The 54209-nt window shown below is 49.1% G+C and carries 54 protein-coding genes and 2 riboswitches (1 of these 56 running past the window's edge); of the genes, 15 read left to right on the top strand and 39 right to left on the bottom strand.

The features are described 5' to 3' along the window. Positions 1-89, bottom strand: partial view of an amino acid permease gene (locus MKY22_RS15860; protein WP_341089947.1) — the beginning only. It extends 1315 nt beyond the left edge of the window; 89 of the gene's 1404 nt are visible here — the first part of the coding sequence; its start codon is at positions 87-89; the stop codon falls past the left edge of the window. Between the two features lie 77 nt (positions 90-166). Next, a riboswitch (SAM riboswitch) is annotated at positions 167-268 on the bottom strand. A 36-nt stretch (positions 269-304) separates the two neighbouring features. Further along, positions 305-1222: a ketopantoate reductase family protein gene (locus MKY22_RS15865; protein WP_341089949.1), complete on the bottom strand. Its 918-nt coding sequence runs from the start codon at positions 1220-1222 to the stop codon at positions 305-307. 182 nt (positions 1223-1404) lie between these two features. On the opposite strand from MKY22_RS15865, the gene MKY22_RS15870 reads away from it, so the two are divergent. The 6 genes from MKY22_RS15870 to ahpF all read left to right on the top strand — a co-directional run bounded on the left by MKY22_RS15870 (position 1405) and on the right by ahpF (position 8776). After that, a complete protein-coding gene (locus tag MKY22_RS15870) occupies positions 1405-2121 on the top strand; it encodes a GntR family transcriptional regulator (protein ID WP_023469811.1) in 717 nt (238 codons plus the stop codon). Further along, entirely contained in the window at positions 2114-3655 is a 1542-nt protein-coding gene (gntK, locus tag MKY22_RS15875) for a gluconokinase (RefSeq protein ID WP_341089951.1), read from the top strand. Before MKY22_RS15870 ends, gntK begins: the two co-directional genes overlap by 8 nt. A gap of 24 nt (positions 3656-3679) precedes the next feature. Beyond that, positions 3680-5026 carry a GntP family permease gene (locus MKY22_RS15880; protein WP_214861109.1) on the top strand — a complete coding sequence of 449 codons (1347 nt, stop codon included), beginning with the start codon at positions 3680-3682 and terminating at the stop codon, positions 5024-5026. A 20-nt stretch (positions 5027-5046) separates the two neighbouring features. Further along, positions 5047-6447: a decarboxylating NADP(+)-dependent phosphogluconate dehydrogenase gene (gene gnd, locus MKY22_RS15885; protein WP_341089956.1), complete on the top strand. Its 1401-nt coding sequence runs from the start codon at positions 5047-5049 to the stop codon at positions 6445-6447. A 221-nt stretch (positions 6448-6668) separates the two neighbouring features. Further along, positions 6669-7232 carry an alkyl hydroperoxide reductase subunit C gene (gene ahpC / locus MKY22_RS15890; protein WP_012371860.1) on the top strand — a complete coding sequence of 188 codons (564 nt, stop codon included), beginning with the start codon at positions 6669-6671 and terminating at the stop codon, positions 7230-7232. Between the two features lie 14 nt (positions 7233-7246). After that, positions 7247-8776 carry an alkyl hydroperoxide reductase subunit F gene (gene ahpF, locus MKY22_RS15895; RefSeq protein ID WP_341089967.1) on the top strand — a complete coding sequence of 510 codons (1530 nt, stop codon included), beginning with the start codon at positions 7247-7249 and terminating at the stop codon, positions 8774-8776. Between the two features lie 43 nt (positions 8777-8819). On the opposite strand, the gene MKY22_RS15900 is transcribed toward ahpF, so the two are convergent. Next, entirely contained in the window at positions 8820-9389 is a 570-nt protein-coding gene (locus MKY22_RS15900) for a hypothetical protein (protein ID WP_023469817.1), read from the bottom strand. Positions 9390-9639: 250 nt separating this feature from the next. Between MKY22_RS15900 and MKY22_RS15905 the strand changes: the two genes are divergently transcribed. After that, complete coding sequence (locus tag MKY22_RS15905; protein WP_069940113.1) at positions 9640-10182, top strand: ECF transporter S component; 543 nt, start codon at positions 9640-9642, stop codon at positions 10180-10182. Between the two features lie 45 nt (positions 10183-10227). Here the strand turns inward: MKY22_RS15905 and MKY22_RS15910 are convergent, their stop codons facing one another. Continuing rightward, positions 10228-11721 carry a malate:quinone oxidoreductase gene (locus tag MKY22_RS15910; RefSeq protein WP_195866072.1) on the bottom strand — a complete coding sequence of 498 codons (1494 nt, stop codon included), beginning with the start codon at positions 11719-11721 and terminating at the stop codon, positions 10228-10230. Positions 11722-11965: 244 nt separating this feature from the next. Between MKY22_RS15910 and MKY22_RS15915 the strand changes: the two genes are divergently transcribed. Beyond that, entirely contained in the window at positions 11966-13495 is a 1530-nt protein-coding gene (locus MKY22_RS15915; protein ID WP_341089971.1) for a cryptochrome/photolyase family protein, read from the top strand. A gap of 36 nt (positions 13496-13531) precedes the next feature. Here MKY22_RS15915 and MKY22_RS15920 read toward each other — a convergent pair whose 3' ends face one another. Next, the gene (locus tag MKY22_RS15920; protein ID WP_290780616.1) at positions 13532-14899 is read right to left on the bottom strand and encodes an amino acid permease; all 1368 of its coding nucleotides are present in this window, start codon (positions 14897-14899) and stop codon (positions 13532-13534) included. Positions 14900-15059: 160 nt separating this feature from the next. After that, a riboswitch (glycine riboswitch) is annotated at positions 15060-15137 on the bottom strand. Positions 15138-15346: 209 nt separating this feature from the next. Between MKY22_RS15920 and MKY22_RS15925 the strand changes: the two genes are divergently transcribed. Both MKY22_RS15925 and MKY22_RS15930 read left to right on the top strand, forming a co-directional pair. Then, positions 15347-15715, top strand: a complete 369-nt coding sequence (locus MKY22_RS15925; protein WP_341089974.1) for a histidine phosphatase family protein — start codon at positions 15347-15349, stop codon at positions 15713-15715. A 349-nt stretch (positions 15716-16064) separates the two neighbouring features. Next, positions 16065-17288 carry an MFS transporter gene (locus MKY22_RS15930; RefSeq protein WP_341089976.1) on the top strand — a complete coding sequence of 408 codons (1224 nt, stop codon included), beginning with the start codon at positions 16065-16067 and terminating at the stop codon, positions 17286-17288. A gap of 41 nt (positions 17289-17329) precedes the next feature. On the opposite strand, the gene MKY22_RS15935 is transcribed toward MKY22_RS15930, so the two are convergent. Together MKY22_RS15935 and MKY22_RS15940 are read right to left on the bottom strand one after the other, a co-directional pair. Continuing rightward, positions 17330-17851 carry an NUDIX hydrolase gene (locus MKY22_RS15935; protein WP_290780607.1) on the bottom strand — a complete coding sequence of 174 codons (522 nt, stop codon included), beginning with the start codon at positions 17849-17851 and terminating at the stop codon, positions 17330-17332. A gap of 17 nt (positions 17852-17868) precedes the next feature. Continuing rightward, complete coding sequence (locus MKY22_RS15940) at positions 17869-18363, bottom strand: LURP-one-related/scramblase family protein (RefSeq protein WP_290780604.1); 495 nt, start codon at positions 18361-18363, stop codon at positions 17869-17871. Positions 18364-18593: 230 nt separating this feature from the next. Here MKY22_RS15940 and MKY22_RS15945 point away from each other — a divergent pair, with 230 nt between their 5' ends. Beyond that, positions 18594-19589 carry a tRNA dihydrouridine synthase gene (locus MKY22_RS15945; protein WP_029343007.1) on the top strand — a complete coding sequence of 332 codons (996 nt, stop codon included), beginning with the start codon at positions 18594-18596 and terminating at the stop codon, positions 19587-19589. Between the two features lie 45 nt (positions 19590-19634). On the opposite strand, the gene MKY22_RS15950 is transcribed toward MKY22_RS15945, so the two are convergent. The 5 genes from MKY22_RS15950 to MKY22_RS15970 all read right to left on the bottom strand — a co-directional run bounded on the left by MKY22_RS15950 (position 19635) and on the right by MKY22_RS15970 (position 25678). After that, positions 19635-20147 (bottom strand): SF0329 family protein, encoded by a 513-nt coding sequence (locus MKY22_RS15950; protein WP_341089983.1) that lies wholly within the window; start codon positions 20145-20147, stop codon positions 19635-19637. Positions 20148-20178: 31 nt separating this feature from the next. Then, entirely contained in the window at positions 20179-22938 is a 2760-nt protein-coding gene (locus MKY22_RS15955) for a glycoside hydrolase family 3 protein (RefSeq protein ID WP_341089984.1), read from the bottom strand. A 16-nt stretch (positions 22939-22954) separates the two neighbouring features. Beyond that, positions 22955-24019, bottom strand: a complete 1065-nt coding sequence (locus tag MKY22_RS15960) for an alpha/beta hydrolase (RefSeq protein WP_341089986.1) — start codon at positions 24017-24019, stop codon at positions 22955-22957. Positions 24020-24210: 191 nt separating this feature from the next. After that, the gene (locus tag MKY22_RS15965; protein ID WP_290780592.1) at positions 24211-25398 is read right to left on the bottom strand and encodes a DUF4317 domain-containing protein; all 1188 of its coding nucleotides are present in this window, start codon (positions 25396-25398) and stop codon (positions 24211-24213) included. Positions 25399-25480: 82 nt separating this feature from the next. Beyond that, positions 25481-25678: a hypothetical protein gene (locus tag MKY22_RS15970; protein WP_290780589.1), complete on the bottom strand. Its 198-nt coding sequence runs from the start codon at positions 25676-25678 to the stop codon at positions 25481-25483. Between the two features lie 192 nt (positions 25679-25870). On the opposite strand from MKY22_RS15970, the gene MKY22_RS15975 reads away from it, so the two are divergent. The 3 genes from MKY22_RS15975 (at position 25871) to MKY22_RS15985 (ending at position 27057) form a co-directional block, all read left to right on the top strand. Then, complete coding sequence (locus MKY22_RS15975) at positions 25871-26491, top strand: HNH endonuclease family protein (RefSeq protein ID WP_029343013.1); 621 nt, start codon at positions 25871-25873, stop codon at positions 26489-26491. A 15-nt stretch (positions 26492-26506) separates the two neighbouring features. Then, positions 26507-26746 carry a hypothetical protein gene (locus MKY22_RS15980; protein WP_341089991.1) on the top strand — a complete coding sequence of 80 codons (240 nt, stop codon included), beginning with the start codon at positions 26507-26509 and terminating at the stop codon, positions 26744-26746. Positions 26747-26904: 158 nt separating this feature from the next. Continuing rightward, positions 26905-27057 (top strand): hypothetical protein, encoded by a 153-nt coding sequence (locus MKY22_RS15985; RefSeq protein ID WP_290780584.1) that lies wholly within the window; start codon positions 26905-26907, stop codon positions 27055-27057. A 402-nt stretch (positions 27058-27459) separates the two neighbouring features. Here MKY22_RS15985 and MKY22_RS15990 read toward each other — a convergent pair whose 3' ends face one another. The 19 genes from MKY22_RS15990 to MKY22_RS16080 form a co-directional block, all read right to left on the bottom strand. Beyond that, positions 27460-27936, bottom strand: a complete 477-nt coding sequence (locus MKY22_RS15990) for a GNAT family N-acetyltransferase (RefSeq protein WP_341089993.1) — start codon at positions 27934-27936, stop codon at positions 27460-27462. Positions 27937-28065: 129 nt separating this feature from the next. Further along, positions 28066-28545: a 23S rRNA (pseudouridine(1915)-N(3))-methyltransferase RlmH gene (gene rlmH, locus MKY22_RS15995; RefSeq protein WP_341089995.1), complete on the bottom strand. Its 480-nt coding sequence runs from the start codon at positions 28543-28545 to the stop codon at positions 28066-28068. Positions 28546-28617: 72 nt separating this feature from the next. After that, on the bottom strand, positions 28618-28779 hold the full coding sequence (locus tag MKY22_RS16000) for a CxxH/CxxC protein (protein WP_290780574.1): 162 nt from the start codon (positions 28777-28779) through the stop codon (positions 28618-28620). A gap of 145 nt (positions 28780-28924) precedes the next feature. Further along, positions 28925-30214: a S1C family serine protease gene (locus tag MKY22_RS16005; RefSeq protein WP_023469839.1), complete on the bottom strand. Its 1290-nt coding sequence runs from the start codon at positions 30212-30214 to the stop codon at positions 28925-28927. Between the two features lie 106 nt (positions 30215-30320). Further along, positions 30321-31112: an MBL fold metallo-hydrolase gene (locus MKY22_RS16010; protein WP_341090002.1), complete on the bottom strand. Its 792-nt coding sequence runs from the start codon at positions 31110-31112 to the stop codon at positions 30321-30323. Positions 31113-31122: 10 nt separating this feature from the next. Then, positions 31123-31959 carry a two-component system regulatory protein YycI gene (locus MKY22_RS16015; protein WP_023469841.1) on the bottom strand — a complete coding sequence of 279 codons (837 nt, stop codon included), beginning with the start codon at positions 31957-31959 and terminating at the stop codon, positions 31123-31125. 6 nt (positions 31960-31965) lie between these two features. After that, positions 31966-33282 (bottom strand): two-component system activity regulator YycH, encoded by a 1317-nt coding sequence (gene yycH / locus MKY22_RS16020; protein ID WP_023469842.1) that lies wholly within the window; start codon positions 33280-33282, stop codon positions 31966-31968. Further along, positions 33279-35129, bottom strand: a complete 1851-nt coding sequence (gene walK, locus MKY22_RS16025; RefSeq protein ID WP_035411745.1) for a cell wall metabolism sensor histidine kinase WalK — start codon at positions 35127-35129, stop codon at positions 33279-33281. The genes yycH and walK overlap by 4 nt, the downstream gene beginning before the upstream one ends. A 2-nt stretch (positions 35130-35131) precedes the next feature. Then, a complete protein-coding gene (gene yycF, locus MKY22_RS16030) occupies positions 35132-35839 on the bottom strand; it encodes a response regulator YycF (protein WP_023469844.1) in 708 nt (235 codons plus the stop codon). A gap of 225 nt (positions 35840-36064) precedes the next feature. Further along, positions 36065-37357 (bottom strand): adenylosuccinate synthase, encoded by a 1293-nt coding sequence (locus tag MKY22_RS16035; protein WP_023469845.1) that lies wholly within the window; start codon positions 37355-37357, stop codon positions 36065-36067. Positions 37358-37568: 211 nt separating this feature from the next. After that, positions 37569-38921, bottom strand: a complete 1353-nt coding sequence (dnaB, locus tag MKY22_RS16040) for a replicative DNA helicase (RefSeq protein WP_023469846.1) — start codon at positions 38919-38921, stop codon at positions 37569-37571. Between the two features lie 19 nt (positions 38922-38940). Then, positions 38941-39384 carry a 50S ribosomal protein L9 gene (gene rplI, locus MKY22_RS16045; protein ID WP_055969789.1) on the bottom strand — a complete coding sequence of 148 codons (444 nt, stop codon included), beginning with the start codon at positions 39382-39384 and terminating at the stop codon, positions 38941-38943. Further along, a complete protein-coding gene (locus MKY22_RS16050; protein WP_290780560.1) occupies positions 39381-41366 on the bottom strand; it encodes a DHH family phosphoesterase in 1986 nt (661 codons plus the stop codon). The genes rplI and MKY22_RS16050 overlap by 4 nt, the downstream gene beginning before the upstream one ends. 134 nt (positions 41367-41500) lie before the next feature. Then, positions 41501-41731 carry a 30S ribosomal protein S18 gene (gene rpsR, locus MKY22_RS16055; RefSeq protein WP_023469849.1) on the bottom strand — a complete coding sequence of 77 codons (231 nt, stop codon included), beginning with the start codon at positions 41729-41731 and terminating at the stop codon, positions 41501-41503. A gap of 44 nt (positions 41732-41775) precedes the next feature. After that, on the bottom strand, positions 41776-42294 hold the full coding sequence (ssb, locus tag MKY22_RS16060) for a single-stranded DNA-binding protein (RefSeq protein ID WP_023469850.1): 519 nt from the start codon (positions 42292-42294) through the stop codon (positions 41776-41778). A 23-nt stretch (positions 42295-42317) separates the two neighbouring features. After that, positions 42318-42605: a 30S ribosomal protein S6 gene (gene rpsF, locus MKY22_RS16065; protein WP_023469851.1), complete on the bottom strand. Its 288-nt coding sequence runs from the start codon at positions 42603-42605 to the stop codon at positions 42318-42320. 120 nt (positions 42606-42725) lie between these two features. Further along, a complete protein-coding gene (ychF, locus tag MKY22_RS16070) occupies positions 42726-43826 on the bottom strand; it encodes a redox-regulated ATPase YchF (RefSeq protein ID WP_214856537.1) in 1101 nt (366 codons plus the stop codon). A gap of 229 nt (positions 43827-44055) precedes the next feature. Beyond that, a complete protein-coding gene (locus tag MKY22_RS16075; RefSeq protein ID WP_023469853.1) occupies positions 44056-44244 on the bottom strand; it encodes a DUF951 domain-containing protein in 189 nt (62 codons plus the stop codon). Next, positions 44216-45145: a mechanosensitive ion channel family protein gene (locus MKY22_RS16080; protein WP_290774220.1), complete on the bottom strand. Its 930-nt coding sequence runs from the start codon at positions 45143-45145 to the stop codon at positions 44216-44218. Before MKY22_RS16080 ends, MKY22_RS16075 begins: the two co-directional genes overlap by 29 nt. 182 nt (positions 45146-45327) lie before the next feature. Between MKY22_RS16080 and yyaC the strand changes: the two genes are divergently transcribed. Further along, positions 45328-45945, top strand: coding sequence for a spore protease YyaC (gene yyaC, locus MKY22_RS16085; RefSeq protein ID WP_341090025.1), 618 nt, complete (start codon positions 45328-45330; stop codon positions 45943-45945). Positions 45946-45982: 37 nt separating this feature from the next. Here the strand turns inward: yyaC and MKY22_RS16090 are convergent, their stop codons facing one another. From MKY22_RS16090 to rpmH, 8 genes are all read right to left on the bottom strand, one after another. Then, entirely contained in the window at positions 45983-46747 is a 765-nt protein-coding gene (locus tag MKY22_RS16090; RefSeq protein WP_035411733.1) for a ParB/RepB/Spo0J family partition protein, read from the bottom strand. Positions 46748-46785: 38 nt separating this feature from the next. After that, positions 46786-47628, bottom strand: a complete 843-nt coding sequence (noc, locus tag MKY22_RS16095) for a nucleoid occlusion protein (RefSeq protein ID WP_023469857.1) — start codon at positions 47626-47628, stop codon at positions 46786-46788. 48 nt (positions 47629-47676) lie between these two features. Then, positions 47677-48393 (bottom strand): 16S rRNA (guanine(527)-N(7))-methyltransferase RsmG, encoded by a 717-nt coding sequence (rsmG, locus tag MKY22_RS16100; RefSeq protein ID WP_023469858.1) that lies wholly within the window; start codon positions 48391-48393, stop codon positions 47677-47679. A gap of 5 nt (positions 48394-48398) precedes the next feature. Next, positions 48399-50288, bottom strand: coding sequence for a tRNA uridine-5-carboxymethylaminomethyl(34) synthesis enzyme MnmG (mnmG, locus tag MKY22_RS16105; protein WP_174316735.1), 1890 nt, complete (start codon positions 50286-50288; stop codon positions 48399-48401). Between the two features lie 43 nt (positions 50289-50331). Next, positions 50332-51714 (bottom strand): tRNA uridine-5-carboxymethylaminomethyl(34) synthesis GTPase MnmE, encoded by a 1383-nt coding sequence (mnmE, locus tag MKY22_RS16110; RefSeq protein ID WP_023469860.1) that lies wholly within the window; start codon positions 51712-51714, stop codon positions 50332-50334. 147 nt (positions 51715-51861) lie between these two features. Further along, complete coding sequence (gene yidC / locus MKY22_RS16115) at positions 51862-52716, bottom strand: membrane protein insertase YidC (RefSeq protein ID WP_023469861.1); 855 nt, start codon at positions 52714-52716, stop codon at positions 51862-51864. A 104-nt stretch (positions 52717-52820) separates the two neighbouring features. Further along, entirely contained in the window at positions 52821-53171 is a 351-nt protein-coding gene (gene rnpA, locus MKY22_RS16120; RefSeq protein WP_023469862.1) for a ribonuclease P protein component, read from the bottom strand. Positions 53172-53337: 166 nt separating this feature from the next. Next, on the bottom strand, positions 53338-53472 hold the full coding sequence (rpmH, locus tag MKY22_RS16125) for a 50S ribosomal protein L34 (RefSeq protein ID WP_012371910.1): 135 nt from the start codon (positions 53470-53472) through the stop codon (positions 53338-53340). Positions 53473-54209 lie beyond the last annotated feature (737 nt).

Raw genomic sequence — 54209 nt, forward strand, 5'->3', positions numbered from 1 at the left:
AATAATCCGGTTCCAATGACACCACCTAACGACAGCATGATCAGATGACGTGATTCCATCTTGCGTCGAAATGCTCCGCTCGTTTTCATGAATCCATTTCCTCCTTATTCCACCTATTTCAAACAAAAAACGCATCCTCACGGATGCGTCGGTCGACAATTCGGAAATCTTATCGATCGGGTGCAGCACCCGCAGGAATTAGCACAGTATCTTTCGACCTGTTGCTGAGGTTTCATAGGGCCAGTCCCTCCACCTCTCTGGATAAGTATGTAATTGTTCCTAACCATATCAGAATGCAGATAATTCAGTCAACAGGCATTTCCCGATTTTTTTGATAGATCCATAAATTAGATTCAATCAGTTGAAGATGACGTGAAGAGCGTGTTTCGAGCAAAGTACTAAAGAAATGTTTCACTTCGACGGGCTGACCCTTTTCCATGTCCCGTAACATCGATGATTTCATCGTGTCTTCCATTGCATGCATCTGCTTCAGCAAGACCGCTTCTACATCGTCATTAAAGACTGCGCCTTGTTCTTCCATCGCTCGCTTCGCTTCCTTCATGACGTCTTGAATCATCTGATGACCAATTGGGTCCTTGCGAATTGGACCGATGGCAGAGCGAAATAGTGTCGTCACGCCCGCAAATGTCGAAATGAAGAGGTACTTTTGCCACATGTCATCCATGATATGCATCGAGTACGCCATCGGTGCCTTCGCTTTCGCAAAACGTGTTGCAATCTCCTCTAAACGCGCTGTTGGTTTACCGGTTCGTGAACCAAACAATAGCCGATGCGACGAGCTTGTCTGTACAATACGCCCTTCTGCATCAAGCGTCGATTCAATGAAGCAAAGTCCGCCCAGTACTCGATCTTCTCCGAAGACTTCTGTTAACCGTCGTATATGCTGCATGCCGTTCAACAAAGGAATGATGTACGTCTCGCTCGAAACAAATGGCGCAAGATCCTGTAGGACATCATCCAAGTGATAGGCTTTCGTCGAAAGTAAGACGACATCAAATGTGTGATTCAGTCGCATGTCTCGTGTCACTAACTGAGGCGTGATCATAACATCACCATGAGGACTAGTGATCTGTAACCCTGTCTTTTGTAATTGTTCATAGCGCTTCGGACGAACAAGGAATGTCACCTGTTCCCCTTGCTCAGCAAGACGTCCCCCGAAATAACCTCCAACTGCTCCGGCACCTACGACTAAAACATGCATATGCATTACCTCCTTTTTAACTAATCGATTCGTTACTTACTCCTTCACCCTAACATATCGGAAACCATTTTCCTGATTCCTGCTTGAATCACTAAAATGTAAGTTAAGCGTTTGCATTTTAGAAAAAAACGTTTATACTAACTTGTATACAAGTATACTCACTTTAGAAATCAGGTGATTCCATGTCAGAACTGTTATACCCCTTGAAGTGGTTAGCAAAAGCTTCCGCTGGAGATCGTGTCGCACACGAGCTACGGATGCGCATCATTTCAGGAAAGATTGAAAGCGGTACCATTTTATCCGAAAACAAATTAGCCTCTGATTTTTCAGTCAGTCGCTCGCCCGTCCGTGATGCGTTAAAGGTCCTTGCATCCGAACAATTGATTCGTCTCGAACGAATGGGAGCGGTCGTCGTCGGTTTGTCTGAGCGCGACATTCAGGAAATCTATGATGTCCGGCTACTCATTGAAACGTTCGTCTTCGAACGACTCGTCAAAATCGAACGGGCAGAACTCGTCCGTGAACTCAGTAAAATTCTCGAAATGATGAAAGTTGCTATCAAATACAAGGATGCCGATGAATTCTCCTTCCAGGACGTACTGTTTCATGAAACGATCATCCGCTCGATCGATCATGGGTATGTCAGCATGATTTGGCAAAATCTCAAACCAGTCATGGAAAGTTTCATCCTCCTATCAATGCGGGTACGATTCGAGGAAGACATCGAAGACTTTGAACGCATCCTCGCGAACCATGCCTTGTATATCGAAGCGATCGAGACAGGAGATCGTGAACGGATGGTTGCTTCCTTACATCAGAACTTTGATGATGTTCAGGAAGTCGAAGATCTCTGGAAAACGCAACAAATGATGTCGAAAGGAGTCGATTCACATGACTGAATACATGTTAGGCGTCGATATCGGAACGACGAGTACGAAAGCAGTCTTATTTACGACAAAAGGAGAGGTCATCGGACAAACGAACGTCGGTTACCCACTCCACACACCGAACCGTTCGACGGCGGAACAGGATCCGGAAGAAATTTTTGATGCCGTACTCGAATCCATCCGATTGATCACAAAACGTCATCCGAGCATGCCACCGAAGTTCGTCGCGTTCAGTAGTGCCATGCACAGTTTGATTGCGATGGACGCACAACATCAACCGTTGACTGCCTGCATCACATGGGCGGACAGTCGGAGTGAAGCATGGTCGAACAAGATTAAGGAACAATATGGTCTCTCGATCTATCACCGGACCGGGACACCGATTCATCCGATGTCACCGCTTAGCAAAATCAGTTGGCTCGTCGAAGATCGTCCGGAGCTCCACGCTCAAACGAAAAAGTATGTCGGGATCAAGGAGTTCGTGTTCCAAAGACTGTTCGGAACATATGTCATCGACCACTCTCTCGCTTCAGCAACTGGTCTCTTTAATATTCATGAATTAGGTTGGGATACGGGCGCACTGCATGTCGCGGGTATCGATGCAAGCTATTTATCGGAACCCGTACCGACAACGACGTCATGTACCGGACTTAATACTGATTACGCACGACAAATGGGACTATCCGTCGATACGCCGTTCTTAGTCGGTGCCAGTGATGGTGTCCTCTCCAATTTAGGTGTCAACGCGATTCGCAAAGGGGAAATCGCGATCACGATCGGAACGAGCGGTGCCATCCGAACGATCATTAATCGTCCACAGACCGATGAAAAAGGACGAACGTTCTGTTACGCACTGACCGAGGACCACTGGGTCATCGGCGGCCCCGTCAATAACGGAGGAATGGTCTTACGGTGGATTCGTGACGAACTCGCTTCAGCAGAAGTCGAGACAGCAAAACGCCTCGGCATCGATCCGTATGCTGTCCTGACGAAGATTGCCGAACGCGTCCGCCCAGGATCCGACGGATTATTGTTCCACCCTTACCTGTCCGGTGAACGAGCGCCGCTCTGGAATCCGGATGTCAGCGGTTCGTTCTTCGGTTTAACGCTTTCGCATAAAAAAGAGCATATGATCCGGGCAGCACTAGAAGGCGTCATCTACAATCTTTATACCGTCTTCCTCGCACTCGTCGAGTGTATGGACGGTCCTGTGACACGGATTCAGGCAACGGGTGGGTTTGCCCGGTCCGAAGTCTGGCGCCAAATGATGGCGGACATCTTTGAATCGGAAGTCGTCATTCCGGAAAGTTTTGAAAGTTCATGTCTCGGTGCTTGTATTCTCGGATTGTATGCGACGGGGGAAGTCGATTCGTTCGAAATCGTCTCCGAGATGATCGGGGAAACGCATCGTCATGTACCAAATGAAGAAGCGATGCATGAATATCGTCAGCTCTTACCAATTTTCATTAGCTTGGCTCGAACATTGTCTGAGGATCATAAACGAATCGCTACGTATCAACGGAGCTTGATTCAAGAAGAAAACTAACTTAATCTTTTGGGGGAAGTCATCATGCCTTTAGTCATCGTAGGAATTGGGATCGTCGCGTTGCTCGTTCTCATCATGGGGTTGAAATTAAATACGTTCGTCTCACTCATCATCGTTTCCTTTGGCGTTGCACTACTACTCGGCATGCCGCTCGATCAGATCGTCAAAACGATCGAAGCTGGTATCGGAGGAACGCTTGGTCACTTGGCACTGATCTTTGGTCTTGGTGCCATGCTTGGAAAGCTGATCGCTGACGCCGGGGGGGCGCAGCGAATCGCCATGACGCTTGTCGCTCGATTCGGGGAAAAGAACATCCAGTGGGCAGTCGTCGTCGCTTCATTCATCATCGGGATCGCCCTCTTCTTCGAAGTCGGACTCGTCCTGTTGATTCCAATCGTCTTTGCGATTTCACGTCAGCTCCGCGTCTCGATCCTGTATCTCGGGATCCCGATGGTCGCAGCCCTGTCTGTCACGCACGGCTTCTTACCACCTCACCCGGGTCCGACCGTCATCGCTGGGGAATATAAAGCCAATATCGGGGAAGTCTTATTGTATGGTTTCATCGTTGCTGTTCCGACGGTCATCATTGCCGGTCCTATCTTTACGAAAATCGCCAAACGACTCGTTCCTGAATCGTTTACACGGACAGGAAATATCGCGTCACTCGGGGAACAAAAAGAATTTGATTTAGACGAGACACCAGGCTTCGGCATCAGTGTCTTCACGGCGATGCTACCGGTTCTTTTGATGTCGGTCGCAACGATCTTCACGCTCTTACAAGAAACACTCGGTTGGGGTGAAAATAGTGTCATCTCGGCGATTGAATTCATCGGGAACGCTTCAACGGCGATGTTGATTTCATTACTCGTCGCGGTCTACACGATGGGGATCGCGCGTCAGATTCCGATGCAAACGGTCATGGAATCTTGTACGACGGCGATTGCTCAAATCGGGATGATGCTATTGATCATCGGCGGTGGCGGTGCCTTCAAACAAGTCTTGATTGACGGTGGTGTTGGGACGTTCGTCGCACAATTATTTGAAGGATCAGCGTTATCTCCGATTCTACTCGCTTGGTTGATCGCTGCGATTCTCCGGATCTCACTCGGTTCCGCGACAGTCGCTGCTTTATCAACGGCAGGTCTCGTCATTCCGTTACTGGAGCAATCCGACGTCAACTTAGCGCTCGTCGTTCTCGCGACTGGTGCAGGTAGTCTGATCGCTTCACACGTCAATGATGCAGGATTCTGGATGTTTAAAGAGTATTTCGGATTATCATTAAAAGAAACGTTTGCGACATGGACTGTGCTTGAGACGATCATTTCCGTTTGTGGACTTGGGTTCGTTCTTCTCCTCAGCCTCGTCGTCTAAGAAAAGGAGTCGTTCTACTTATGCAACATTCTATCGGAGTCATCGGGCTTGGCGTCATGGGACGCAACCTGGCACTGAATATGGCGAGTCATCAAGAAGAAGTCGCCATCTATAACTACACACGTGATTTAACGGACGATCTCGTCGCACATGATGAGGGACTACCTCTTCATCCGTACTATGACATTGAAGCATTCGTTCAATCACTCGCTCGCCCACGTAAAATCTTCATGATGGTCACGGCTGGTAGCGCGATTGATTCGGTCATCGAATCGTTGCTTCCACATCTCGAAACAGGCGATATCATCATGGATGGTGGGAACTCTCACTTCCTCGATACAGAGCGTCGTTTCGACGAGTTACAACGCCACGGGATCGAATACATCGGCGTCGGTGTATCGGGTGGTGAAGTCGGTGCGCGGACCGGTCCTGCGATCATGCCGGGTGGATCGAAAGCAGCTTATGAACATGTCGCACCGATCTTGACGAAGATCGCTGCTCACGTCGAAGGAGATCCATGTTGTGTTTATATTGGTCCGAAAGGCGCTGGTCACTTCGTCAAAATGGTCCATAACGGCATCGAGTATGCGGACATGCAACTGATTGCTGAAGCGTATAGCTTCCTCCGTTTCCGTCTTGGACTCGACGTCACGGAAGTCGCGGACATCTTCGCTGAATGGAACGAAGGTGAACTGAAAAGTTACTTGATTGAGATCACAGCGGATATCCTCCGAAAAACGGATGACGAGACAGGGCAACCGTTGATTGATGTCATTCTCGATCAAGCCGGTCAAAAAGGAACTGGAAAATGGACGAGCCTGCAAGCCATTGATAATGGGATCGCCTCTTCGATCATTACAGAAGCCCTGTTCGCGCGTTACCTTTCAGCTATCAAAGAAGAACGCGTCGCAGCGTCTGCTGTCCTAAAGGGACCAGAAGACTTGTCAACGCTTGAGCGAGACGCGTGGGTCGAACGGATTCGTCAAGCGCTTTATATGGGGAAAGTTGCCGCATACGCGCAAGGCTTCACCCAGTACCGAACGTCGTCTGAGTTGTATGACTGGAACTTACGCCTCGAGGAGATCGCCTTGATCTTCCGTGGTGGATGTATCATCCGGGCCGACTTCTTGAACGTCATCAGTGAAGCATTCAAAAATGATGCGAACCTCTCGAACTTGATGCTCGCCCCGTTCTTCGCTGAGAAAGTACAGGCGTATCAAGAATCGTTACGTCACGTCGTTTCCGAGGGTGCATTATCTGGTTTTGCACTCCCATCTCTATCGACGTCACTGACGTATTACGATAGCTACCGGACAGCGAATTCGAATGCCAACATGTTGCAAGCACAACGCGATTATTTCGGTGCTCACACGTATGCTCGGACAGACCGCGAAGGGATCTTCCACACGGACTGGCAATAAAGAATACAGCTCCCGACTCCTGTTTCATTTAGGAGTCGGGATTTCTTTTTTTGTTCACACAATCTTTCCTGAAATAAGAAATTGCCGATTATACCTTGACAAAAGTGTTGGTCTATATGAAATTAGTATTAGATTAGAATTATTCTAGTGTGATAAATACAGATTCCTTGTATGCACTAGAACAGATTCTAAAAATAGAACCCTTGAGGAGGATTTTTATCATGTCTTTAATCGGAAGTGAAGTAAAACCATTCAGTGCATCAGCATTCCACAACGGAGAATTCGTTGACCTAACGGATGCCAACCTTCGCGGTAAATGGAGTGTCGTATGTTTCTACCCTGCAGACTTTACATTCGTTTGCCCGACAGAACTCGAAGATCTCCAAAACCAATACGCAACACTCAAAGCGCTTGACGTTGAAGTTTACTCTGTTTCAACAGATACGCATTTCACACATAAAGCATGGCACGAAACGTCAGAAACAATCGGTAAAATCGAGTACGTCATGATCGGCGACCCATCACACGTCATCTCACGTAACTTCGAAGTCTTGAACGAACAAGATGGTCTTGCTGACCGCGGTACGTTCATCATCGACCCAGACGGCGTCATCCAAACAGTTGAGATCAACGCAGGCGGCATCGGTCGTGATGCGAGCACGCTCGTCAACAAAATCAAAGCAGCACAATATGTACGTAACAATCCAGGCGAAGTCTGCCCAGCGAAATGGGAAGAAGGCTCTGCAACACTCACACCAAGCCTTGACCTCGTCGGAAAAATTTAAGGAGCGGATTCGCGATGGCTTTAGCACCAGACATTAAAGCACAACTCGCGCAATACCTCGAGCTTCTCGAAGGCGATCTCGTCCTAGCGGTTAGCGCTGGGACAGACGCCGTCTCGCTTGAGATGAGCGCACTCGTCGAAGAGATCGCAAGCATGACACCACGCATCTCCGTCGAGCAGGCAAGCCTTCCCCGGACACCAAGTTTCACAGTCAACCGTGTCGGTGAGACAAGCGGCATCACGTTCGCGGGAATCCCACTCGGTCATGAGTTCACGTCCCTCGTTCTCGCACTGCTCCAAGTCAGCGGTCGAGCACCGAAGGTCGATGCGGACGTCATCAAGCAGATTCAAGGCATTCAAGAAACGTACCACTTCGAGTCGTACATCAGCTTGAGCTGCCACAACTGCCCAGATGTCGTACAAGCATTGAACGTCATGAGCGTCCTCAACCCGAACATCAGTCACACGATGATTGATGGCGCGGCATTTAAGGAAGAAGTCGAACAAAAAGAGATCATGGCTGTTCCGACGGTCTTCGTCAACGGCGAAGCGTTTGGTAACGGACGGATGTCACTTGAAGAAATCTTGGCGAAGCTTGGCACAGGTGCCGATGCTTCTGATTTCGCTGATAAAGATCCATACGATGTCCTCGTCGTCGGTGGTGGTCCAGCTGGATCGAGTGCTGCCATCTATGCAGCCCGTAAAGGCATCCGGACAGGAATCGTCGCAGAACGCTTCGGTGGACAAGTCATGGATACGATGAGCATTGAGAACTTCATCAGCATGAAGTACACGGAAGGACCAAAACTCGTCGCAAGTCTTGAGGAGCACGTCAAGGAATATGGCATCGACGTCATGAACCTGCAACGGGCAACGCGCCTTGAGAAGAAGGACCTCCTTGAGCTTGAGCTCGAGAACGGTGCCGTCTTGAAAACGAAGAGTTTGATCCTTTCAACAGGTGCACGCTGGCGTAACGTTGGTGTCCCAGGCGAACTCGAATTCAAGAACAAAGGCGTCGCCTACTGCCCACACTGTGATGGTCCGTTGTTCGAAGGAAAACGTGTCGCAGTCATCGGTGGCGGAAACTCAGGAATCGAAGCAGCCATCGATCTCGCAGGAATCGTCAAGCATGTCACAGTCCTTGAGTTCGCACCGGAATTAAAAGCAGACGCTGTTCTTCAAGAACGCCTCGCTTCTCTTCCGAACGTCACGGTCGTCGTCAACGCACAGACGAAGGAAATCACAGGAACGGACAAAGTAAACGGTATCACGTACATGGAGCGCGAAACGAACGTCGAGCGTCACATTGAGCTCGAAGGCGTCTTCGTCCAGATCGGTCTCGTACCGAACACGGACTGGCTCGGTGAAACAGTGAACCGTAACAAGTTCGGTGAAGTCCAAGTCGATCGCCACGGCGCAACGAACGTACCAGGCGTTTTCGCTGCAGGAGACTGCACAGATAGCGCGTATAAACAGATCATCATCTCGATGGGATCTGGTGCAACAGCTGCACTCGGTGCTTTCGATCACTTGATCCGGAATTAATGAAAAAGAGCGGAACTCAAACGAGTTTCGCTCTTTTTCTGCCTCAATAGTAGATTTCACCGTACCATGAACAATGATATTCTTTCGTGATGTGATGTCTTGTTAAGATGCCTTGCTTCGCGTATGTACCACTGACCGTTACGACCATCGTTTGCAAAGCATCGATTGGAGTACCGGAGAATCCGGTTTGCGTCCACTTTCCACCATCGATCGCAAGAGACGTCATCGAAAAGACATCGGATAATCGTTGGCGTTTACTCTGTTCCAAGAGTTCCGTCTCGAAATTTCCGATGATCCGGACATCGTTTCCACGTTCCGTACGTTCAAGCGTTCGTTCACTATCCCACTCTAAGCTCGTTTGGACACGTAGCGGCTTCAACCGTTCGAGTGCCCGTTCTTGAAAACGTTCCGGCGAAACCCAGTCCTCGTCTGCGAATTGATTTGCTGCAAGCAACGTGACGTCCGCATTTTCATGTGTCCGATTTATGTTTTCCACGATTTTTTCATATGCTGCGTAATAACGTTGGTGTTGTGTCGTCTGGTCCTTTGCCTCCGATGTGACTGATGACAATGAAGCGAATAAAAAAACAGCTGTCGCAATCTGATATTTCACTGACTTCCCCTCCCTTTCGCTGTTCATTGTACGAAAAAAACGAGGAATAGATTCGAAAACGACAACCGTTTTATGGATTTTTTCATTCAAGAGTGTATCAATAGATCGTACTCTTATGGAATTAAGAACAGATCAAGATTTGTATTCAAAACTGACCCCTATAAATAATTCAAAGTTGACACTTTTGACTAGTTCAGTCATCTGATAGATTGAAGATATCTTAAAATCTATCATAAAGAAGGTTAGCCACATGCAAAAAGCAGCACCGTATTCTAGCACTCGTACCCGCCAGCTCGTCATCACTGCGATGTCAATCGCACTTGTTCTTGTTGCGACACTATTCATCAATATCAAACTACCGATCGCTTCAAGCGGCGGTCTCGTTCATATGGGAACAGCGATGCTCTTTCTCATCGCGATTTTATTCGGTCCACGAACAGCACTGATTGCCGGAGCAATCGGTATGGGATTATTTGATCTGATCAGTGGATGGACACTCTGGGCTCCATTTACAATCGTAGCTCGAGGACTCCAAGGATATATTGTCGGGCGTATCGCCTGGTCTTCGCGATACAAAGGAGACAACCCTGGCTTAAATATTTTTGCAATGATTGTTTCTGCTCCTGTCATGCTTGCTGTTTACTATGTTTGTGAAGGTATTCTTTACAGCAACTGGGTCGCACCAGTCGCTTCAATTCCAGGAAACATCACACAAAACGTCGTCGGAATCCTCGTTGCGATTCCAGTCGGGATTGCACTGAAGAAAACGCGTTTCTTCCGTAACTTCCGCTAAATCCAAAAAACCGTCCGGCTCCTCGTAGAGTCGGACGGTTTTCGTTTAGCGAATCGGTTGACCTTGTTCGAGTTCGAGCGTTTTTGCTGTTTCGGCATGGATCTGTTCGAACAATTCCGGATGTTCAACGAGTGAGATCCCGTAAGACGGAATCATCTCCTTGATTTTTGCTTCCCACGTCGGTAGTTCGGACGGAAAACATTTCGCGAGTACTTCGAGCATGACCGGTACCGCTGTTGAGGCACCTGGAGACGCCCCGAGTAAGGCAGCGACAGATCCGTCGGCTGCACTGACGACTTCTGTTCCGAACTGGAGTGTCCCTTTTCCTTGTGGTGTATCCTTGATGACTTGGACACGTTGACCAGCGACGACGACATCCCAGTCTTCTGTCTTCGCATTCGGGATGAACTCTCGTAATTCGTTCATCCGTTGTTCCGTCGACAAGAGGACTTGTTCGATCAGATACTTCGTCAATCCCATCTCTTTGGCTCCCGCAGCAAGCATCGTCAAGACGTTGTTCGGTTTAACGGACGCGATCAAATCAAGATTCGATCCTGTCTTAAGGAACTTCGGTGAGAAACCAGCAAACGGTCCGAAGAGAAGTGATTTCTTCCCATCGATGTATCGTGTATCCAAGTGTGGTACTGACATCGGCGGTGCTCCGACTTTCGCTTTTCCGTAGACTTTCGCATGGTGCTGTTCGATGATCTCAGGATTTTTACAAACGAGGAATAAACCACTGACCGGGAAACCACCGATTTGCTTCGATTCCTCGATGCCTGTTTTTTGGAGCAACGGTAGACTACCGCCGCCACCTCCAATGAAGACGAACTGCGCCGTATGATGCTCGATCCGGTGATCGCGCTCATTCTTCACTTTGACTTCCCAACCCCCGTCAACACGCTTCAAATCCTCGACACCATGCTGATAGTTGATCGCTACATCGTGTTGTGCGAGATATTCAAACAGGATTCGTGTCAACGCACCAAAGTTGACGTCCGTTCCTGAATCGATTTTTGTCGCAGCGATCGGCTCTGGTGACGTCCGACCGTTCATGATGAGTGGAATCCACTCGGCTAATTTCGCTGGATCCTCTGAATATTCCATTCCCGCAAACAACGGATTCGCTGATAGCGCTTCCAATCGTTTTTTCAGGAATTCGACGTTTTCCGTTCCTTCAACCATACTCATATGTGGAATCGGCATGATGAATTCTTTCGGATTCGGCAAGACACCTTCCTTGACGAGATGCGACCAGAATTGACGTGACAGTTGGAACTGTTCGTTTACTTTGACCGCTTTACTGATATCGATCGAACCATCGGCATTTTCCGTCGTATAGTTCAGTTCGCATAGTGCGGCGTGACCTGTTCCAGCATTGTTCCACTCGTTCGAGCTCTCTTCCCCGGCACTCGCGAGTTTCTCGAATACCTTGATGTTGATCTCAGGCGCGAGTTCTTTTAATAAGACCCCTAACGTCGCGCTCATGACTCCGGCACCAATTAAAATAACGTCTGTTTTTTTAGGCATACTGCTCATGATATCCTTCCTATCCCCGTTGATATTATGGACTACCTGTCATGAAAAACTTCCCCCTCATGACGACAACTTACCTTTCCATTATAACCCTATCATAGCTTGCACAGAAAGGAACTTCTTTTACATTCAGAAATGTGTAAAAGCGACGATTCAGGTAAGAAGATGTTCGTCAGCCGGCACACAATCAGGCATGACTTTGACGAAAAACGGTAATCATATAACGAAAGTAAAAGGAGGAACACTCATGGCGACACGCTGGATATTCGGCAATCAATTGAATCACGATCTCCCTTTATTGAAGGAAGCAAACAAACAAGACGACGTCATCCTGATGGTCGAAGCGACCTCGCGCTCCAAGTGGAAGACGTACCATAAACAAAAGCTCGTCCTCGTCTTCTCAGCGATGCGACATTTTGCGGAAGAACTGCGCGAAAAAGGCTTCACCGTCGATTACCGGGAAGCCGATTCGTTCGATCAGGCATTCCAGGCGCACCGGAAAGATCATGATCCGGATCATGTATTCTATACGGCGATCACGGACGAACCGATGCGAAAGGCGATGCACAAGTGGCAAGACGCTTTACCGAAGAAAATCAAGGTCGAGGTCTGTTCCGACGTACCGTTATTTTTACTGACACAGGAAGAAGCGGTCGAAGCAATCGGCGACAAGCCCTACAAGATGGACCGTTTTTATCGCAAACTGCGCAAGGAACGAAACGTTCTCATGAACGGCTCTAAACCGATCGGTGGAAAGTGGTCGTTTGACGCCGAGAACCGGAAACCGGCGAAGTCCGGGACGACGTTTCCCGATCCCGTTCAGTTTCGCCCTGATCGCATCACAAAGGATGTCATCGACAAGGTCGAACGTGATTTTTCCAATCATCCGGGAGCACTTGATTCCTTTCATTGGCCGGTCACGCGAAAGGAAGCGACGCGGGCTCTCCATCGCTTCATCGAAGAACGACTCGAGACGTTCGGGACATATCAAGACGCTATGCTGACCGGCGAAGATACGTTATCGCATTCGCTCTTATCAGCAGCAATCAATCTCGGTCTATTGACACCGGAAGAGGTCATTCGTCAAGTCGAGGCAGCCCTTGAAGATCAAGATGCTCCGCTCAATGCGGTCGAAGGTTTCATTCGGCAAATCCTCGGCTGGCGCGAGTACATGCGTGCCGTCTACCTAGCCGAGATGCCGGACTATGCTTCCGTCAATGCGCTACGGCATGAAGCGGATCTACCCGACTTTTTTGGGACCGGGAAAACGAACATGAACTGTGTCGCTGAATCGTTACGTCCCGTCGTCGAACATGCGCATAATCACCATATCCAACGCTTGATGGTGCTCGGAAACTTCGCTAATCTGTTTGCGATCTCGCCGCAACAGACAGCAGACTGGTTCAATGAGATGTACATCGATGCCTACGATTGGGTCGTCTTACCGAACGTCCTCGGGATGGCGCTTCATGCCGATGGGGGAACGTTATCGACCAAACCGTACATTGCTTCGGCGAATTACATCCATAAGATGAGTGATTATTGCAAGGGATGTCCGTTCCATCAAAAGGACATGCTCGGAGAGGACGCTTGTCCGTTTAACGCCTTGTACTGGGACTTCATCGACCGGCACGAAAAACGCTTCTCTGATAATCCGCGGATGTCGATGATGTATCGGCAATGGGGAAAACGCGATGCGGACAGCAAACGCGATATTCGAAAGAAAGCGAAAGCACTTCGGAAACAACTACAGGATGGCGCCTTCGATACACCATAAAAACAAGCCGCTCGGATTAAATCCGAGCGGCTTGTTTTAAGCACTTTTTTGATCGACTGCGTGTTGTTTCTTTTTCCGGAGGTGATACAGTCCGAATAGTCCGAGGAACCAGACCGGTGTCAGCAACAAGGCAGGACGTGTATCGTCAGCAAACAGCATGACGACGAGAATGACTGCAAACAATCCGAGCACGAGGTAATTGACGAATGGTGTCAATGGTGCTTTGAATGTCGACGCCGCATGTAATTCCGGATTTTGTTTCTTGTACCGGAGATGACAGACGAGGATGACACCCCAGACCCAGATGAAACAGATCGCACTGATCGTCGTGACGATACTGAACGCCTGTCCTGGTAACAGTTTACTGAGCAAGGCACCGACTGAGACGACGATCGTCGAGACGAACAAGGCGTTTGCCGGAACATGGTTTTTGTTCAACTTCGAGAACTTGTTCGATGCTTGCTGTTGATTTCCCAGGTTATACAGAATCCGGCTCGTCGAGAACATTCCGCTGTTACACGCAGAAGCAGCAGATGTCAGTACGACGAAGTTGATAATTCCTGCTGCGAGTGGAATCCCGATCAGACTAAATGTCTTGACGAACGGACTTTCTGTCGCACTTAATCCTGTCCATGGGTTGATCATCAAGAGGACGAGTAAGGCACCGACATAGAAGAATAAGATCCGAAGCGGAATCTTATTGATCGCGGACGGAATGTTCTTTTTCGGATCCGCTGTTTCTGCTGCGGATACCCCAACGAGCTCGACGCCGACATAGGCGAAGACGACCATTTGGAACGATAGCAGGAATCCAGAAATCCCGTTTGGCATCCATCCGCCATGTGACCAGAGGTTCGACACGGTCACGGGACCGGCGTCCGTTTTAAAACCGATTGCGAGCAAGACGATTCCGACACCAATCAAGGCAAGGATCGTCACGACCTTGATCAAGGCGAACCAAAACTCGAGTTCACCGAACAATTTAACCGTTAATAAGTTAAAACCAAGTAAAATCAAGAGAGCAAGAACGGCTGGAATCCATTGCGGGATATCAAACCAATACTTGACGTACAGACCGACGGCGATGATGTCCGCCATCGCTGTCATGATCCAACAGAACCAGTACGTCCAACCGGTCACGAATGCGGCACGTGGTCCGAGATAATCTTCTGCGATATCCGTGAGTGACTGATAACCTGCTTTTGACAATAACAATTCCCCAAGTGCACGCATGACGAAGAAGATTGCAATCCCGACGAGTAAGTAGGCAAAAATGATCGATGGTCCGGCGAGTTGGATCGCTTTACCTGATCCTAAAAACAAACCCGTTCCGATTGTTCCACCAATAGCAATCAACTGTACATGACGATTCGATAAATCCCGCTTTAATCCTTGCTGTTCCAAACCTGAACTCCTCCTTGTGATGGTTTCTCTACGCTTCAGACCGTTCTGTCGGTCCTGAAAAAGAAAAAAAGAGACTGGACGAATGTCCAATCTCAACAAAATCAAAGGAATAACCCATACACGCCACTACGACATTCCATGAATGCCCGTCGCTGCATGTGATTACTCTTCTGTCCGTTTGCCTGAGATTGTGAACCCTTCGGCGCCGTGTCGACACGGTCTCTCCAGAAGCTGCTCCTGCCATAGTGTGACCCATGACAATCATAGCTTTCTCTTTATTTGATTATCCGATGCGTCGCTGCATCGATGAATTGTTTCTAATTCTAGTAATCTCGACAGCGTTTGTCAACGCCTTTTTCAAAATGATTTTTCAATCTATGAAAAGGACTTTACCATCTTTTCCAGAAATCATACAGCACCACTTGATCACGAAAGGATGAAACATTCATGTCGACGATTTACTTGATTCGCCACTGTGAAACGACTGGTCAATCACCGGAAGCCCCGTTAACACCTCGTGGAGAAGAACAGGCGCAACGACTGTATACGCAGTTATTTGAGCTTCCGATCACACATCTTATTTCGAGTCCGTATCGCCGAGCGCTCGACTCGATTCAACCACTTGCGACTGCTCTGAAACTACCCGTTGCACAAGAAGATGACTTAAAAGAACGACGGTTAAGTGCCGTTCCACTTGACGATTGGCAGGATCATCTTCGTCGAACGTTCATCGATCCAGACTATACGTGTCCTGGTGGTGAATCTAGCCGGATAGCAACTAAGCGCATCACGCGTGTCGTTGAAAAAGCATTGTAACAGTATGATGGTTCCATTCTCGTGACACATGGGAATTTGTTATCTTTATACTTGCATTCGATTGACCCTACTTTTGGATTCGAAGAAAGTTTACAGCTGAAGAATCCGGATATTTTTAAGGTGACACGTATTCAAGAACAAACAATCATCAAACACTTGGAAGCTTTTTGAAAATCTATTCATTTTAGGCATACGACTTGATATAATCTATTCTTTTTACTTATGAAAAGCATAAGAACTATCTATTTTACTTCCCTTCAGAACGGCTTTATATTGAATGAATTGATAATAAAGTTAAGTAGTTTTCGATTCATGTATGAAGCGGAACTTCAGAAAAGAAGGGATTTTTATGTCTACCACAAAAAAAGGCTATTTCATGATGATCGTCCTCTGGTTCGCCTATGCGACCTTCGCCATGAACTGGGTCGCGGGTTCATCGTTGACGCCACAAATCACGGCGCATTTCTTCGGTAATCAGACCGTTGACCCTCTCATCTCACAACTCGTCAACTATTCGATTACGACGGCGCGTGTCTTCGCGAACATTCTTGCCGCGCTCATCTTGATGAAGCTCGGTCCGAAAAAAGCACCGTTGCTCGCACTGTTGTTCCTGATGATGTCGATCGTTGCCATCTACCTGCCGAACTACTGGGCGTATACGGTCGCTCGTATGGTCATGGGACTCGGTGGTTCAATGGTCATCGTCTACATGAACCCGGTCGTGACACGTTACGTCCAAGACCCGGCTGAAAAATTACGGATCAACGCCTTCAATACCGTCTCCTATAACGTCGGTGCATTCGTCGTGTCACTCTTGTTCACCTTGTTCGCTGATCAATTCGTCAGTGACTGGAAACTGACGTTGACGATCTTCGCGAGTCTGACAGCGATTCTCTTCTTCGCATGGTGGATCGGTAGTGAGTCGTTCGAGTTGAACGATGCTCCGGACGCGGACGAAACGCCTTACGGTTACGGAGATTCTGTCCGCGATCCGTTCCTCTGGAAATATGCGGTTGCCTTCGGCGGTTTCTTGACGCTCTATATCTTATCGCTCGTTGGCTTGAAACCTGTGTTCGATACGTATACGCAGTTGAACGGTTCGCTCGTCAACCTGTTGGTCTCCGGTGCCGGAATCGTCGGTACGTTCGTCGGTCTGCGGATCGGTAACAAAGGGACACCTCGTAAACCGATTCTGTTGATCAGCGGGACGGTCATGATCGCGAGTTTCCTCGTCACCGTCTTGTTCGGAAACATCTCGCCAGTCGTTTCGTATGTCTTTGCGTTCATTTCCGGATTTGCGATGTACATCCAGTATCCGATCTTCATGAACTTGGCACACGAACGAAAAGGCATGACACCGCAAAAGATCACCGTTTTATTCGGCCTCTTCTGGGCAATCGCTTATGCGACGCAGACGATCTTTACGATCATTTGGAGTTACGCACTCGGCCACGCGGGATATACGGTCTCAATGATCGTCTTCTTCCTCTGCTGTTCTGTGTATCTGTTCTTCACGTTCTTCTTACCAGAAACAAAACCAAAACGGACGGATACACTTCAAAAATCCGCTTAATCAAGCAACAAGCCCTTCCGAATTACCGGAAGGGCTTGTTTTTATGTCTCGTTATGCGCGCCGTAACTATGGCGAAGGGCAAACAACAGTCGAATCAATGATTCATGATAACCGATGAACCATCCTTCTTTGATCCCGTTAACGATGGCTTCTTCTGTCATCCAAGCAACGCGTTGGACTTCTTCTTCCTGCAACGTCAGCGTCGTCAAATCCACTTCCTGCTCGACGAGATAATAATCATCAAAACCGATCTCAAACGGGATCGTCAGATGGGGACGGACACCTGTGAAATCGATATCGAGTCCAAGCTCTTCCGACAGTTCCCGTTGCGCTGCCATCTGACTCGTATCCCCGCTAATTGCACTGCCTCCGACCGTCAGATCCCACATGTTCGGCCAACCAGATTTGAACGGTTGCCGTTGTTGGACGAGCATCTCTCCTTTGGCGTTAAAGACACAGACGTGAATCGTCATGTGATAATCGCCGGCTGTATGTGGCGTTCCCCGTGTCCAGAGCCGTCCTGTTTTCTTGCGATCTGCTGTGTATACGTCCCACTGTTCCATCCTAAATCATGCCCCTTTTAATCAATGAAAGATGTAGAGTTCGAACTTTCCTCCGCCTTGACGCAATCGATCGCGACGACGAGGGCGATCAACAATTCTTCCATTGCTTCATCTTCGACTTCAATGATGTACTGATCGGTCCAAGAGATCCATTTCTTCTGCACGCGACCAATCCGTTGCCCTTGTTGTAAGACCTCAAAATCAACATCCCACCAGTCGCCCGTCACTTCGAATTGATCCGAGTTGATTGTATAGCGGTCCTTGAAGAACGTGAACTCTTTAATGATTTCAAACGATTGCCCTGCTGCTTCGACATAAAAGACCGGTCGGAAACTGAACGTCTTCTTCGTGATTTCCGCGACTTCCTCTCCATCTCGGTTCGTCACGCTGAACGACTTCGGAAGTTTCATAAAACTGCCCTCGATGTGATAGGCGTCGTGCCCTGCCTCGTCTTTAATCGAGAATCGTCCACGTAAACTAAACGCTTTTTCTTTCATATAGAGTGTATGCATCCCGGTCTCCTCCTTTAGTGTATAGTCTCATTTACGCGATCACCGATGGAAAAGATTCAATATTTGGAAACTACCTCCGTCCAACTTTCTCTTATTTCCTTCATTCCCTCCTGCATCTAGTGAATCGCATCCCTTACTTGCACTTTTTAGCCAGAGCGCTTAAAGTGTATAGTTGATGAAATTCTTTAACCACACATGTGCATTACCTTAAGGAAAGGGTTTAATATACTATGAAAAAGAACTTTTGGCAGGACTTACCACGACCATTTTTCGTCTTAGCACCGATGGAAGACGTCACTGACGTTGTCTTCCGCCACGTCGTCGCAAAAGCGGCGCGTCCGGACGTGTTCTTCACGGAATTCACGAATACAGAAAGCTATTGTCATCCGAAAGGCAAACAGAGCGTTCGCGGACGTCTCGAGTTCACGGAGGATGAACAACCCATGGTCGCTCACATTTGGGGCGACAAACCGGAATATTTCCGCGAAATGAGTATCGGTATGGCAGAGATGGGCTTTAGCGGGATCGACATCAACATGGGCTGCCCCGTCCATAACGTTGCAGTTAACGGAAAAGGCTCTGGCTTGATCAATCGTCCGGAAGTCGCGGCTGAACTGATCCAAGCGGCAAAAGCAGGCGGTCTCCCAGTCAGCGTCAAAACGCGTCTCGGGTACACGAAGGTCGAAGAATGGCACGATTGGTTGCGTCACATCCTCGAACAAGATATCGCGAACCTCTCGATTCACCTCCGGACACGTAAAGAGATGAGTGCCGTTCCAGCGCACTTCGAATTGATTCCGGAAATCAAGAAGTTACGCGATGAGATCGCACCACAGACGTTACTGACGATCAACGGGGATATCAACGATCGCCAACACGGTCTTGAACTCGTCGAGAAATACGGTGTCGACGGTGTCATGATCGGTCGCGGGATTTTCCACAACCCGTTCGCGTTCGAAGTCGAGAAAAAAGAACATTCGAGCCAAGAACTCCTCGATTTGTTACGTCTGCAGCTCGATCTGCACGATCATTACTCGGCTCAATTCGAGCCCCGTCTCTTCAAACCATTACGCCGGTTCTTCAAGATTTACGTCCGCGGATTCCGCGGTGCGAGTGAACTGCGGGTCAAATTGATGGAGACGAACTCAACGGACGAAGTGCGTGCTTTACTCGACGCTTTCGTTGAAGAAGAAGGCATTCACGAGGTCAACTCGTTTTCAATCTAACAACAAAGCACGCCTCCTCGTTTTGAGGAAGCGTGCTTTTTCGTGTCACCAGCGTTCGACGGTTTGCCGCGTATCTGCACACCATTGTTCAAAATCAGACCGATGCGTCAGCGATAGGAAACGTCGTTTGCCGAGTCGCCGATCGAGCCGTGCGATACCACGGATGAAAGGATGTGGATGAACGAGTGCTTGTTCAAACGCAAGATTCGGATACTCTAACAAATCTTGTTGCATCTCATAGTTCTCTAGATACCCGTCTTGTTTGACTTGTCGTTCGATCTCAGCCGATAACGCATGCGACTGTTCCAACCAGTCGGACTGCCATAGCGCTCCGTCTGGTTTTTCCGGTAACTGTGCAGCCCGTAACGCGTAACGCCGATCGACTTCCCGTTCGAAGCGAAAATCGTCTGCTCCAAGAATCTCTTCTCCGTCAAACGTCATCCAGACACGACTGGGGTTATCTTGAATCCGGTAGACAGTTGCGCGAAAAGCGATTCGTCCTTGTAACGACGGGGCGAGCAGTTGCTCGACCCGCTTTTTGATGATGGAAAACTGCACGCAATCCGTCCTTTCCGTCCGGCTAATGTGATTAGCCGTTCTTCATATGAAACGATTCCGCAAGCGTGAATGTCAACTCTTTTAACTCCAGACCACCGAGTGCAAAGTAGAGTTTTAAATAGTTGTGTGGGTTGAAGACGAAGACGTCCTTCGTCTGGCTGACCCACTCGCCGTTCGTTCCGTTGAAGGTGAACGTCGCGACCGGCATGTTATTCGCAAACAATGTCACCGGCATTTGCGCCAGTTCGCCGGCATTCGAACATGCCGTCAACGTGACCTGGTACATTCCTGTCTCTTCCGCCGTGACAGCGAAGACGTGACTGCTGCCTGTCGTCGTCGTGACGTCCGTTAACGGGAAGGCATCTCCACTGACGAGACGTTGGTGTGAGACGGTTTGATCTTCGAGCGTCTCTTCTTCGACCGGTGCCCCGAGGACCTCAATCGATGTTGCTGTTCCCATCACGCGGTCCATGACTGGTGAACGCAACAGGAACTGACAGATGTTCGCGGCACTGCGCAGTAACTCGGAACGTCGAAGTGTCCCGTCAGCGAGAGCCGTCAACGTATCATCCTCGAATGGATTCGTTCCTGGTTCACCGACGACCATGTAGAGATCGTTTTGCGAACGGACCATCGTCGCCGTTTGTTGACGGTTTGCTTCCAAACCTTCGGCGTTGATCTTCGCCCACCAGTCCGTCATGACGATTCCGTCAAAGCCCCATTCATCGCGCAAGATGCGTGTGTTCTGATCGTATAAGCCGGCAGTCCAGATGCCATTGACGGCACCGTACGTCGTCATGATCGAGTATGCTTTCCCTTCCTTAACTGCCATCTCGAACCCTTTCAAGTACAACTCACGTAACGCCCGTTCTGATACGATCGAATCCAGATCATGCCGGTGGAACTCTTGGTTGTTGGCACTGAAGTGCTTCAACGTTCCCGTCACACCAACCCGGTGCATCCCGTCGAGCTGTGCCACGGCCATTTTTCCAGTCAGATACGAATCTTCCGAGAAATACTCGAAGTTCCGTCCGTTGAGTGGATGACGGTGGAGGTTCATCCCGGGTCCAAGCAACGTATCAATCTCGTTCTTCCGTAACTCAAGACCTGTCATCTCAAATAGATCGGCAATCAACGTTGTGTTGAACGTCGAAGCAAGCAACGTCCCGTTCGGTAACGAGAAGGCTTTCGTTCCGATGTCCATCCGGATCCCGGACGGACCATCTGCACAACAGCCTGCTGGAATGCCAAGTGCTTCGAGTTCTGTCGTCACGCCACCAAAGGCGCCCGCCGTTCCCGGTGTAACGCGCGGTGAGTTCATCCCTTCCCCCCGGACGATTGCTGCGAGATCCGCATTCGTCAATTGATCGAGGAACGTCTCGAGCGTAACACGCTCTTCTTTGACGTCGCGTAACTTCCAACCGGCATCTTCCGTCTGCGTCCGGTCAACGGGACGTTCCTGTTGACGGCGTTGTTCCGGATCAATTGTCCGTAGTGGTGTTGTTTCATACGTCACCGTATATCCCGTTTCGGTCGCTTGCGGTTTGATGCGTTCAAACGCCGTCACCGGTGCCATGTTCTCCGTTAAGACGTCCGTGACGTCAAGCGTCTCGACGGAATGGCTTGCGACTGGAACCGCCGACCGGACGTCCGTTCCGAGATAAAGCTGATACGTGCCAGGTTCGATGACATAAGACGATTTATGCCCGGTGACACCACTATCGTCATAACTCGCGAACGAGGCGAACGGTACGACGAGTGTGAGAGATTCTTGCTCGCCCGGTGCGAGTTCTTTTGTCTTGCCGAACGTCACGAGTTGACGCGTTGGGTTACCGAGTTGTCCTTGTGGTTTCTCGAGATAACCTTGTACGACTTCCTTCCCGCTCGTCTGACCGGTATTCGTCACTGTCGCTGTAATCGTCCAAGCATCAGCTGACGTCGTCACATCTGTCGCAAGGTTGAACGACGTATACGATAATCCATACCCGAACGGATACAAGACCACTTCCGGTGCGAACGTCTCGAAGTAACGGTACCCGACATAGATGTCTTCTTGATACAACGCGCGATCCGCATGACCGAAGTATGGTGTCGACGGATAATCATCGAGTGAACGAACGATCGTATCCGGTAGTTTCCCAGACGGCGAGACGCGGCCGAGCAAAAGATCACTCAGTCCAGTTCCGCCTTCCATTCCTCCTTGCCACGCGTAGAGGACAGCACTTGGCGTCGTCTCTTCGACCCAGCGCATATCGATGATATTCCCGACGTTCAAGACGACGACGGTCTGTTTGAAGTGTGTCGTCACGAGTCGGAGCATCTCCTGTTCCGTCTCCGTTAAAAAATAACTCCCTGGATCCGCTGTATTGTCGCGGTCTTCCCCAGCCGTACGACCAATCATGATCAAGGCAACATCGGAGTCAAGCGCTGCTTGCTGAACGAGTGTCGCGTCAAGCGGCATCTCTTCTTGCGACCACGGTTCGGCTGCCCAGCCTTCACCTTGTTCAAACGGATGGTCTTCAAGCCATGTCTCGTACGCCTTGAGGACGTCTGCATTCAGCGTCACGTCTTCGCGTAGCATATCGAGCGGACTGACGACGTTCGTAACGTTGACCATTCCGCCTGATCCTGTACCACTTTTATAGTAGTTGAACTGATTACGTCCGAAGACAGCGACCGTCGATGCAGGTTGCAACGGGAGCACACCATCATTGTGTAAGAGGACCGCCCCTTCCGCGACGGTTTGTCGTGCGAGTTTTGTATAGGCTTGCCAATCGAGTGTGTATGTCATGCGTCATCCACCTTTGTTAGTTAGTTTGAGAAAAGAGTCGTTTTAAGTCCTTCGCGATTTCGTCTAAGCTGTCTTCGGCTTGCGGATACAGACCGAGTTTATCAAGAAAGGCATGTTCCATCCCGCGGTAGTGGAGATAACGGGTCTTGACGCCAGCGCGCGCGAGCTTTTTCGCGTACGCTTCTCCTTCGAGACGTAAGTAATCAAACTCTCCCGTAATGACGAGTGCCTCTGGTAGATCGTCGAGCGTCGCGAACAACGGTGAGATCCGTCGATCCGTCGAATCACTTGCTTGAACGTACCATTGCTCGAGGATACCTTCTTCATCTTGAAGTAAGAGAATGATCCGTTCGAGGAACTGCGGTTCCGTTTGTCGATCATACGCTTCAAGCGTCCAGTCATATTCCGAATTCGGATGTTCTCCGACATTGACGACTGGATAATACAAGACTTGATAGCGGATATACGGCGTCGGACGCTCGCGGTCGAGCAGACAACAGACCGTCGCTAAGTTCCCACCCGCACTATCACCGGCGACAGCGATCGCACCTGGATCAATCCCAAGTCGATCGGCGTGTTCGACTGCCCAATCGATCGATGCATGACAATCCTCAAGTCCTGTCGGAAACGGATGCTCGGGTGCCAATCGGTAGCCGACCGACAAGACGGCGACGTTCCCTTTATCGGCTAATGCCTTACATGGATTCTCGACCGTCTCGAGCGTGCCACCGAAAAAGCCACCGCCATGGAAATAGACGACGAGCGGGAGCGGACGCGCCGCTTCCGGACGATACAGCCGTGCTTCGATCGTGGTATCGGGTCTTGGGATCGCGAGGACATCCGTTGAGATTTGCCGAGTCGTCACGTCTTCGTTGTCCCACCCCATGCCGGCACGTGCCAGTTCGACTGGCGACGCCCCTTCTGGAATCGAGACCGATGGACGCTGCGTGAGGACGACCTCACGGACACGCGGATCGAGTGTCCCTGGAGTCGAGACGTCGGGAATCGGCTTATCGACGATTTCGAGTCCGTCTTGATGGATGGATGAACGATTTCGTAACGTTCGCAGTAAGTCTTGCATCGATGCGGTAGACAAATGGATCGCTTCCTTTCTTATCAAACGGTTATCGAAAGCGCTTTCGATAACCGTTAAAAAATTTTCGAATGCCTCTTTTTCAAAAAAGATACCGCTTACATCACAATATACCTGTCTTTGACAGGAGAAGCAAATATTTCACCTAAAAAAATCAGCGCAGTCGCCTGCGCTGATCCTCATCGTAATTGTTCTTGTGAAACGATCGTAAAGCCATCGATGACCGTGTCTTCCTCGACCTCGATCAACAAGCAGCGTTTCCCTTGATAGTTGACTTGTTTGACGTACTTCAAGTCTTGCGGACTGATCGCGATGTTCGCGACCTTCGTATTGATTTTAATCGATTTCGCTTCATAGTTCGGGACGATGTTACTCGCTTTCATCTCGTATGTCGGATCGTCAACGACCGTCTTGAACGCCCGTTCGACCTGTTCCGTGCTGACGTCTTCGACACCACTTGCCTTGAGCACACGCTCGACTTCTTGGACGTCGAGCATCGGTACTTCTTCCTCATCTTGATCCTCTTCGACGACGATCAACTGGTTGATGTTTTCATAGACACCGGCTAACGTCTTCGTATCCATCGATTCACCGACGACTGATTTGACGATTTCCTCGAAGATCGCTTTATCCTCATCTGCCGTGACGATCGGTTGACCGTTCAAGACATTTTCAAGGAAGCCGAAATCCGGTTTATTCGGCTTACCTGCCGCATACAAGACATGATTGACGTCTGCCGCATTGTCGGTGAAGGTCGGGAAGAGAAATCCACCAATCGGCGACGCCAGTTTGATGACCGGATTGATGAACAAGTTCGACTTGAATTCGCGTTCAACGAAATCAAAGACGAGCGATTGTTTCGGTAACTCCGTTAAGTTAAGACTACCGAGAATGAACGGCGTCGTATAGACGTCGTCATTCGGATCGATCTCCGTCTCGTCCGCTTGGCGCTTCGTCGTTTTATAGTATTGTCCGCGAATGAACGTGACGACGAGGTCATTCTCGTACTGGACGTCCTGAACCATCTTCAACGCCATCGTCTGCATCTGTTCGACCCAGTCCTCAGGCTCTTCCGCATACAGTCCTTCGTAGAGCAGCTGTTGCGTATGACCCGTCTCCCCTTCTTCCGGATGCGTGAACTTGACCTCGAACAGCTTGACGTCGAGTTTTCCACCTAGTACCTTCTTGAAGTTCGCAAGGAACAGCTCCTGTTGCTCCGGATCAAGCAATAGAAATGGTCGGGCTTCCTCATGATAGATTTCGCTCGTCTCTTTTCGAATATAGACGTTGTAGATTTCATGGATTTTTAGTAAATCGGCATCCATCTTGAAGTGACGACGGATGTCGGCGATGTCTTTTTTATTCATGCATACCAGCTCCTCGAATCATTAAAATCCTGCTTCCTGAAAAGCGTACCATATGCGAGATGACCCGACATCTTTTAGAAAATCAATGCGCACGGAATGAATACGCGCGTGTGACAGAATTAGCGATCTCATATTCATATTCTTGGTGGGCAGCGCGAGCTTGCGCGATGCAATTATCTAGTTCTTTTGTGTTGAAATAACGTTGCGCTTCCGTCAACGTGCCACTTACGACTAAAAATACGCCGAACACGATCAACCATTCTCTAATTCGTTCGTTCATTATGTAGTCTCCTTTCTTCTCCACCTAAATCCTAACATCAGACCCTTCAATATAATGACAAAAGTTTAATTTTAATAACATTTACACGATATTCATTTTCTCCTAAATAAGTGATGACATACTAAAAATTGTGAAGGGTGTCTTCACATCATCTCGTCTCATACATAGGAGGAATGACACGTGTTCAAAGCCATCAAGTCCATCGTCATCACTACGCTCGTCTGCCTGACCGCTTTCCAATTCGATACGACGTCTGTTTCCGCATTACCATCGGGCATCTCGTCGAAAGCGACGGCCCAGTCTCAACTCGATGCCTTAACGGTTAAAACAGAAGGCAGCATGACCGGTTATTCGCGTGATTTGTTCCCGCACTGGAGCAGTCAAGGAGGCGGCTGTGATACACGACAAGTCGTCTTAAAACGTGACGCCGATTCATATGTCGGATCGTGCCCCGTCACATCCGGTTCTTGGTATAGTTACTATGACGGACTAACATTCACGAACCCGTCTGACCTCGACATCGATCATGTCGTTCCGCTTGCGGAAGCATGGCGTTCAGGAGCAAGCAGCTGGACGACGACGACTCGTCAAGCATTCGCAAACGATTTGACAGGTCCGCAATTGATTGCTGTCTCTGCAAGCTCGAACCGTTCAAAAGGGGACCAGGATCCGTCGACATGGAAGCCAACACGGGCAGGTGCGAGCTGCGCTTACTCGAAGATGTGGATCAATACGAAGAGCCGCTGGAACCTCAGCTTACAGTCGAGTGAAAAAACCGCCTTACAAACGATGTTGAACACATGTACATACTAAAAAGGAGTCGATTCGATGGAAACGAAAACCTCTACTTTTACCGCCACACATGGTGTCATGACGCAAGAAGTCGGTGTCATCAGCGGTGAACTCGAACTCCGGACGACCTGTCAGGAGGACGGCGCATTGGAACTAAAGATTGCTTACGTCGGAGCGATAGACGTCTATACGTTACCCGGTAGTTATCGTGTTCATGACGTTCGGGATCATGACGTCATCCATCAGATGCTCGTCAATGTACTAGAGCGAACATAATGAAAAACAGACGCTGTCCAAGTTAGTGGGCGGCGTCTGTTTTACTCTTGAGTATTCAAAATCGAATTGTTATTATTTACCAAATTGTAAGAGCTTATCTGACTATTTATTCGGTATAGTGTAGACAAGGCCACTATCCTTTCAAGGAGGTATAGCTTATGCGAAATATTTTGATTTTAATTGGTGTCATCGTAAGTGGTGCAGGTCTCTATATGGCACTAGAAAGTCACGTGCCTTCGTTACTCGTTACGGGCATCATCATGTTGTTTGGTTGCGGTATCGGTCTCATCACAAAAGAAAAGTCGGAGTAATCTATATATCCAGTCAGCGGGATAACTATGATTCAACAATTCATCAAGGAACAACAGTCGCACCGTACTATTGGCGGTTTTATCGCAAGTCTGCCGACCCGATCCTAGCCCACGTCAATCCATCGCGTTTACAAGACAACGATCTTGTACTGTTGATTCAAGCGGACCAATCGATTATTGTCTCTTTCGCTAATTCACAAGATCAATCAGATTGGACGCCACTATCACGAGAGCAGATTCATCGATCGAAAAGTCTACTTGCACCTAAGACATGCTATTTCAAAATTAAGCACGGTGAATATGGCGGAACCTATTTGATTTCACCAGATTTGATTGTGAATGATCAATTCAAGAGTGAGAAGGATTATTTAGAAGTTCTATCATCAACAACGAATAAGTAACTCATAAATGTTTTATCAAGACGATTTCGTCTTTAATCGGAACTCCCTTTTCATTGTATAACGGGATTTCCGGTTTTATTTTGCGTGCAAGGTCCACGGCATTCGGAATCACCTGCGATATTGTATATCCCCGATGTTGATAGAAACGTATCGCATGCTTATTATCATTCGTCGTAACAAGTGTCAGCAAGTCGCATTGTTGCTGTGCTGCCCTTTCTTCTACCACTTGCATCAATCGTGAGCCGATTCCTTTTCCTTCCTCAAGACTATCCAGCGAAATGATTTCGCACGTCTGTGAAGTCATATGATAGGTAATCAGTCCAATGATTTCATGTTCATCGTTTATGGCATAAAATCCATCTAAGAGACTACAATCATGAACACCTGTCGATGTTACCATTTGTGAACTGCCCCAGTGCTTGGTAAAAAAGACTTTAACCTGACTACGTGTTTTTTCTTCAATGATCTGAATAACCATTATGTCCTCCTTTCATTTATATACATTTCGTCGTCTTTGTTAATTATGATATAAGAGTTAATCTTACTAACTAAAAAAGACCACCTAGAGTATCAGTTAATACACTTAAGGCGGTCATCTAAATACTGCTTATTTGTGATAAGGCTCATTCCGATTAATCCGATACGCTCGATAAATCTGTTCACAGAGGATCATCTTCATCAACTGATGCGGGAATGTCATCTTTGAAAACGAGATCGTATCATTTGCACGCTGCATCACTTCTGGTGCAAGACCAAGTGATCCGCCGATGACGAAAGCAATTTTACTCTTGCCGTATGTCGCGAGTTGATCGAGTTCTTTTGCAAACTGTTCACTCGTCCGTTGTTTTCCTTCGATAGCAAGTGCGAGGACGTGAACGTCAGGTCCGATCTTCGCTAAAATCCGTTCGCCTTCTTTTTTCTTCACTTGCGCCACCTCCGCTTCACTCAATTGCTCCGGTGCCTTTTCGTCCGCGACCTCGATTTCTTGGATCGAACAGTAGGCGCCGAGACGCTTCGTATATTCAGCGATGCCTTGCTTCAAATACTTCTCTTTTAGCTTTCCGACCGTAATGATGGTAATTTGCATCTTATTTCTCGCTTTCTGACAGAAAATTCAGGAGTTATCCACAGAGTTATCCACAAATCCACATGTTGATATTTATTTTTTGCTTGACACAAGATATGTTGCCGATGCGTCACAGTATTCACAGGTGATGTTTTTTTCTGGATTTAGCTGATCGAGAATCGGGTATTGTTCTGTTTCATCTACGATTTCGTCAAGCGCGAGCTCGACATGTTCTAAACAGACGTACTTATCCACAGGTGGTCTCCTCCTTTCACTTATCCACATTTATCCGCTTCCAGTATAACAAATATCGACCTTCCTGACCGGAAAAGGCGCAGGTTTCCTCACTCAAAAAAACCATCCACAGGTCGGACCTGTGGATGGTTTTTCAGATTATGCTTTACTGAACAGTTGGTGACTGAGCTGACAACTTCACATCTGCTGTCTGTTTTTCACCGCCACGGTAGAACGTGACTTTGACCGTTTCGCCAACTTTTGCATCCCGGTAGAGAACACTTTTTAGATCAGCGAACGATGCGATCGCTTTTCCGTTGATCTCAACGATGACATCGTTTGCCTTCATACCCGCTTTTTCGGCTCCGCTGTTACGTGTCAGACCGACGACGACGATTCCTTTCGTGACATCATTCGGTAATTTCAGACGATCTTCGCGATATCCGCTTGGGAATTCCTGCACGTCACGAATCTGAATCCCGAGCTGTGGACGAACGACTTCACCATTTTGCTCGAGATCACGCATGATTGGTAACGCTTCGTTGATCGGAATCGCAAACCCGACTCCTTCGACACTTGCTTCCGCGATCTTCATCGAGTTGATCCCGATCAATTGACCGGCTGTGTTGATGAGCGCTCCACCCGAGTTCCCCGGGTTGATCGCTGCATCGGTTTGGATGACTTCCGTGTTGAAGTCTTGCTGTCCATCCTTGTTCGTATCGACTGGAACTGTCCGTTCCTGCGCACTGATGACACCGCGTGTGACGGAGTTCGCGAAGATTCCGAGTGGGTTTCCGATCGCAAGCACCGTTTCACCGGCACGTAACGTATCCGAATCCCCCAGTTTTGCGACTTGTGTCACTTTCGATGAATCAATCGACAAGACCGCTAAATCGTACGTCGGATCTTCCCCGAGGACTTTTGCCTCGAGTGCTGTTCCATCGGATAACGTCACAGACAGGCGGCTCGCGCCTTCGACGACGTGGTAGTTCGTGACGACGTAGGCTTTATTGCCGTCTTTTTTATAGATGACGCCGGACCCCGCACCCGTTTCCTGATCGGTTCCTTGGAACGAGCTCTGAAGGTTCGTCACGCTCACGACGGCTTCCTTCGTCTTACCGACCGCACCGACGATGTCGGCTTCATCCTCTGTCGTCTGTGTCGCAGTCTGTTCCGCTGTCGTCGACGAAACCGGAGTCGGACTCGTCATCTCATCGCGGACGAACGGCCACGCGACGAGGGCGATCAACAAGGCTCCGACGATTCCGCCGATCAGACCGACGAAAAAGGCTTTTCCGGCACCGCGACGACGCGGTGGTTCTGGTTGTTCTTCATATGGTTCACGATAAGGGCTGACCGGTTCGCTCGTTGCCGGTTGACGGGGCGGGAAGCCGCTCTCATCGGATGACTGTTCGTATCGTTCGGATTCGTTCCGTGGTTCTTCGGGTCGATCCATCGACATACGCCTCCTTTATGACTCTCTTTACACAAGTATACCCCCATCACGTGGCAAGTGAACCAAATGTGGGGGTCTTTTGAGCATATTCAGTAATTTCCCATAATCAAAGCTTTAGGAGCGGCGTCGGAATGACCGGATCCGTGTCGAGAAGCTGAATCTTACTCAGATCGACTTCACGGCTCGCGAGCGTCTGGGAGACACTCATCCGGGCGAGTTCCTTCATGTTGTTGTCCTTGCTCAAATGGGCCATATGGATCCGTTTTGTTCGATCATCAAGGACCTCGCTCATCGCGATTGCGGCATCCTCGTTCGAGACGTGTCCGTAATCCCCGAGGATCCGTCGTTTGACGCTCCACGGGTAATGTCCCATCTGGAGCATGCCGATATCATGGTTCGCTTCGAAGATATAAGCATCAGCGCCCCGAATGACACCTTTCATCCGGTCCGAGACGTATCCGGTATCCGTGATGTGCGCCAACCGTTTTCCTTCATGGGCGAACTGGAAAAACATCGGATCGGCTGCATCGTGACTGACGTTGAACGATTCGACTTCGATGTCACCGAACTGCTTGACCTCTCCGACTTCCCAGAGGAACTTCAGCGCCGGATCAATCTTACCGATCTTCGCTTCCATCGCTGCCCATGTCTTTTCATTCGCATAAAGCGGGATATTGTACTTCCGTGCCATGATGCCGACGCCTTTGATATGGTCGGAGTGTTCATGGGTGACGAACAGACCATCGATGCCATGCGGCGACCGGTCGATCTGGTCGAATAAGGCGAGCATCGCCTTACCGGTCAGTCCCGCGTCGACGAGCAAGCGGGTCTGTTCACTTTCGATATAGAGGGCGTTCCCCGTCGAGCCACTGGCCATGACGCTGTAGTGTAGGCTCATCGTGCATTCCTCATTTCTCTGAGACTGTATCCAATCGTTCGACGGTCTGGACGCCGCCGTCAATCGCATTGACGAAGTAGACTTCTTCATTATCGAGCTCGATTTGCCACGTTGGCGGCAGGATTTGAACGGATTCCGTTCCTTCCGTGACGAGACAGAAATAACCGAGCTTGTGACTCGTCAACCGTTTTGATGCCGGGAATAAACCTTGCTCCGACAACTGGACGATCGCTTCACTTGCTGATAACAACGTCACGTCCTGTGCTTGCCGGACGACCTTGTTCAAGTGGCGTTGTTTGTAGCTGACGATTTCCTTCGCATCGTTGAGCTGCAAGACGAGCAGGGACGGTCCAATCATCGCATCGTCCTCACGTGACTGCTGTGGTGTCGAATAGAGTGGTTGTCCCTTATACGTCTGAACGAATGTCATCTCCTGATACTTACTATCATACTTCCAAAATGTATATTCGGCACCATATCGAACTGATGCTTGAACGAACGATGAAGCAGAATCCCGCATCGTCTTCGCATCGAGTCGATACGGTTTCGTCAACCGGACCGACCACTCGACATCGTTCTTGACGGAGGCGACCGCGTCACGAATCGGTGAACTCGCGAGTGGCGCTAGCGTCCGCGCATCGACTTCGGCTGTTAAATAGCCGATGTCTCGCGTAACCGGTTGTAGCTTTTTCTCATCGATTTGACGATCCTTCAAGATCGATTTACCGGTCGCACTCGTCGCGACGATCCGCGGCTCGACCATCCGGTCCATCAATTGAATGGCGAGGTAGACGTTCAGGATCAAAAAGGTCAGCATCAATAAGGTCTTCGCTTTACTCCAGTCCATTCATCCTCACCCCTCATTCCCGACAGCTTGATTGATCGATTGCCAGACGCCATCGATTTTGATGAACCACGTCGGCTCAAAGACGGCATAGCGGCTCGTTGAAATCTTATACGTCATCTCATATCCAATCCGGATTCCACTGATCTCTTTTAAGAGGTCAGCACGACTCAGACGTTCGAGAACCGTTTCAACAGCTGGCACCGTTTCTTCCCGAAGGATGAGCTTCCGCTTCGCTCGGAGCATGCTACGACTGAGCGACCGGACTTGATTTTCCTCATACATGATCTTCAGTGTCGCAAGATCGAACTTCGTCTGTTCGAGTAGCGGACCACTCTCCCCAAATACCGGATACCGGTTCAAGTACAACCGGAACGTCGCCGTCTGTTCCTCACTCTTTTTACTCATCTGATCAAAGTAATACCGGAAACCACTGCGTTGGGTATCTTGATCGAGCCAGCCCCCATGAATGTTGACATAGCTGACGAGCGTGCTGTAATCGACCGTCGAGCTTTGCGTATTCGGCGATAATGTATTGAAACGATACACATTATAGTTTCGGTCATACGTCGAAACGCTGACGCCGTCCGTTAAGACGTCGAGATCATCCCGACTCTTGATTTGCTGGACGTTCGAGTTCTCGGCAAAAAAGGCACTCCGAATGCGGTCGAGTGGTTTCGGCGATTGCCCGACCTCGTCATAGACGAAGACTTGCTCTAGTCGCGTCGTACCGCTCGCGACATACGTATAATCGCCACCTTTGAGTTCGACGCGTGTCATCGGTTTTTTCTTATCATGCGCGAACAGTCGCTTCAGAACCGTCTCATCGCCGACGAGCTTGAAGTCCTTCAGGCGACCGGTCGCCGACTCGAGACGGAGGATTGGTCCATCATAATCGAGTAAATAGAGTCGTTTGATCGGTTCCGAGAAGGCGATCTGTTTTTCTCCGAGTAACTCTTCAAGAATCGTCGCACTGATCGGTGTCGGGAAGATCATCTCGACACTCCGGTCACCGACCGGGATGTTGTTCGCTTTATCCGTCAAGACGAGGACACCGATGTTAAACGACGCACCGATTCGGTTAAGGAAGGTCCGACCGATGATTTGTGTCTGATAGATCCCTTCCTGATCCGAATAGACGAGTAGTTCCGGGTTGATCAGTTGGTTGCTTTCAATCGTCTTTGAGGCATCGATCTCGTTGAACGAGACCTGTTCCCGCTCGATTGATTCACTGCTTGGATGATAGGTCCAGAGCATCGCTGTCTGAGCGATCGAACCGGCGACGAGCAGGACGAGTAACAGCGAACTCCAGTGTTGTTTCTTCATCCGGCATCCACCTCTTCGATCACCTCATACGGAAGCGTGAAGTAAATCGTCGTGCCGCGTCCCCATTCACTTTCTGCCCAGATGTCGCCACCATGTGCCGAAACGACGTCTTTTGCGATCGACAGACCAAGACCGGTGCCGCCGATTTTACGGGCGCGGGCTTTATCGACACGATAGAAGCGTTCGAAGATTTTTTGGAGATTCGCTTTCGGGATTCCGACACCTTCATCCTTGATGCTGATGACGATCCGTTTTGCCCGGAGCATCGTCCGGACGGTGATCGTTCCGCCTTCCGGTGAGTACTTGATTGCATTCGTCAGGATGTTATCTGCGACCTGAATCAATTTATCCTGATCACCACGGATATAGACTTTCCGCTTCATGATCTTACGACGGAAACGAATCCGTTCCGGCTTCGTCATGTCATGTCGATCGAGAATCTCATTCAGGAACTGAATGTAATCGAAGCGGACCTTGTTCATCTTGTATTCCTTACTGTCCATCTTCGACAGTTGTAAGAGATCGGTGACGAGGCGGATCATCCGCTCCGTCTCATTTTGTGTCGTCTCAAGGAAACGCGGGGCGAGTTCCTCGTCCTGATACGCGCCTTCTGCCAAGGCTTCAAGATAGCTGCGCATCGTCGTCAGCGGTGTCCGGAGCTCGTGACTGACGTTCGCGACGAATTCGCGACGATCCTGTTCGACTTGCTCCTGTTCCGTGACGTCATGCAGGACGACGATCATCCCGGTTATTGGACCACTGTGTTTCTTGACGGGCGAGAAGAATGCCCGGACGAGGAACAGTTCATCCTCACTACTGAAATCAAGTAGACGCGGTGGCATCGTACCGTCTTCCGGAATCATGAAATCATCACCAAGTGCCAGTAAGTCCTTCAAGTTCGTGCCGACGACGCTCGCATCATCCGCACCGACGATATCCTTCGCTTGATCGTTCATCAAGATGACGCGCAGCGTCCGGTCCGTCGCGATGACGCCATCGGTCATATTCTCTAGGACACTCGTCAACTTCCGCCGTTCAGCTTCCGTCGTCGCGTTCGCTTCGAGTAGCTCATCCGTCAATTCGTTGAACGAACGAGCGAGCTGACCGATCTCATCGTCCGAATAGACCTTAACCTTCCGCGAGAAGTTCCCGCGTCGCATCTCGATCGCTTGACGCCGCATATCGGAAATCGGGCGCGTGATCGTCCGCGACAGCAAGACACCAAGAATCGACGTGATGACGAGAGCGATGACCGTTCCGGTCGCAAGAATCCGCGTGACCTGTTGCATCTGCGAATAGATTGACTCCATCGAGGCGCGAACATAAATCATACCGGTCGTTACGCCGTCTCGTTCCGAGGTAACCGGTACGGCAAAGATCCGGATCTTATCCTCTGATTCCGGATCAAGCACGGTGTCCGTCCGGGTCGAGCTCGTTGCCTGTGCTTTTTTTATCAATGAATTCGTCGCCCGTTGTCCGACCGCCGACTGGTTCTCGTCATCCGATGTCGCCTGGATGATCGAGTCCTGGTCGATGATCTGGACTTCGAGTATGTCGTTCCTTGAGGTGGAGCCATTACTAAACTCAGACAGCAGTTGCCCTAGTGATTGGGACAACTGCCGTTTGGAGGCTTCATCATCGCCTGTTTTATCGAATTCCTTCCCGACGTTATAGGCGACAAGACCTGCCCGGTCCTCGACCGACTTCGAGAAGTTCGTAATGTACTGCTTTTCAAGGGAACGAACGAAATAGACGCCAATGACCTGCATCGCCACTAAGATCAATAAGGCATAGATGACGACGAGTTTCCATTGGATGGATTTAAAGAAGTTCGTTCCTTTTAACATCGTTATTCATTCTCCCCGTCTTGGAGATAATAGCCGACACCACGACGCGTCATGATGTAAACTGGCGTACTTGGGTTATCTTCGACTTTCTCACGGAGACGACGCACCGTTACGTCGACTGTCCGGACGTCACCGAAGTAGTCATAGCCCCAGACCGTCTGTAACAAATGCTCACGTGTCATGACTTGACCGATGTTTTTCGCGAGGTAGTGCAACAATTCGAACTCACGCTGCGTCAGCTCGATCTTTTGATCCTTACGTGTCACCGTATGCGAATTCGTATCGATATACAGTTCTCCGACTTTGAGTGGACCTGGTCCAACCGGTTGTGGTGTAGCTTCCGGACTCGTGTTGCGTAAGTGGACTTTCACGCGGGCAAGTAACTCGCGCGAGCTGAATGGCTTCGTCACGTAATCGTTCGCGCCAAGCTCAAGACCAAGTACCGTATCGATCTCGGAATCCTTCGCTGTCAACATGATGATCGGAATCTTCGACGTCTTCCGGACTTCCCGGCAGACCTCCATCCCGTCCATTAACGGGAGCATGATGTCGAGTAACATCAAATCCGGTTTGAACTCCTCGAATTTCTCTAATGCCTCCACGCCGTCATTTGCGATCGCGACCTGGTAGCCTTCTTTTTCTAATTTAAACTTGAGTATATCTGCAATCGGCAACTCGTCATCGACGACTAGAATTTTGCGTTCCGTCACTGGGTGTGCCCCCTTAAAAATTTCTATTCAATCTATTTTACCTGTTTTTTCGGCATATAGAAAGGTGGCGACGGAAACTCCCGGCGCCACTCTCTCTGCTGTTCGTCGTCTCACGAGAGAGGTTCCACGTGAAACACTGTATTTAGTATACCTGTTTTTGCTTCCGTTTGTGAACCATTTCGCACAAAAAACAGCCTCTTGCAGGATGCAAGAGGCTTTTGAGACTTATGCTTCTTCGTAGAGATCACGCAAGACGACTGTCTGTTCACGACCCGGTCCGACCGAGAACGTGACGAGCGAGATACCTGTGAGATCCGCAATCCGCTTAACGTAGTTCTGTGCGTTCAACGGTAGATCCTCAAAGCGACGGACACCTGTGATGTCCTCTTTCCAGCCTGGAAGTTCTTCGTAAACTGGAACACATGCTTCGAGATCACGGAAGCTTGCTGGGTACTCATCGATCTGTTTTCCGTTGAATTCGTACGATGTACAGATCTTCAACGTGTCGAGTCCTGTCAAAACGTCGATTGAGTTGAGCGCAAGATCCGTCAACCCACTTGTACGGCGCGAGTGGCGAACGACGACAGAGTCGAACCAACCAACACGACGCGGACGTCCTGTCGTCGTCCCGTATTCACGACCGACTTCACGGATTTGGTGACCGATGTCATCGAACAATTCCGTTGGGAACGGACCGTCACCGACACGTGACGTGTACGCTTTACAGACACCGACGACGTGATCAATCCGAGCTGGACCGACACCGACACCCGATGCGACACCACCGGCAGATGCGTTCGATGATGTAACGAACGGGTACGTTCCGTGGTCAAGGTCGAGTAAGACACCTTGTGCGCCTTCGAACAACACTTTTTCGCCGTGATCGAGGCTATCGTTGACGACGACGGATGTATCGCAGACGTATTTCGCGAACTCTTGTCCATACGCATAGTACTCTTCGAAGATATCGTCGAACGCGATTGGTTCAGCGTCATACATCTTCGTGAACATTCGGTTCTTTTGGTCGAGAACGATCTTCAACTTCTCAGCGAACGTTTCTTTGTCGAGTAAGTCTGCCATCCGGATTCCGATTCGTGCGGCTTTATCCATGTAGCACGGTCCGATTCCTTTTAGCGTCGTTCCGACTTTTGCGTCGCCCTTCGCTTCTTCTTCTAACTGATCCTGCAACTGATGATACGGCAAGATGACATGCGCCCGATTCGAAATTAACAAGTTATCCGTTGAGACACCACGATCGTGCAGATACTTCAATTCCTTGACGAGTGATTTCGGGTTGACGACGAGACCGTTCCCGATGACACATTTCTTATCCGAGTAAAAAATACCTGATGGGATCAAGTGCAATTTGTACGTCTCGTTATTGAATACGATCGTATGTCCTGCATTGTCTCCACCTTGATAACGTGCTACGACGTCGGCTTGTTTCGAAAGAAAATCGGTGATTTTCCCTTTTCCTTCGTCGCCCCACTGTGTTCCGACTACTACTACTGATGACATCTTATCATCCACCTCCACGTACGATTCAAAACCACGACTAAGTGTAACGCGATAAAAAAGAGAAGTCAACCAAATACCGAACAATTAATTGTTACAATTCTCTTTCGTTCGTTTAATTATCGTTTTTGGTGAACAAACTGAGAATCTTTAGGTGAAAATAAAAAAAGCTACGTTTTATCTCCGATTGATCGAAGACAAAACGTAGCTTGGATTAAGCTGGTGGCGCGTACGAGTTGCTTGGCTCGAGATCCACGAACTTGTTGAATTCTTTTCGGAAGGCGAGCTTGACGGTACCGGTTGGACCATTCCGCTGTTTTGCGATGATGATCTCAATCGTATTCGCATCTTCCGTTTCTTTATTGTAGTAATCGTCACGATACAAGAAGGCGACGATATCGGCATCTTGCTCGATTGCTCCCGATTCCCGGATATCCGACATCATCGGTCGCTTATCTTGACGGCTCTCAACCCCACGGGAGAGCTGCGATAAGGCGATGACGGGGACTTCGAGTTCACGCGCGAGTGATTTCAAGGAACGGGAAATTTCCGAAACCTCTTGTTGACGGTTGTCGCTGGAGCGACCATTCCCTTGAATCAGCTGCAAGTAATCGATCATGATCATCCCAAGACCGTGCTCCTGCTTCAAACGACGGCACTTCGCCCGGATATCGTTAACCCGAATCCCTGGTGTATCGTCGATGTAGATGCCGGCTTGAGACAGGTTACTCATCGCAAGCGATAACTTGCCCCAGTCCTCTTCCTCGAGTTGACCAGTCCGCAGACGCTGCGCATCGACGTTTCCTTCGGCACAGAGCATCCGCATGACGAGCTGTTCGGCACCCATCTCAAGACTAAAGATGGCGACGTTCTCGTCAGCGCGTGTCGCGACGTTTTGCGAGATGTTCAAGGCGAACGCCGTCTTCCCGACCGATGGACGTGCTGCGACGATGATTAGATCGTTACGCTGGAAGCCGGCCGTCATCTTATCGAGATCCTGGAAACCCGTCGGAATCCCCGTCGTCTCGCCGCTTTGCTTATGCAATTTATCAATCGTTGCATAGGCACTCGTCAAGACGTCCGAGATCGGGATGAAGCTCGCGCTCCCTTTTCCTTGTGATACTTCGAGAATCTTCCGTTCTGCCTCATTCAGCAGGACATCGACCTCGTTTTGCCGCTCGTATCCGTCAGTGACGATTTCACCCGCCGTCCGAATGAGACGCCGAAGCGTCGACTTCTGGTCAACGACGTTGACGTAGTAATTGATGTTGGCTGCGGTTGGTACACCTTCCGCTAGTTCCGCTAGATACGGTAGACCACCGATCTCATCTAGGATGCCAAGCGTACTCAGCTCGGCTGTGACCGTGACGAGGTCGATCGCTTCGCCTCGGTCGGACAGCACGAGCATCGCTTCGAAGATCCGTTGGTGAGAGGCACGGTAAAAGTCCTGCGGTAACAGACGTTCCGATGCACTGATCAAACGATCCGCATCAATCATGATCGCCCCTAGGACGGCTTGTTCTGCCTCGATGCTTTGGGGAGGCATATTTTGCATGACTTCACTCATCACCGGTCCCCTTTTCTACTCACGCCTCTTTGACCTGAACGTTCAGCGTCGCTGTCACTTCGTTGTGTAGCTTCAATGGTACCTTCGTAAAGCCGAGTGCCTTGATTGGGTGCTCGAGCTCGATTTTACGTTTGTCGATTTTGTAACCCATGCTCTTGAGTGCTTCCGCGATCTGTTTGCTTGTGACAGAACCGAAGACACGACCGCCTTCACCGGCTTTCGTCGAGACGATGATCGTCTCTTTTTCGATTTTCTCTTTTAACGCTTGCGCGTCAAGCAAGTTCTGTTTCGCTTCTTCTGCTGCTTTACGTTCATGTGCTTCATGTTGCTTCAAGTTGCCAGTCGTCGCAGGACGCGCCAACTTTTTCTTGAAGAGTACGTTATTTGCATAAGCATCGGCCACGTCTTTGACGTCTCCTGCTTTACCTTGTCCTTTTACATCTTGTAAGAAAATAACCTTCATTCTGATTCCTCTCCTTTTGTCTCATCTTCTAGATATTGATCGATCGCTTTACGCAACGCATCCGCGACCGTGATGACCGATTCTGACATCTGTGTCGCCGCGTTCGTCAAGTGACCGCCGCCTCCGAGCGTCTCCATGATCAATTGGACGTTGACTTCTCCAAGGGAACGGGCACTGATCGCTGTCCGTCCGTCTTGAAGTTCCGCGATGACGAAGGCAGCACGAATGCCTTGAAGCGACAACAATTGATCGGCCGCTTGTGCGATCAAGACTTGATCGTAAATGACGCCAGGTTCCGCTGTCGCAATCGCCATCCCTTTCGTATAGACCTCGGACCGCTCGAGGATATGTGACTGCTCGACGTACGTCTCAAGATCCTGACTGAGGAACTCTTGCACGAGCACCGTGTCAGCACCTTGTGAACGCAAGTAAGAGGCAGCATCGAACGTCCGCGATCCGGTCCGAAGGGCAAAGCCTTTCGTATCGACGATGATTCCGGCAAGTAACGCCGTCGCTTCAAGCATCGATAGCTTTTGATTCGTCGGCTGGTACTCGATTAACTCGGTGACGAGCTCTGACGTCGACGATGCGTAAGGCTCGAGATAAACGAGGACCGCATCTTCGATGAAATCCTCCCCACGCCGGTGATGATCAATCACGACCATATGCTCGAATCGATCGAGTAACGTCGGTACGACGACGAGCGACGGTTTGTGGGTATCGACGACGACGAGTAACGTCTGATCGTCAATCAACTGATCGGCTTGAAACGCATTGACGAACCGTGTCTCGAGTTGTGGTACTTCAGCGATCTCGTCCATCATCCGGCGAATCCCGCGTCCGATTTCTTCTGGCGGTAAAACGATATGCGCTTCCTTATCGTTCATTTCCGCAAGCTTCAAAATGCCGATCGCTGATCCGAGTGCATCCATATCCGGATTCTTATGCCCCATGATCAGGACACGGCTTGATTCCTGCATTAAATCACGAAGCGAGTTGGCAATGACCCGTGCCCGGACACGTGTCCGTTTTTCTGTCGGGTTCGTCTTGCCGCCATAAAAGCGGACTTTCCCGTCGCGTTTGATGACGACTTGATCGCCTCCCCGTCCTAATGCGAGATCGAGACTCGACTGAGCCATCAGACCAAGCGTCGGAATCGGGTCACTTCCGCAACCAATTCCGATCGATAACGTCAACTGGACACCACGCTGACTCGTCTCTTCGCGAACGGTATCGAGAATCGTGAACTTCGATCGTTCGAGAATCCGGAGATTCTCTTCTGTCGTGACGATGAAATATCGATCGGACGCGGTCCGCTTGATATACGTTCCGTGTTCGGCTGCCCAGTGATTCAATAGTTGAGTGACACGACTGTTCAACTCACTGCGCAACTGATCTTCGATACCTTGTGTCATCTCATCGTAGTTATCGAGATAGATGACGCCGATGACCGTCTGATTGTCGACGAGTTGTTGTTCGACTTGTGCCTCTTCTGTCATATCGAACAGATAGAACGTCCGGTTCTCATGATTTGAAAAGACGCGATATACGGCATCACCGATTTCAAGCGTCGCTTGGTCCTCATTCGTCGCGACCATCTCGATGAATAAGGGATCGAGCTCATTGAGCGTCTGTCCCATCGCTACATCATCAAATATGTCCCGCATCGGATCATTGAACCAGGTGACGAGGGTATCCTCATCGTATAACAAAATCCCGATTGGCATGTTCGTCAACGCATCTTGTCCCGTCTCCTCGACTTGCATCGAGATTCCGGCGACGTACGCCTCCCATGCCCTGCGTGCACGACGTTCTTCGAATAGGTGCAATCCGAAGAGGAGGGCAGTCACGACGGCTCCGATAGCAGAGATGATCGGTTCACGTACAGCGACGACGAGAAGCAGACCGACGATTAATAGATACGGAATGAAGCGAACGATGCGTCGTTCTCGTTCCGGTGATACTTGTTGACCTGACTCCATCGTGTCCTCCTTATATGCTCTATAGGGTTCATTTAAATTTTTAGTAACTTGTTTATTATAACCGAAAAGCAGGAGGGGATGAAAGGGAAGCGAAAAAAAGCACCATCCTCACGTATGAGGATGGTGCTACGAAATCAGTCAGCCACGTATGGGATTAAAGCCATTTGACGTGCGCGTTTGATTGCGATTGTAAGTGGACGTTGGTATTTCGCTGAAGTACCAGTCACACGACGTGGAAGAATCTTACCGCGTTCCGAAATGAAACGTTTGAGAAGTTCTACGTCTTTATAATCGATATGAGTGATGTGGTTCGACGTGAAGTAACATACTTTACGACGACGTTTTCCACCTGGACGACGTGCCATGTGATTAACCTCCTTTTTAACTTGGATTTTTCAGGACGATTTCCTTAGAACGGGAGATCGTCGTCTGAAAGGTCGATCGAACTACCGCCGCTGAACGGATCAGCGCCGAAGCCCGAATTCGATGAAGCGGGTGCTGGCGAGGAAGAGTTGTTCTGCTGTTGCTGTGAACCCCATCCTGCAGCATTCCCGTTTCCACCAGTAGATGAAGCGTAGCCTTCGCTACCATCCGAAGAACGGCTCGCGTTACGTGACTCGAGGAAGCGGACGCTATCAGCGACGACTTCCGCACGATAACGGCGTTGCCCTTCTTTATCGTCGTAGCTGCTAATCTGGAGGCGACCCTCTACACCAGCAAGACTACCCTTCTTCAAATACTGAGCAACGTTCTCTGCTTGCTTGCGCCAAACGACGCAATCGATGAAATCAGCTTCTCGCTTCCCATCTTGCCCTGTGAAAGGACGGTCACATGCGAGTGTGAATCGCGTTACCGCAATCCCGCTCTGCGTATAACGCATTTCCGGGTCACGAGTTAACCGACCGACTAAAACGACGCGGTTAATCATCAGAATCACTCTCCTGTTTCAGCTTATTTCTCGTCTTTTGTGATCATTAAGCGAACGATATCGTCACTGATCTTCATGAGACGGTCAAGTTCTTTTGTAGCTGCTGGTTCAGCAGAAACGTTAAGAAGAACGTAGAACCCTTCACGCATATCATTGATTTCGTAAGCGAAACGACGTTTACCCATTTCAGTTGTTTTATCAACTGTACCACCGTTATCAGTGAGGACTTTGTTGAAACGCTCCACTGTTGCTTTGCGTGCTTCCTCATCAAGTTCCGGACGGATGATGTAAAGTACTTCGTATTTACGCATATCTGTCACCTCCTCTTGGACTGGCGGCTCGAATGTTCGAGCAAGGAGCAATAATTCATTACTCACATTCGTTAATACTACCAAAGTATTTTGCTTTATGCAATAACGATTCGTTTTCGATTAGACGTTGAAGCGGAATGTGACGACATCGCCGTCTTGGAAGACATATTCCTTACCTTCAGAACGGTAACGACCTTGTTCCTTAACTGTCGCCATGTTACCTGCAGCTGCTAAATCTTCATACGCAACGACTTCTGCACGGATGAACCCGCGTTCGAAGTCCGAGTGGATGACACCCGCACATTGTGGGGCTTTCATGCCTTTTTTAAACGTCCAAGCGCGTACTTCTTTTTCACCTGCTGTGAAGTATGTCGCAAGACCAAGTGTGCTGTACGCCGCATGGATCAATTGATCAAGACCCGACTCTTCGATTCCGAGATCGACGAGGAACTCTTGACGTTCTTCTGGCTCAAGCTCCGCAATCTCTTCTTCGATGCGAGCACAGATGACGATGACTTCTGCGCCTTCTTTTGCTGCGAACTCACGGACGAGACGAACGTTCTCATTGCTGTCTGCATCTGCGACTTCATCTTCGCCGACGTTTGCGACGTAGAGCATCGGTTTCATCGTCAACAATTGGAAGTGTTTGACGATGGCTGCTTGATCTTCATTCAATTCAGCGAGACGTGCTGGTTTCTCATCTTCGAGCAACGCTTGCACGATTTCAAGTGCTTCAAGCTCAGCCGCTGCGTTTTTATCGCGCGACTTGACTTGTTTTTGAACACGCTGAATCCGTTTTTCGACCTGCTCAAGATCTGCGAGGATCAATTCGAGGTTGATCGTCTCGATATCATCGATCGGTGAGACTTTTCCGGCCACGTGTGTGATGTTTTCATCTACGAAACAACGTACGACCTGACAGATCGCATCTACTTCACGAATGTTCGCGAGGAATTTATTTCCGAGCCCTTCCCCTTTAGACGCACCTTTTACGATACCGGCGATATCCGTGAATTCGAATGCTGTCGGGATCGTCTTTTTCGGGTTGACGAGTTCTGTCAATTTCCGAAGACGTGCATCTGGTACTTCAACGACACCGACGTTCGGGTCGATCGTTGCGAACGGATAGTTCGCTGCCTCTACACCTGCTTGTGTGATGGCGTTAAAAAGTGTTGATTTTCCTACGTTTGGTAAGCCAACGATTCCTGCTGTTAATCCCACTTGGAATTCCTCCTTTTCGGTATTTCCTAGGAAATCCGTGCTAGCGGCCGCAGTGGGTAGAATGATTACACCACGTCAGCACATCTTTCACAATTATAGATAGTTCATTTTTTTTAAGCAAGGAGCTCGACCGTCTTTTTTAATCACGCTCTAATCGAACACAATCACTTCGCTTATGAAAGACAACGAAAAAGCGGATGTGATCACGAGAATCACATCCGCTTTTTCGTCACTCTGGTAAGACTTTTTTCAATCGTTTATCAAAATCACGACGTGGCATTAAAATGCTCGCCCCGCAACCTTGACATTTGATTCGGATATCCATGCCGACCCGAATGATCTGCCATCGGTTCGTTCCACATGGATGCTGCTTCTTCATCTCAACATAATCATGGAGTTGATACGTTTTTGGAATCATCCGTCTGTCCACCATTCTTTTGTTCTGGATTCATCATGACCATCCGTGGATACGGGATCTTGATGTTTTCTTCTTCGAGTCCTTGCTTCAATTCCTTCCGGATCAGACGACCAGCTTGGAAATGTTGCATCGGTGGTACTTCTGCCATCAAACGATAGACGACTTCTGAAGGACCAAGTGTCTGAACACCGAGCATCTGAATCGGCTCGACGAACATATCGACATACTTCTTCGTCGTCCGGTCTGCAATCTCACGCAAAACTTGTTCGACACGTTCAAGATCCTCATCATAAGAGACTTGGACATCGACGAGTGCGAAACTGTTGTCGACCGAATAGTTCGTCACTTGTAAAATCTGACCGTTCGGGATGATGTGGATTTCTCCGTTGAGTCCTTTGAGTTTTGTCGTCCGGATACCAAGTTCCGTCACGACGCCTTCGATTACACCGACGCGTACATAATCTCCGACTTTAAACTGACGTTCGAAGATGATGAACGCTCCTGTAATGATATCTTGCACCAAGTTCTTCGCACCAAACGAAATCGCGAGACCAGCGATTCCGGCACTGGCAACGAGACCGGTGATGTTGATTCCGAACTGACTAAGCACTGTCAACAACATGATGATTCCAAGTACGTAACGAATCGCATTTTGGAGCAACTTCAACAGCGTCTCGTTCTGTCGTTGCGCCAAGTAGTCCTGTTCATTGATTTTCCTGATCGTAAAGAGACGTGAGACTGCCCCAGTCAAAACGCGCGTCAACACATAGAACGCCGCGATGATGATGAGCGCAATCAGTAGTTTCATCCCAAAACGAATCCACATATCCGCATCCATTACTTGGTTGATCAATTTATCGACTTGGGCGACGGATTCTTGTACATCTTGATTGGTAGCCATTCTCTCATCCTTTCTTATTCTCTCTATTACGACAGTATACGTGATTTTGATCGAGTTTCAACCAAAGAGCCGATTTTGACGTTAGATTTCTGGAAAAACCGGGAAAGGAAAATCATCTAAGAACCCTTCACTCTTGCCAATCCACCACGACACCGACATCAAGAGAAGAAAGGATGATTTCGATGAACTTCCGCTTTCATTCGCACGAGCCCAAGCCCTATTCTTTCTTTTTAGAATATACGGAACCGTTCGCGAAAGAACGCTTAGCTGAACAATTATTCGAACAAGTCTCTGCCGTCCAAGAAAAACGTCCGATCGTACTCGTCTGCATTGGTTCTGATCGTTCGACAGGTGACTCACTCGGTCCACTCGTTGGGACATTCCTCGAGAAACAAGCGCCTGCTCATCTTCACGTCTACGGTACACTCGCTAAACCCGTCCATGCACTGAATCTCGCAGAAACCATTCACTCGATCCAAACGACCCATTACCGTCCACTCGTCATCGCGATCGATGCGTGTCTCGGTCGCCTTTCAAGTGTCGGACATGCCTTTTTCTCGGAAGGTCCACTCGCACCCGGCGCCGGCGTCCAAAAAGAGTTACCTGCGGTCGGTGACTTCAACATTAAGGCTGTCGTCAACGTCAGTGGATTCATGGAGATGATGATTCTCCAGAACACACGGTTACATCTCGTTTATGAACTAGCAGAACTCGTCGCGAACAGTTTCCACATGCTCGATGCGAAACTATCCGCTGAATCGACACGGACGACGATTTCCTTCACGCCCCGTTCGATGTAATGAAAAAGAAGCGAACCGTCGCCCGGATCGCTTCTTTTTAGTGATCCGATTCAGGTAATAACAAGTCGAGCAACCGATTGAGGTCGTCTTCGTCTATAAAATCGATCTCGAGTTTCCCTGCTTGTTTTCCTTGTTTAATCCGAACGGTCGCCCCGTATTTTTCGCGAAGTGATTCCTCGACGAATTGAACAGCGGTCGCTTGTTGCGGACGGGCGGCTTCCTTACGTTCCCGAAGCGCCTGCTCTAACCGACGGACGTTCCAGTTCTCCGCCATGACCCGTTCTGCCATCTGTTCGATCTTCTTTGGATGTTTCAGCGACAGGAGCGCGCGGGCATGTCCCATCGATAGACGCTCATCCATGACCGCTTGTTGAACGAGTAACGGCAATTGTAGTAACCGAAGACTGTTCGTGATGTGCGAACGACTTTTGCCGACACGCTGCGCAAGCTCTGCTTGCGTGATACCGAATTCCTCGATCATCTCCGCATACGCCATCGCCTCTTCAATCGCGGATAAATCCGCCCGTTGGATGTTTTCGATCAAAGCGAGCTCCATCACGCGTGTCTCGTCTGCTTCGATCACGAGGACCGGTACACGTTCGAATCCTGCGCGACTCGCTGCTTGATACCGTCGTTCGCCGGCGATGATTTCATAATAGCCATCACGTGGTCGGACGACGATCGGTTGGATCATCCCGTGCCGAACGAGTGATTGGGCGAGTTCTTCTAATGCTTTTTCATTGAATCGTTTCCGGGGTTGAGTCGGATTCGGGCGAATCGCCCGAACAGGTAATTCGTTCACTTGCCTTCTCTCCTAAACGTAGCGGAAGGCACGACCGCTTATTCCGGACGTGCCTTCACGATGCGAATCCGCACCTCTACATATTCTTCACAATCGACTTCTTCTTTTTCAATCGTCAATCCGGTTTGCTCGATCATATCGACGGAATCGCGAAGGGTATTTAACGCAATCCGTGTATCCCGAGCAAAGCTCTTATGACGTTTTTTCTTCGGTGGCTGTGGTGTCATCAATCGTTCCACCCGGCGCTCCGTCTCCTTGACGTTCCATTCCCGTTCCAGAATTTCAGCGAGTACCGTTACTTGTAGCGCTTCATCCTTGAGCGGCAATAACGCACGGGCATGACGCTCCGTGATCGTCCGTTGCTTCAACGCTTCCCGGACATCCGTTGGCAATCGAAGCAAACGCAATTTGTTAGCAATCGTCGATTGACTACGTCCGAGCTTACGAGCTAACACTTCTTGCGTGATGTCTTGTAACGCAAGCAAGCGCTCATAGGCTTCTGCTTCTTCGATTGGTGTCAAATCTTCGCGTTGCAGATTTTCAATCAATGCCAGTGAAGCAGTCGTCTCGTCCGTCATCTCTTTGACGATGGCAGGAATCGTTTCCCAGCCAAGCGAGCGCACTGCCCGGTATCGTCGTTCTCCCGCAATGATTTCGTATCCTGTTCCTTGTTTTCGAACGACGATCGGCTGGAGTAATCCATGCTCTTCGATCGTAACGGCTAGCTCTTCAATTCGGTCCCCATCAAACACTGTCCGTGGTTGGAACTGGTTCGCGACAAGTTCTGTCAATGGTAATTCCTGAACCGTCTCTTGTGGGTCAAGCTCGATCGTAGCAGGTTGCCCTCCCTTACCGAGCAGCTTGGCAATTGCATTTCTCACGTTGGCGCACCTCACCTTTATCAGTCATCGTTTCACGTGAAACGGTGTTTAGCTTAATGGATCTTTCGCAGGCGTACCCGCTTTACGCGGATATTTCCCGGGTGTTGTTCGTTTTTTATCTACAATAACGATATTACGCTCACTTTCCTCGCCTGGCAATTGGAACTGGAAACTTTCCCGTAAATTCCCACCGAGTACTTTTAAGGCAATCGCACCATCCTCGAGCTCTTCACTGACTTTCGCTGCCTTCAAGGCAACGAATTGTCCCCCGACTTTCGCAAGCGGTAGGCAATATTCCGCGAGAACGGACATCCGGGCGACCGCACGTGCTGTCACGACGTCGAACCGTTCGCGGAATTGTTTATTTTTGCCGAACTCTTCGGCGCGTCCATGATGGAACGCGACACCTTCGAGTCCGAGTTCCGTCGCCAAATGATTGAGGAAGCCGATTCGTTTGTTCAGTGAATCGACGATCGTCACTTGGAGATGTGGGAACATGATCTTGATCGGCAGACTCGGGAAACCAGCGCCCGCTCCGACATCACAAACCGTCGTGACTGTCGTGAAATCGAAATAGAACGCTGCTGTGATCGAATCATAGAAGTGCTTGAGGTAGACATCTTCTTCGTCCGTGATCGCTGTCAGGTTCATCTTTTCATTCCACTCGACGAGCAGTTCATAATACCGTTTGAATTGATGCAACTGATGTTCTGAGACCTCAAGTCCCTGTGCTGCCAATGCTGTTACGAATTGCTGTTGGTTCATCTCGTTCACTCCGCAGTCAATGCGTATTGGCCTTGTTCGATATAGACAAGCAAAATCGAGATATCAGACGGGTTTACCCCTGAGATCCGGGATGCTTGTCCGATCGAGAGCGGACGCACTTGGTTTAGTTTTTGTTTCGCTTCAATCGCTAATCCACTGATCGCATCGTAATCGAGACGATCCGGAATCCGTTTTTGCTCCATCCGCATCATTTTTTCGACTTGATCAAGTTGCTTATCGATGTAGCCGGCATATTTGACTTGGATTTCGACTTGTTCTGCTGCTTCTGCAGACAGTGGTGTTTCTGGTGGTGTCATCTGCGCAATCATCGCATACGTGATTTCCGGGCGTTTCAGCAACGTGATCGCATGCAGAGCTTCCTTGAGTGGTGATGCACCAATTGCTTCTAGCTGTGCATTCACGTCCGCTGTCGCTTTGATGACGACCTTCTCAAGACGTTTCATCTCAAGACGGATTTGTTCTTGTTTATCGAGCAACTTCGCTTGGCGCTCTTCCGAAATCAATCCGAGTTCATGTCCGATTTCCGATAGACGAAGGTCCGCATTATCATGACGGAGCAACAACCGATACTCGGCACGTGACGTCAAGAGGCGGTACGGTTCGTTCGTACCTTTCGTAACGAGATCATCGATCATGACACCGATATAGCCTTGTGAACGTGACAAGATAAGTGGTTCTTTGCCTTGGACTTGTAGTCCGGCATTGATCCCTGCCATGATCCCTTGTCCTGCCGCTTCCTCATAACCACTTGTTCCGTTGATTTGACCCGCTGTGAATAAACCAGGAACACGTTTTGTCTCGAGCGTTGGCCATAGTTGTGTCGGAACAACGGCATCGTACTCAATCGCATAACCAGGACGCATCATTTCTGAATTCTCAAGCCCAGGAATCGAACGGAGAATATCGTGTTGAACGTCTTCCGGTAAACTTGTCGATAATCCTTGCACGTAGACTTCTTCCGTATCGCGACCTTCTGGCTCAAGGAAGATTTGGTGACGCGGTTTATCGTTGAACCGGACGACCTTATCTTCGATCGATGGGCAATAACGTGGACCTGTTCCTTTGATCATCCCAGAGAACATTGGTGAGCGGTGCAGGTTCGCATCGATCAACTGATGCGTATACTCCGTCGTATACGTCAACCAGCATGGGATCTGTTCCGTGATCATCTGAGTCGTTTCATGACTAAATGGAAGTGCTACTTCGTCACCTGGTTGAATCTCCGTCTTCGAGTAATCGATCGTTTTCCCGTCGATTCGCGGTGGTGTACCTGTCTTGAAACGTGCGAGCTCAAATCCGAGTTCTTCAAGATGTTTCGATAGATTGATCGATGGCATCTGATTGTTCGGACCACTCTCGTACGACAATTCACCGATGATGATTTTTCCGCGCATGAACGTTCCTGTCGTGATGATGACCGCTTTCGCCCGGTACTCCGCCCCTGTATTCGTGACGACACCGACGCAACGTCCTTCGTCGTTAATCAATAACCGTTCGACGAGCGCTTGACGTAAGAGCAGATTCGGCTCATCCTCGAGCGCTTTTTTCATTCGGTTTTGGTATTCGAATTTATCCGCCTGTGCCCGTAGTGCTCGCACGGCAGGACCTTTTGATGTGTTTAACATTTTCATTTGAATATACGTTGCATCGATCGCGCGTGCCATTTCGCCACCGAGCGCATCGATTTCCCGAACGACGATCCCTTTTGCAGGACCACCGATCGACGGGTTGCAATACATGAATCCGACCATATCGGGATTCATTGTCAACATGACCGTTTTCGAGCCCATTCGTGCCGCAGCAAGAGAGGCTTCGATGCCGGCATGTCCGGCTCCGACGACGATGACGTCGAATTCACCTGCTTGATAAGCCATAGTACTGGTTCCTCCTTCTTATTCCACACGCAGTCGTCTCGAATTATTTCCCGAGACAGAACTGCGAAAACAACTGATCCAATAAACTATCCTGTGCTGTATCACCATTGATTTCGCCAAGCGTATCCCACGCTCGTCGTAAATCGATCTGTACCATGTCGATCGGCATCGCTGCTTCTGCTGCACCGAGAGCATCTTCAATCATTTGACTCGCTCGTTTGATGAGCTGGATGTGACGCGCATTTGAGACGTACGTCATATCCTGACTTTCGACACCCTGTTCAAAGAACAGACTCGCAATCGCTGCTTCGAGATCGTTGACGCCTGCTTCTTCGAGCAAGGATGTCGTGACGATTGGTCGACCATCAGCAAGCTCCGTGACACGCGCTAAGTCAATCTGTTGCGCCAAGTCACTCTTGTTGACGATGATGATTGCGTTCATCCCTTTGATTGCTTCAAACAGCAAGACGTCCTCATCCGTCAGAACATCATTCCCGTTTAGGACGAGTAAGATTAAATCGGCCGTCTTCAAAGCCTGACGCGACTTTTCAACACCCATCCGTTCGACGATATCTTCCGTCTCGCGAATCCCTGCCGTATCAATCAACTTCAACGGTACACCGCGAACATTGACGTATTCCTCGATCGTATCGCGCGTCGTTCCCGCGATATCCGTGACGATGGCCTTTGCTTCTTGCACCAATGTGTTGAGCAAAGACGACTTTCCGACGTTTGGTCGACCGATGATCGCTGTGGATAACCCTTCACGAAGGATTTTTCCTTGGCGTGCCGTTGTTAATAACTCTGCTAAAATCGCGCGGACAGCACCAGCATCACGTTCGACGATCTGTTGCGTCATCTCTTCTGCATCGTACTCTGGGTAGTCGATGTTAACTTCGATTGCAGCAATCGTCTGCAACAATTGTTGACGTAAGTCTTGGACGAGTTTCGAGAGACGCCCTTCAATCTGACTGACGGCGACATGCATCGCTCGGTCCGTCTTCGCCCGGATCAAATCCATGACGGCTTCCGCCTGTGACAAATCGATGCGTCCGTTCAAGAACGCGCGTTTCGTAAATTCACCAGGTTCCGCCAACCGGACTTCCGGTTGGGCGAGGATGAGTTCGAGGACACGATTGACCGCGACGACTCCTCCATGACAATTCAATTCGATGACATCTTCACGTGTAAACGTCTTTGGTGCGCGCATGACACTCACCATCACTTCATCGACGACACGGTCCGCCTCATGGTCGACCAATTTCCCGTAATGAATCGTATGGGTTGGTACTTCCGTCAAGCGGTTGCTCCCTTTGTAAACACGGTCGGCTACAGCGACTGCATCAGGACCTGATAAGCGCACGATCGCAATCGCCCCTTCTCCCATCGGCGTCGAAATCGCGGCAATCGTATCAAATTCCATCATCCGTTCTTCCACCTCGTTTTTCTTCCGTCTTTTTATGAGTATTTAATCCTTAATCGTTGCAATGGGTATAACGAAACAACTATACACGAAATGACGCAAAAGAAAAAGAGCGACACTCTGTCAAAACAAAGCGTCGCTCTTCACGTATTAGCGTTTCTTTTTCGATTTTTTAGGAGCCGGTGCTGCTTGTGCCGCTTCTTTTTCACGTTTAGCAGCCATTGTCGCTTCCGTCTGCAACTTAATCTTTTCACGCATTGGCTTCATGATGACGATCGTGACGATGATCGAGAAGATGTAACCGACGACCCAGTAAAGCGAAAGGGCTGATGGGAGTGTAACACCCATGATGAAGATCATGATTGGGAAGACGTAAAGCATGATTTTCATTTGTGGGTTGTCTTCTTGACCTGCCATCGAGATCTTTTGTTGCAGATATGTTAGTACCGCAGACATGATCGGCAAGATGAAGAATGGATCCGGTTTCCCAAGGTCGAACCAGAGGAACGTGTGTTGGAAAATAGCTGGTGTATAAATGATGGCATTGTAGAACGCGATCAAAATCGGCATTTGGATCAAGATCGGTAAACAGCCTGCAAGTGGATTGACGTTGTGCTCTTGATAGAGCTTCATCATTTCCTGTTGCAATTTCTGTTGTGTCTCTTGGTCTTTTGAGCTGTATTTCTCACGAAGCTTCATCATTTCTGGTTGAATGACTTGCATTCCACCCATACTCTTCGTTTGTTTAATCATCAATGGAAGGATGACAAGACGAACGAGAAGTGTCGTAATGATGATTCCGATACCGTAATCACCGCTAAAGAACTGTGAAATCTCACGAATCAACCACGCCATCGGCCAAACGAAGTAATGTTTCCAAAAACCTTCTGTGTCTGCTGTGATCGGTTCACCAGTACCATACGAACTAGGTGTACAGCCGGATAATACGATCGCGAGCACGGACATGAGTCCGAGAGTTAACCAAATCTTAGTTCTCTTGTTCATAATTCCTCCTAGAAATTGTTTACGCTTTGTCGAACGCCATCTTCTTCTATAGTAAGGCAAGGAAAGGGAGCGCCGTACAAATCAACAGGATGCATTGCTACGATTCATTTTTTTGATCGCATCCAGACACCGGAACGTTTGAGCACGTGACGGAGACTGTCAGCCACTTCTTGCGCGGTCATCTTCGCGGCCGGATTGCGCGCGATGATCACCAAATCATAATTCGGGGCAATCGAGGCTTCATGCTGCTGGCACGCTTCCCGAAGATACCGTTTTACCTGATTCCGGACGACGGCATTCCCGATTTTCTTACTGACGGATAAACCAACCCGAAAGTGAGTCTGTTGCTCCTTTTTCAAGGCATACACGACAAATTGCCGATTTGCGACAGAGGCTCCTTTAGTAAACACCGCTTGGAACTCCTTGTCTTTCTTGACGCGGTATTCCTTCTTCACCTTATTCACACTCCATCCTGACACTACGAAAATTCGTCGTCTCTCATCATATCATAGAATAAACATGCGACGCGATAGGGCGCATGTGACAAAAGCACGAACACACGAAAAAACATAAAAAAAAATCACCTCGGATCATGCCCGAAGTGATGGATGCATCAATGCATTAGACAGTCAAGGCTTTGCGGCCCTTAAGACGGCGAGCAGCCAAGATACGGCGGCCACTCTTCGTAGCCATACGCGCACGGAATCCGTGAACTTTTTTACGCTTACGGTTGTTTGGGTTGAAAGTTGGTTTCATTCGTCTGCACCTCCTTTAAAAGATTTTATAACCAATTGTTATTTTCTACTTTAAGGCAGTCTTGTACATTATATAAACTGATTGTGGCATTGTCAATGAAAGTTCAGAAGATTTCTTGTCCTGCTTAAGGGATTTCTGGTTCGAAAACAGACGATAGGATTCGACTGCGCAAACTCTATTACGCGATAGAATACATATCGATCATGGAGGGGATGTTTGTAGACTTATCCACCTATCCACAGACTTATCCACATTATCCACACTTTCCGTGGATAACTCTTCACTTTGTCTACAATAGTATTTTTTAAAATCGACGTCAATCCTCGATTTTGGATTTCCTTTTTCCACTTCTTTATGTATTTTGTGAATAACTCTTTTTCAACGCTTCCTCTTTTAAAAAGTTATCCACCTCTTATCCACAATTTATCCACACTATCCACAGCTTGTGGGTAACTACCTGTGGACGGTTTAATTTACTTGTGGATAAATCATTCCAACCATTGCCAGGGCTCATTTCTTTTGATACACTAATTGTGCATAACATGATCCTGATTGTTCAGGACAAAACAAGTTATACACACCCTGTGGATAACTTTATACACAGATTCAACTGCCTGTGGATAACGTTATCCACAGTTTTTACGTTATGGGGATAAGTCGAGTTTCTTCATTAACTTTGTCTGTGTATAAGCCTGTGTACAAAAATTTTCTATCTTGATAAAAAAAGGGGGGTATTT

The organism is Exiguobacterium sp. FSL W8-0210 (assembly GCF_038006045.1).
Taxonomy (GTDB): domain Bacteria; phylum Bacillota; class Bacilli; order Exiguobacteriales; family Exiguobacteriaceae; genus Exiguobacterium_A.

What these genes read in the sequence shown, in the direction of transcription:
- MKY22_RS15915 (WP_341089971.1), top strand. Translation starts at nt 11,966, where the DNA reads ATGGCGACACGCTGGATATTCGGCAATCAATTGAATCACGATCTCCCT.
- ahpC (WP_012371860.1), top strand. Translation starts at nt 6,669, where the DNA reads ATGTCTTTAATCGGAAGTGAAGTAAAACCATTCAGTGCATCAGCATTC.
- MKY22_RS15960 (WP_341089986.1), bottom strand. Translation starts at nt 24,019, where the DNA reads ATGCAAGACTTACTGCGAACGTTACGAAATCGTTCATCCATCCATCAA.
- MKY22_RS15935 (WP_290780607.1), bottom strand. Translation starts at nt 17,851, where the DNA reads ATGGAACAGTGGGACGTATACACAGCAGATCGCAAGAAAACAGGACGG.
- MKY22_RS16075 (WP_023469853.1), bottom strand. Translation starts at nt 44,244, where the DNA reads ATGATTCCAAAAACGTATCAACTCCATGATTATGTTGAGATGAAGAAG.
- ahpF (WP_341089967.1), top strand. Translation starts at nt 7,247, where the DNA reads ATGGCTTTAGCACCAGACATTAAAGCACAACTCGCGCAATACCTCGAG.
- walK (WP_035411745.1), bottom strand. Translation starts at nt 35,129, where the DNA reads ATGTTAAAAGGAACGAACTTCTTTAAATCCATCCAATGGAAACTCGTC.
- MKY22_RS15985 (WP_290780584.1), top strand. Translation starts at nt 26,905, where the DNA reads ATGCGAAATATTTTGATTTTAATTGGTGTCATCGTAAGTGGTGCAGGT.
- ssb (WP_023469850.1), bottom strand. Translation starts at nt 42,294, where the DNA reads ATGATTAACCGCGTCGTTTTAGTCGGTCGGTTAACTCGTGACCCGGAA.
- MKY22_RS15990 (WP_341089993.1), bottom strand. Translation starts at nt 27,936, where the DNA reads ATGGTTATTCAGATCATTGAAGAAAAAACACGTAGTCAGGTTAAAGTC.
- gnd (WP_341089956.1), top strand. Translation starts at nt 5,047, where the DNA reads ATGCAACATTCTATCGGAGTCATCGGGCTTGGCGTCATGGGACGCAAC.
- MKY22_RS15940 (WP_290780604.1), bottom strand. Translation starts at nt 18,363, where the DNA reads ATGCATACACTCTATATGAAAGAAAAAGCGTTTAGTTTACGTGGACGA.
- rsmG (WP_023469858.1), bottom strand. Translation starts at nt 48,393, where the DNA reads ATGAACCAACAGCAATTCGTAACAGCATTGGCAGCACAGGGACTTGAG.
- rlmH (WP_341089995.1), bottom strand. Translation starts at nt 28,545, where the DNA reads ATGCAAATTACCATCATTACGGTCGGAAAGCTAAAAGAGAAGTATTTG.
- dnaB (WP_023469846.1), bottom strand. Translation starts at nt 38,921, where the DNA reads ATGAGTGAAGTCATGCAAAATATGCCTCCCCAAAGCATCGAGGCAGAA.
- MKY22_RS15880 (WP_214861109.1), top strand. Translation starts at nt 3,680, where the DNA reads ATGCCTTTAGTCATCGTAGGAATTGGGATCGTCGCGTTGCTCGTTCTC.
- MKY22_RS15955 (WP_341089984.1), bottom strand. Translation starts at nt 22,938, where the DNA reads ATGACATACACACTCGATTGGCAAGCCTATACAAAACTCGCACGACAA.
- MKY22_RS16015 (WP_023469841.1), bottom strand. Translation starts at nt 31,959, where the DNA reads ATGGACTGGAGTAAAGCGAAGACCTTATTGATGCTGACCTTTTTGATC.
- MKY22_RS15930 (WP_341089976.1), top strand. Translation starts at nt 16,065, where the DNA reads ATGTCTACCACAAAAAAAGGCTATTTCATGATGATCGTCCTCTGGTTC.
- gntK (WP_341089951.1), top strand. Translation starts at nt 2,114, where the DNA reads ATGACTGAATACATGTTAGGCGTCGATATCGGAACGACGAGTACGAAA.
- MKY22_RS15925 (WP_341089974.1), top strand. Translation starts at nt 15,347, where the DNA reads ATGTCGACGATTTACTTGATTCGCCACTGTGAAACGACTGGTCAATCA.
- MKY22_RS16035 (WP_023469845.1), bottom strand. Translation starts at nt 37,357, where the DNA reads ATGTCATCAGTAGTAGTAGTCGGAACACAGTGGGGCGACGAAGGAAAA.
- MKY22_RS15910 (WP_195866072.1), bottom strand. Translation starts at nt 11,721, where the DNA reads ATGAGCAGTATGCCTAAAAAAACAGACGTTATTTTAATTGGTGCCGGA.
- rpsF (WP_023469851.1), bottom strand. Translation starts at nt 42,605, where the DNA reads ATGCGTAAATACGAAGTACTTTACATCATCCGTCCGGAACTTGATGAG.
- mnmG (WP_174316735.1), bottom strand. Translation starts at nt 50,288, where the DNA reads ATGGCTTATCAAGCAGGTGAATTCGACGTCATCGTCGTCGGAGCCGGA.
- MKY22_RS15965 (WP_290780592.1), bottom strand. Translation starts at nt 25,398, where the DNA reads ATGAATAAAAAAGACATCGCCGACATCCGTCGTCACTTCAAGATGGAT.
- MKY22_RS15970 (WP_290780589.1), bottom strand. Translation starts at nt 25,678, where the DNA reads ATGAACGAACGAATTAGAGAATGGTTGATCGTGTTCGGCGTATTTTTA.
- MKY22_RS16050 (WP_290780560.1), bottom strand. Translation starts at nt 41,366, where the DNA reads ATGGAGTCAGGTCAACAAGTATCACCGGAACGAGAACGACGCATCGTT.
- MKY22_RS15945 (WP_029343007.1), top strand. Translation starts at nt 18,594, where the DNA reads ATGAAAAAGAACTTTTGGCAGGACTTACCACGACCATTTTTCGTCTTA.
- MKY22_RS16005 (WP_023469839.1), bottom strand. Translation starts at nt 30,214, where the DNA reads ATGGATCGACCCGAAGAACCACGGAACGAATCCGAACGATACGAACAG.
- yidC (WP_023469861.1), bottom strand. Translation starts at nt 52,716, where the DNA reads ATGAACAAGAGAACTAAGATTTGGTTAACTCTCGGACTCATGTCCGTG.
- MKY22_RS15870 (WP_023469811.1), top strand. Translation starts at nt 1,405, where the DNA reads ATGTCAGAACTGTTATACCCCTTGAAGTGGTTAGCAAAAGCTTCCGCT.
- MKY22_RS15865 (WP_341089949.1), bottom strand. Translation starts at nt 1,222, where the DNA reads ATGCATGTTTTAGTCGTAGGTGCCGGAGCAGTTGGAGGTTATTTCGGG.
- rpmH (WP_012371910.1), bottom strand. Translation starts at nt 53,472, where the DNA reads ATGAAACCAACTTTCAACCCAAACAACCGTAAGCGTAAAAAAGTTCAC.
- mnmE (WP_023469860.1), bottom strand. Translation starts at nt 51,714, where the DNA reads ATGATGGAATTTGATACGATTGCCGCGATTTCGACGCCGATGGGAGAA.
- yycH (WP_023469842.1), bottom strand. Translation starts at nt 33,282, where the DNA reads ATGAAGAAACAACACTGGAGTTCGCTGTTACTCGTCCTGCTCGTCGCC.
- yyaC (WP_341090025.1), top strand. Translation starts at nt 45,328, where the DNA reads ATGAACTTCCGCTTTCATTCGCACGAGCCCAAGCCCTATTCTTTCTTT.
- MKY22_RS15905 (WP_069940113.1), top strand. Translation starts at nt 9,640, where the DNA reads ATGCAAAAAGCAGCACCGTATTCTAGCACTCGTACCCGCCAGCTCGTC.
- MKY22_RS16080 (WP_290774220.1), bottom strand. Translation starts at nt 45,145, where the DNA reads ATGGCTACCAATCAAGATGTACAAGAATCCGTCGCCCAAGTCGATAAA.
- rpsR (WP_023469849.1), bottom strand. Translation starts at nt 41,731, where the DNA reads ATGGCACGTCGTCCAGGTGGAAAACGTCGTCGTAAAGTATGTTACTTC.
- MKY22_RS15980 (WP_341089991.1), top strand. Translation starts at nt 26,507, where the DNA reads ATGGAAACGAAAACCTCTACTTTTACCGCCACACATGGTGTCATGACG.
- MKY22_RS16010 (WP_341090002.1), bottom strand. Translation starts at nt 31,112, where the DNA reads ATGAGCCTACACTACAGCGTCATGGCCAGTGGCTCGACGGGGAACGCC.
- rplI (WP_055969789.1), bottom strand. Translation starts at nt 39,384, where the DNA reads ATGAAGGTTATTTTCTTACAAGATGTAAAAGGACAAGGTAAAGCAGGA.